The following is a 56,802-nucleotide window of genomic DNA, read 5'->3' as shown; positions in this document are numbered from 1 at the left end:
TGCCGCAGATCTTCTGGCAGGGCCTCCATCGCGGCATTTACCGTCGCGGCGATTTCCTTGGCTGCCAGCACCGTTTCGGGGGTTTCGTCGCTGGTTAGTTCATTGCCGACGAAGGAAGTTTCATCATCTTCGCTGCCGCCGCGCATCGCGTTCTCGGAAATGACCGGATTGCGTTTGAGTTCAACCAGCGCCTTCTTGGCCGTATTGACGGCAATTCGGTAGAGCCAGGTATAGAACTGGGCTTCGCCACGGAATTGGTGCAGCGCACGATAGGCGCGGATGAAGGTTTCCTGGGCGATGTCCTCGACCAGGTCGACATCGCGCACCATGCGGCCGATCAGCCGCTCGATACGCCGCTGGTACTTGGTGACCAGCAGCCCGTAGGCCTTCTGGTCACCCGCCACCGTGCGCTCGACCAGCATCAGGTCGGCGTCGTTGGGGGTCATTGGCTGCGGCGTGGTCATGGTGCGGGCTGCCCCGCTGGCGTGCCTGCATTGGCAGTGCGGGCGTGCAGCGCGCAACGCAAAGCGTGCCACCGGCCCGGCAAGGCGCTGTGCTCCAGCCATAGCCAGACGGCTTTGCCGCGCGCGGGCACAAAGCGGGCCAGCACCAGCGTCTGCAGGTCCAGGTGCACGGCCAATACGCCTTCAGGCAAGGCCGGCACCGATTGCGCGCTGTCCCAGCGCCAATGCTGGCCATCCCAGCCAAGCTGACCGGAGGGCGTGGCCCTCCAGCCGCGCAGTCCGGCCACGGCCGTGGCCAATAACAGACAGGCTGCCAGGGCTTGTGCAGGCCCGAAGACCGGCGCGGCCAGCATCCAGCCCAGAGCCGAGACGGCGCCAAGCAGCCATAGTACAGCCTGCAATGCGCCGGCGCGCCTGGACCGCATTACCGGGTAGCGGACCGCGGGCGCCGTATGCATGGAGGGGTAATGGTCCGCGTTCAGGCCAGCCGCTTGAACACCAGCGTGCCGTTGGTGCCACCGAAGCCGAAGTTGTTCTTGACCGCAACATCGATCTTCAGATCGCGTGCCTCATTGGCGCAGTAGTCGAGATCACACTCCGGGTCCTGGTTGACGATGTTGATCGTCGGCGGGCTCTTTTGGTGGTGAATCGCGAGCACGGTGAACACCGATTCGATGCCGCCCGCGCCGCCCAACAAGTGGCCGGTCATGGACTTGGTCGAATTGACGACGAGCTTCTTCGCGTGATCGCCAAAGGCGAGCTTGACCGCGTTGGTCTCGTTGAGGTCACCGATCTGTGTCGAGGTGCCATGCGCGTTGAGGTACTGGACCTCGTCGGCGTTGACGCCGGCATTGGCCAGTGCCATGGCCATTGAACGGCGGGGGCCGTCGACGTCGGGCGCCGTCATGTGATACGCGTCGCCGGTCAGGCCGAAGCCCGAAACTTCCGCGTAGATCTTGGCACCGCGCGCCTTGGCGTGTTCGTACTCTTCGAGCACCAGCACGCCAGCGCCCTCGCCCAGCACAAAGCCGTCGCGGTCTTTGTCCCACGGGCGCGAAGCCGCGGCGGGATCGTCATTGCGGGTGCTCAGCGCGCGTGGCGCCGTGAAGCCGCCAATGCCGAGCGGGGAAATGGTCGACTCGGCACCGCCCGCGATCATCACGTCGGCATCGCCGTACTCGATCATGCGTGCCGACGTGCCAATGGCATGAAGGCCGGTGGTGCAGGCGGTCACGACGGCGATGTTCGGGCCCTTGAAGCCGTACTTGATCGAGACATGGCCCGAGATCATGTTGATGATCGATGCCGGCACGAAGAACGGCGACACGCGGCGCGGGCCGCGAGCGACCAGTTCGCCATGCATCTGCTCGATCAGCGGCAAGCCGCCGATGCCAGAGCCGATGTTGCAGCCGATGCGCACCGCTTTTTCATAGGGCAGCGCCTCACCGGTCGGCAAGCCGCTGTCCTGCACCGCCTGGATGGCGGCGGCAAGCCCCAGATGAATGAAGCGGTCCATGTGACGCGCTTCCTTCTCCGAGATGTATTGGGTGATGTCGAAACCCTTCACCTCGCCGGCAAACTTGCAGGCAAAGGCACTTGCATCGAACGCGGTGATGTTCGCAATGCCCGACTTCCCGGCCAACAGGCTGGCCCAGGATTCGGTTGCGGTATTTCCGACAGGAGCGATGCAACCGAGTCCGGTCACGACAACGCGGCGTTTGGTCATGCCGGCAAACCTTTCTGGAAGCGCTGAACAGTGGCTGGTCGGCGCGTGCGGTTTGGAATAAAGCCGCCGCCCGCAGTCGCAGTGTCAGCTGGCCGATCAGGCCTTTTGATGGGTGTTGGCGTAGTCGATGGCGTTTTGCACCGTGGTGATCTTCTCGGCGTCTTCGTCCGGGATCTCGATGCCGAATTCATCTTCAAGGGCCATCACCAGTTCGACCGTATCAAGCGAGTCGGCACCCAGGTCGGCGACAAAAGCCTTTTCGTTGGTGACTTGCGACTCTTCAACGCCAAGTTGTTCGGCAATGATTTTTTTGACACGTGCTTCGATATCGCTCATGGTTCCCTCTGAGGGTTGTAAAGAATGAGTCCGGATTTTAGCTGGCCGGGCTTTGCAGCCTGTCCCAGCAGCCGTCCGGACGGAAACGGCAAGGTGAGTGGAGAAAAAACGCTGCGGCCTCAGGCCATGTACATGCCGCCGTTGACGTGCAGCTCTTGCCCCGTCACATAGGCGGCCTGCGGGCTCGCAAGGTAGGCCACGGCATGCGCCACGTCGGCCGGCTTGCCCAGGTGGCCCAGCGGGATCTGCCCGAGCAAAGCCTTTTGCTGCGCCTCAGGCAGGCCTGCAGTCATATCAGTATCGATGAAACCCGGTGCCACGCAGTTGACCGTGATGTTGCGCGAGCCAAGCTCCTTGGCCAGCGCACGGGTCATGCCGGCCAGGCCGGCCTTGGCGGCGGCGTAGTTGACCTGCCCCGGATTGCCAGCGGCGCCCACCACGCTGGTGATGCTGACGATGCGGCCATAGCGCTGCTTCATCATGGGCTTGACCACGGCGCGCGACAGGCGGAAGACGGCCCTGAGATTGGTGTCCATCACCGCGTCCCAGTCATCGTCCTTCATGCGCATGGCCAGCGTGTCGCGGGTGATGCCGGCGTTGTTGACCAGGATCTGCAGGCTGCCGTGTTCGGCGATGACCGCATCGACCAAGGCGTCGACCGCAGGTGCGTCGGTGACGTCGAGCCGCACACCGAGCCCGCCATGGGCAGCCAGCGCCGCACCGATGCGGGCTGCGCCTTCGTCGGTGGTGGCAGTGCCAATCACCTTGGCGCCGCGTGCAGCCAGCTCGGCCGCGATGGCGGCGCCGATGCCGCGCGTGGCGCCGGTCACCAGGGCCACCTGGCCGGCATAGAGAATTTCAGACATCAAAGCCTCTTGAATAAGTTTGGCGGCGGGGCTGCCGGCTCAGGCCAGCAGGGCCCGCACTTCGGCCAGCGTGGCCGGATCGTAGAGCGCTGCGGCGCTCAGGGCCGGGTCGATGCGCTTGGCCATGCCGGCCAGCACCTTGCCGGGACCACATTCGACCACATGCGTGATACCGCGCTGTTGCAGCGCCTGCACGCACTCGACCCAGCGCACCGGGCCGAAGGCCTGGCGGTAGAGCGCCTCGCGGATCGCGGCCGCATCGGTCTGCACCGCAACGTCGATGTTGTTGAGCACCGGAATGCGCGGCGCGGCAAATGCCGTGTCGGCCAGCTTGGCCTTGAGCTTCTCGGCGGCGGGCTGCATCAGGCTGGAATGGAAAGGGGCGGACACAGGCAGGGGCAACGCACGTTTCGCGCCAGCGGCCTTCAGGACTTCGCAGGCCTTCTCGACCGCGGCCTTGCTGCCGGCGATCACAGTCTGCGCCGGGTCGTTGAAGTTCACGGCCTCGACCACTTCATGGCCAGAACCGGCCAAAGCCGCCGTCACCTCTTGGCATCCCGCTATCACTTTGGAAGCATCCATGCCCAGGATGGCGGCCATGGCACCAACGCCCACCGGCACCGCCTCTTGCATGGCTGCGGCACGGAAGCGCACCAGCGGCGCGGCCTGGGCCAGCGTCAGCACGCCAGAGGCCACCAGGGCCGAGTACTCGCCCAGCGAATGGCCGGCCACGGCCGCAGGATCGGCACCGCCCTCGGCCTTCCAGGCACGCCAGGCGGCCACGCCGGCCACCAGCATCACGGGCTGGGTATTGGTGGTGAGCGCCAGCGCCTCTTTGGGGCCTTCACGGACCAGGCGGGCGATGTCCTCGCCCAGCGCATCAGAGGCTTCACGCAGTGTCTCGGCGACGGCCGGGTGATCGCCCCAGGCGTCGAGCATGCCGACCGACTGCGAGCCCTGGCCAGGAAATACGAAAGCGAACGAGGTCATGCGTGTTTCTATGGATTGCAGAATATTGAAGAAATACGGCTCTAGCCCATACTGGGCGCCGGCTTCTAGCTACAAATTAAGGAGCACCGCACCCCAGGTGAAGCCGCCACCGACGCCTTCGAGCATCAGCGTATCGCCTTCGCGCACCTTGCCGGAGCGCACCGCCACATCCAGCGCCAGCGGGATCGAGGCGGCCGAGGTATTGCCATGCTGGTCTACCGTGACCACCAGCTTGTCGAGCGGCAGCTTCAGCTTCTTGGCCGTGCTCTGCATGATGCGGATGTTGGCCTGGTGCGGGATCAGCCAGTCGATGTCGGCCTCGGTCTTGCCGGCCTTGGCCAGCGCGGCATGGGCCGCCTTCTCCAGCACGCCCACGGCCAGCTTGAACACGGCCTGGCCGTCCATCTTCAGCAGCGGATCGCCCAGGATCTGGCCGCCCGCCACATTGCCGGGCACGCAGAGGATGCCGACATGGCGGCCATCGGCGTGCAAGTCGCTGGCCAGGATGCCGGGCGTGTCGCTGGCTTCCAGCACCACGGCGCCGGCGCCATCGCCAAACAGCACGCAGGTGGTGCGGTCATTGAAATCAAGAATGCGCGAGAACACTTCGGCGCCGACCACCAGGGCACGGTTTGCCGCGCCGGTCTGGATCATGGCGTCGGCCACGGTCAGCGCGTAGACAAAACCGCTGCAGACCGCCTGCACATCAAAGGCCGGGCAGCCCAGGATGCCGCGTGCGGCTTCAGAAGACTGGGCCAGCTTGTTCTGCAGGATGCAGGCAGTGGACGGGAACACCATGTCCGGCGTGGACGTGGCGACGATGATCAGGTCGATATCGGCCGCGCCCACACCGGCCGCCTCCAGCGCGCGCTGGCAGGCCTCGAACGCGAGGTCGCTGCTGCCCACGTCGGGCGCGGCGAAGTGACGCGCGCGGATGCCGGTGCGCTCGACGATCCATTCGTCAGAGGTCTCGACGCCGCGCTGTGCCAGTTCGGCGGCCAGTTCGGCATTGGTCAGGCGACGGGGCGGCAAGTAGCTGCCGGTGCCCCGGATCCGGGAATAACGTCTCATATTTATTTGTGGAGCACGGCGGCCGCGGCCTCGGCGGGCACTGCAGCTTCCTGCGCTTGCAGGAGCGGCGCGGCATGCGCGATGCGGGCCTGCACACGCTCAAGCAGGTGGTTGCGGGCGGCATCATACGCGCGGACCAAAGCCTGCTCGAACGCCACTTCGTCTGCCGAACCATGGCTTTTGAACACCAGCCCGCGCAGCCCCAACAGGGCCGCGCCGTTGTAGCGCCGGTAGTCCATGCGTTTTTTAAGCGCAGCAAGCACCGGATAGGCACAAATACCAGCAAGCTTGGTGAAGATGTTGCGAGAGAACTCTTCCTTCAGGAAACCCACGATGACCGAGGCCAGGCCTTCGCTGGCCTTGAGTGCGACGTTGCCGACAAAGCCGTCGCAGACCACGATGTCGACCGTGCCCTTGAAGATGTCGTTGCCCTCGACGTTGCCGGCAAAGTTCAGGTCACCGGCTCGGCCAGCCGCGCGCAGCAACTCGCCAGCGCGCTTGATGATGTCGTTGCCCTTGATGACTTCTTCACCAATATTGAGCAAACCCACCGTGGGCTGGTCGTCGTTCTTGAGCACGGAGCCCAGGGCTGCGCCCATGACGGCGAACTGCAACAGGTGCTCCGCCGTGCAATCCACATTGGCCCCCAGGTCCAGCACCGTGGTGGCGCCGCCCTTGGCGTTGGGCAATTGGGTGGCGATGGCCGGGCGCTCGATGCCATCCAGGGTCTTGAGCAGGTAGCGTGCAATCGCCATCAAGGCGCCGGTATTGCCGGCCGACACTGCAGCAGCCGCAGCACCGTCCTTGACCTGCTGGATCGCCACGCGCATGGACGAATCCTTTTTGCGGCGCAGCGCCACCTCGACCGGGTCGTCCATGGCCACCACCTCGGTGGCGGGCACGATACGGGCACGGGCGTGGGTAAAACCGGCGAGCTGATCGGGCAGGCCGACCAGCAACAGCTCCGCATCGGCGTGCCGATCGAGGAAATGCCGGCACGCGACCAGCGTAACGCGGGGACCATGGTCCCCGCCCATGCAATCCACAGCCAGTGTGATCATGGACGGTACGCAGCGCCGCGAATGCGGCCTGAAACAGTGACAGGCATCAAGACAAAGGCCCGTGCTACAAAAATAGTAGCACCGGGCCTTAGTGGTGCAGGCAGCGTCAGGCTTCGGACTTGTTCTTCAGCACCTGGCGGCCGCGGTAGAAGCCGGTTGGGCTGATGTGGTGGCGCAGGTGGGTTTCGCCGGTGGTCGGCTCCACTGCGATGCCCGGCACGTTCAGTGCGTTGTGCGAACGGTGCATGCCGCGCTTGGAGGGGGACTTCTTGTTCTGTTGAACTGCCATGATGAGGCTCCTGGAATCGGTACAGAGGTGAGTGAAATGCGCTTATGCCCGGCTTAAAGGCCTGGTCCACGGTACAAAACATGGGCCGGGCCAGCCCATTCGGTCAGTCACACAAGACGCCCAGGGATTCGCGCGAAGCCCTCGATTATAACTACTTCTTTTCGCCGGGCCGCAGATGGGCCAGCGCGGCGAAAGGATGGGGCTTTTCTGCATTGGCCGCCTCGAAGTCCGGATCGGACACCGACAGGGGCACATCGATAGGGCAGACCTCGTGCTGGGGCACTACGGGCAGGGCCATCAGGCACTCGTCCTCGACCAGCTCCTGCAGGGGGAAATCACGGCTGGTCACCAGCAGGTCTTCTTCCACCAGATCGTCCTCGGCCTCGGCGGCGGCCTCGTCGGCCACGAAGCGGAAGGAGCGCTCAAAGGACAGCGGCATATCAACCGGCTCCAGGCAGCGCTGGCAGGTCATGGACAGCACGGTGCTGCCCTCCAGATGCAGCCAGTCCTGCGGTGCGCCGCCAACCGTGCGCTGTTCGCCCACGGCAGTCCAGTGCACCGGGCGATCAGCGTCCTCGCCGGTGGTTTCTTCCAATAGGCGCGGGAACTTGCGCAGCGGCGCCTCGCCCTGCACGGTAGCCGCAGCTTGGGCAAAGGCCTGCACGTCCAGGTGGTCGGCGGCAAAGTCATTCTTCATCGGGCCAGTGTAAGAGAATCGATGGATGACTCTTCCCACCGCCACCATCTTCTCCAGGCCCTCCGGCGGGCGGCCGCTGGTGCTTGGCTCGACCTCGCCCTATCGCCGTGAACTGCTGGAGCGGCTGCGGCTGCCCTTCGAAGTCGCCGCTCCACATGTGGATGAAACCCCAGAGCCCGGCGAAGCGCCACAGGCGCTGGCCGTGCGTCTGGCACGCGCCAAGGCGCTGGCTGTCGCCCGGCAATACCCAGACGCCGTGGTGATCGGCTCCGACCAGGTTGCCGACCTCGACGGCGAGCCGCTGGGCAAGCCCGGCGACCACGCCCGCGCCACCGTCCAGCTGCAGCGCATGCGCGGCCGCACCGTGGTGTTCCAGACCGCCGTGACCGTGGCCTGCGCCGCCAGCGGCTTCGAAGCCTCCGACCTGGCCGCTGTGAAAGTGCGCTTTCGCGCGCTGAGCGACGCCGAGATCGAGGCCTACCTGCGCGCCGAGCAACCCTACGACTGCGCCGGCAGCGCCAAGAGCGAAGGCCTGGGCATCGCCCTGCTCGAATCCATAGACAACGACGACCCAACCGCCCTGGTCGGCCTGCCGCTGATCCGCACCTGCCGGCTGCTGCGTGCGGCGGGAGTACATATCTAATGGCAACCGGCTCCCTCTACCTGGTGCCGGCGCCGCTGGACTTTGGCTGCGCTACAGAAGCCCCGCTGACCGATGTGCTGCCCGATGCCACGCTGCGCACCGCGGCCGGCCTGACCCACTGGATCTGCGAGAACGCCAAGAGCGCGCGCGCCTACCTGAAGCGGGTCGATGCCCTGCACCCGCTGGCCGCGCCACTGCAGGCACAGCAGATCCAGGAACTGCCGCGCGAGGTGCACAAGAAGGGCGACCACACGACCGCCTTCGATGCCCGGCCGCTGCTGGCCGCAGCGCTGGAAGGGCATGACATCGGCCTGCTGAGCGAGGCCGGCATGCCGGCCGTGGCCGACCCCGGCAGCTCGGTGGTGCGCGCGGCGCACACCTTGGGCCTGCCCGTGCTGCCGCTGGTGGGACCGGTATCGCTGCTGCTGGCGCTGGCCGCCAGCGGGCTCAATGGCCAGAACTTCGCCTTCGTCGGCTACCTGCCGCAGGATGCGGCGGAGCGCGCCACACGCATACGCACACTGGAGTCACTGGCGCTCAAGACCGGGCAAAGCCAGCTCTTTATAGAGACGCCCTACCGCAACGCGGCGCTGCTGCAGGCCCTGCTGGGCACGCTGCAGCACAACACACGCTTGTCGGTGAGCCACGGGCTGACCCTGGCCGCCGGCCGCACGCGCAGCGACAGCATCAAGGGCTGGCGCCAGCAACCGGCGCTGCACACGCCCGACAACGCAACGCCCGCGGTGTTTGCGATCGGTCGGTGAGCGGCGGCGCCTACCTGCGCGCAGCGCGGCATGCGACGCGCGTGCAGTTCTTCTGCTCGGGCTTTTTATTTGCCACCTGGGGCGTGCACATCCCCAGCGTGCGCGCCCAGTACGGCGCGAACGAGGCTGAGTTGGGCCTGGCCATGCTGGCAGCCGGTGTCGGTGCACTGATCGGCCTGACCCAGGCCGGCCGGCTCACCGGCCGCTACGGGCCGGCGCGGGTGACGCAGATCGGCGGCCCCATCATGGCCCTGGGCATCGCGCTGCTGCTGGCGCTGCCCAGCTATGCCGCATTGCTGGCCTTGCTGGTGGTGTTTGGCTTCTTCAACAGCGTGTTCGACGTGGCCATCAATGCCGAAGCCTCTGAGCTGGAGCGCCTGGGCGGACGGCCGCTGATGAGCGGCATGCACGGCATGTTCAGCGCCGGCGGCATGGCGGGCGCAACGGTCGGTGGACTGCTGCTGGCCTGGCCGCAGCGGCACCTGGCGCTGGTCGCCGTGCTGATGGCCGCCGCCGCTCTGCTCGCGGCGCGCCGCATGCTGCCCGCGCCGCCGCCCGGCCAAGCCGGTGAAGGCAGCGGCGGCTTCAAGCTGCCGCGCGGCATGCTGCTGGTGCTTGGGCTGCTGGCAGGCATCGGACTGATCGCCGAAGGCGCGATGTACGACTGGAGCGTGCTCTACCTGCAACAGGAACTGGGCAGCCCACAGCACCAGGCAGCGTTTGCGTATGCCAGCTTCTCTGCCGCCATGGCACTGACCCGCTTCGGTGGCGACTGGGTGCGCGCCCGCGTTGCACCCGCTGTGCTGCTGCGCGGCAGCGCGCTGTTGGCCGCCGCCGCCATGCTGCTGGTGCTGCTCACCTCCAACCCGTGGGTGGCGCTGGCCGGCTTTGCCTTGGTCGGCGTGGGCTTTGCCAATGTGGTGCCCATCCTGTTCTCGGCTGCCGCGCGCCTGCCCGGCACCAGTCCGGCACATGCGATTGCGGCGGTCTCGTCGCTGGGCTACCTGGGCTTCATGGCCGGGCCGCCGGTAATCGGCCTGCTGGCGCAGGGCAGCTCACTCACCGCCGCGCTCTATCTGGTGGTGGGCTTTGCGGTGGTGCTGGCCTGGAGCGCGCGGCGTGCCCTGGGCGGGCTCAGCGCAGACGGCGCTGCACCAGAATGACGGCGCCTGCCAGCACGGCCAGCAGCGCCAGCAGGCGGTAGAGGTCCTCGCAGGCCAGCAGCAGGCTCTGGCCATCGAGCAGGCTACTCAGGCTCGCCAGCGCACCAGCATGCGCCTGCTCCGGCGAATAGCCGCGCTGCGCCAGCACATGGCCGACACTGGCCAGCCAGTCCTGCACCGCCGGGCGGCCGGGTGACAGCTCGGCCGCCAGCGTGTCGTGCACCGCCGTGGTCCGGTTCTGCAGCAGCACTGCCGCCACCGCGGTGGACACAGACCCGGCCAGTTGCCGCATCAGGTTCTTGCCCTGGTAGCCGTGGCCAAAGCGCTCGTCACCCAATTCGCTGAAGGTGAGCCCCGCCACCGGCAGCACCAGCAGCGCGCCGAACATGCCCTTGGCCAGCAACGCGGGCCAGAGTTGCGTGGCGGCGATGCCGGCCGGCACGCTGGAGAACAGCCAGGCCGCGGCGATGGCGCAGCCCACGCCGGCCAGCATCACCGGCTTTTTGCTGGGCATGCGGCGCGCCACGCGGATATAGGCATAGGCGGTGGCCAGGCTCACCAGTGCGGAGAAGGAATTGAGCCAGCCAGTCATGCCCAGCGTGATGCCCAACCCGCGCTCTGCAAACACCGGGAACAGGTAGGCGCTGAAGTTGGACAGGAAGTAGTGCAAAAAGTACAGCCCCAGGCCCACCAGATAGACCGGGCTGTGCAGCAAGCGCAGGTGCAGCCAGGGCTGTGGGTGCTGCCACTGGTGCCAGAGAAAGGCGCCAAGCAGCACGGCGCCCACGCCCACCATGGCCGCCAGCCGTGCCGGGTGCTCCAGCGCATCAAAGCGTGCCTGCGACAACGCCAGCTGCAGGCAGACGATGGCCGCAATGAATACCAGCAGCGGCCAGGCCACATGGTGTGCCGGCTGCTCGGCCAGCCGGGCGCCAGGCACGCGCCCGGCGCCTTCGGGCATCAGCAGCCACACGCCCGCCAGCGCCAGCGCAGCCGGCGGCAGCGCGGCGTAAAACACCCATTGCCAGCCCTGCTCCTGGATCAGCCAGCCCGACATGGCCGGCGCCAGCGCAGAGGCGCCGAAGATCCACAGCATGAAGCGCTTGGTGGCGGCCGGCCGCTCCTTCAGCGGGAACAGCAGGTTCACCAGGATGCGGCTGCTGGTAAAGAAGGTGCCGCCGCCCAGGCCCTGCACAAAGCGCGCGGCCGTCATGCCGGCCAGGCTGCTGCTGTTGGCGCAGGCCAGCAGGCCGGCCATGAACAGCAGCAAGCCGCCCGCCAGGTAGCTGCGGTAGCCAAAGCGGCGTGCCAGCCGCTGCTGGGCCAGCATCATCAGCATGCTGCCGACGGCGTAGGCGGCCTGCACCCGCACGAATTCGCGCGGCGCCGCGTCCAGCCCGCCCATGATGTGGGCCGAGCCAAAGACGAACATCAGGTTCTCAAAAAACTCCACCGCCGTGACCAGCCCCAGCAGTTGCATCAGCAGGCTTTTCTTCTCGGTACGGGGGAACAGGCGCAGCAGGGCGGCGCCCGGCAGGCTGCTCACGGCGCGGCTCCTTCGCCGTCTGCCTCCAATTGCGTGTTGACGGCGCGCAGGCCGCGCAAGGTGGCGTCGAAGTCATCGCCCACCGTGGCCCAGCTCTGGCGGTAGGCCTCGTGCACGTCGGGCGCGGCGGCACTGAGCTTGCGGCTGCCGGCCGGCGTCAGCGCCAGTTGCAGCGCGCGCCGGTCCTCGACGGCGGCCTGGCGCTCGACCAGGCCTTGCGACTCCAGCGCGTCGAGCAGGCGCGTGACCTGGGTGCGGCTGGCGTCGAGCGAGGTGCTGAGCTCAGACGGCCGCAGCCGCTCGCCCTTGTGCAGCGAGATAAAGGCCAGTGCCAGGTACTCGCGCATCAGCAGGCCGTGCTGCGCCAGCGCACGGTCCATGCGCGCCTCCAGCAAGACGGCGGTGCGCATCAGCAGCCGCGTGGCACGGATCGGCCCGGCCGGCGCCGTGGGGCGCAGGCGGAAGTAGCGGTCCAGATCGTCTTCGAAGGCCATGCCCATCTCCAATTGATTTCAAATGAAATTATATCCAATGAAATCAAATGACGCATCAACCAGCCCCAGACAGAAAAAAGCCCGCGGGGTTGGCGCGGGCTTTTGGCGGGGACGGGCGGGGAACGCGTCAGCGCAGGGACGGCGTCAGGCGCAGCATGGACTGCACGGCGCCCTCGCCCATGGCGGCGCCAAACTTCTTGGCCAGCCGCTCGGCGACGTTGTCACGGCGGGTGTAGTCGACGATTTCCTCGGCCTTGACCACTTCGCGCGCCACGTAGTCGACATTGCCCAACTGGTCGGCCAGGCCCATCTCTACTGCCTGCTGGCCGGTCCAGAACAGGCCGCTGAAGGTCTCCGGCGTTTCCTTGAGCCGGTCGCCACGGCCGGCCTTGACCACGCCGATGAACTGCTGGTGGATCTGATCGAGCATGGCCTGGGCGAGTTCGCGCTGCTTGCCGCTCTGCGGGCTGAACGGGTCCATGAAGCCCTTGTTCTCACCGGCGGTGATCAGGCGGCGCTCCACGCCCAGCTTGTCCATCAGGCCGGTGAAGCCAAAGCCGTCCATCAGCACGCCAATGCTGCCGACGATGCTGGCCTTGTCGACATAGATCTTGTCGGTGGCGGCGGCAATGTAATAGGCCGCCGAGGCGCAGGTTTCTTCCACCACGGCGTAGATCGGCTTCTTGTACTTGGCCTTGAGCCGCAGGATCTCGTCATTGATGATGCCGGCCTGCACCGGGCTGCCACCTGGCGAATTGATGAGCAGCACCACGGCCTGCGCGCCGTCGTCTTCGAAGGCGGTGCGCATGGCGGCCACGACGAATTCCGCGCTGGCCTGGTTGCCCTGGGCGATCTCGCCCTTGATATCGATCACCGCGGTGTGCGCGGTCGTCTTGGCGGTGGCAGGAGCCGCGCGGTGAAACAGCAGCCAGGCAACGGTGACGAAGAACAGCAGCCAGGCCAGGCGCACGAATATCTTCCAGCGGCGTGCCGAGCGCTGCTCCTTGAGCGCGGCAAAGGCGAGCTTCTCCAGCGTCGCCCGCTCCCATTGCCCCCCCTCCTCCTTTGCTACATTTTTAGAAGCATAAAGCCCAGGCTGTGCGCCGGCTTGCGGGCTTTTTTCTTCATGATCCAAGGGATCGCGAAAGATCGGATCAGTCATCTAGAACTCGAGGGGTTGGAGGTTGTAGGCAGTATGCCAGTGGACCACGCCGCCAGCCTCCGACAGTTGTATTTTCACCAGTCCGCCGCGACAGGGGCCGCCGGCGCAGGCACCGCTGCCCGGCAGGTAGGCGGCGCCGTGGGCATGGCACAGCAGCCACTGCCCGCTGTCGTCGAAGAAGTGGTTTGGCTGCCAGTCCATCTCCATGCCGACGTGGGTGCAGCGGTTGAGGTAGGCATGCGGCACGCCCCGGAACCGGATAGCAAACGCACGGCAGGTCTGGCCGGCGTAGACCAGGTCGAAGGGAACAGCAGGGCCGCCGTCCTGCAGTTCACGGCTGTGGCACAGGGCGATGGTGCGGTCCTGCATCGCGGGCCCCTCCTCTCAAGTCATGCGTTGTCGCGCAGCCAGCCGTCCAGCTCGGCGATGGAATTCACTACCGCTAGTGGGCCCAGTTCGCCGAACGCCTCAGGTGTGTGCGCGCCGTAGCTCACGCCGACACTGGCGCAGCCGGCGTTGCGGGCCATCAGCAAGTCGTGCGTGGTGTCGCCAATCATCAGCACGCGCTCGGGCGGCAGGTCGAACTCCTGCATCAGCTCATGCAGCATCAGCGGATCGGGCTTGCCGGCGGTCTCGTCGGCGGTGCGCGAGGCATCAAACGTACCGCGCAGTTGCTCGGTCGCCAGCACCTCGTTCAGGCCGCGCCGGCTCTTGCCGGTGGCCACCGTCAGCAGGTGGCCGCGCGCCTTGAGCGCATCGAGCATGGGCAGCACGCCATCGAACAGGCTCAGGTCGTCATGGTGCAGCCGGTAGTGGTGGCGGTAGCGTTCGCCCAGTTGCGGATAGCGCTCAGGCGGCACGTCCGGCGCGGCATGGGCCAACGCCTGGTTCAGGCTCATGCCGATCACATAGGCGGCGGCACGGTCGGTCGGCACGGTGCCGCCCACGTCATGCACTGCGGCCTGGATGCAGCGCACGATGATGCCGGTCGAGTCGTAGAGGGTTCCGTCCCAGTCGAAGGCGATCAGGTCGAAGCGGGGGGGACGGGAGGCAAGGTCGGACATCAGCAGCGCGGGGAAATATTTAAGACAGGTACTTTAGGCCCAAGGGACCAGCTCTGGCGGTAACTCCGCGGTGAGCGTGATCCGCTCCTCGCTCGCCGGATGGGTGAACTGCAGCCGCCAGGCGTGCAGGAACATGCGCGACAGGCCCAGGCCGGCCAGCCGCTTGTTGAGGGGAAAGTCACCGTACTTGTCGTCGCCCGCAATGGCGTGGCCGCCGGATGCCAGGTGCACGCGGATCTGGTGGGTGCGGCCAGTCTTGATCGTCACTTCCAGCAATGAGAAAGCCGGTAGCCCCGCCTCCGACCGGGCCGGGATGCCGTGGCGCACCTTGACCAGGGTGACCGAGCGCATGCCGTCCGGGTCGTCGGCCGTGGTGACACGCACGCGGCGCTCGCCATCGGCCTGCAGGTATTTGTGCAACGGCTGGTCGATCACCTTGCGATTGGCCGGCCAGGCGCCTATGGCCAGCGCCAGATAGGTCTTGCCGGTTTCGCGCTCGCGGAACTGGTCCTGCAAGCGGACCAGCGCCGAGCGCTTCTTGGCCACCAGCAGGATGCCGGAGGTTTCGCGGTCGAGCCGGTGTACCAGTTCAAGGAACTTCGCCTGCGGCCGGGCCTGGCGCAGTTGTTCGATGACGCCAAAGCTCACGCCGCTGCCGCCGTGCACGGCGACGCCAGCGGGTTTGTCGATGGCAAGCAAGTGCTCATCTTCGAACAGCACCGGGAATTCGCGCGCCGGCGCCGGGCGCGCCGCTTTCGCCTCGGCCGCCTCCGACACGCGCACTGGCGGCAGGCGCACCACGTCGCCGGCCGCCACGCGGGTATCGGCGGAGGCGCGGCCCTTGTTCACGCGCACCTCGCCCGAGCGGATGATGCGGTAGACGTGGGTCTTGGGCACGCCCTTCAATTCGCGGATCAGGAAGTTGTCTAGCCGCTGGCCTTCGGACTCTGCATCCACCGTCACCTGCCGCACGGCGGGCGCTGCGGACGGGACTTTGGCCCCTATAATGTGTTTCACTGGCGCGACATTGTGTAAGTGGTTGATTTTGATGGAGTTTAGTCCACCCACCACGCCGCATGCCGCCAGCAGGTCGATGCCACCGGAGGCTTTTCCGGGCAAGTTGCGCACCCATTGTCCGCAACGGCCCGCTGCTCCTCCGGACGAGCCGGCACTTTGAAACACCGAACCGGAATACCCCAGCTGGTACGCCCCGCGCCTCATGCGGCAAGGGCCACCAGCGGATGGAAGCGAGATCTTGCCGTGCTGATGACCCTGGTACCTGCCCTCTGGCGGTGGCTCATGCCCCCGCCCGCCGGCGTGCCCCGGTGGTCTGCACCTCTCCCGCGGGCACATGTTGCCCGCCCGGCCGCCCACCCTTTTTTGCGGCCGCTCCTCGCTTCTCTCCACGCGCCCCCGCCCCGTCTGCAGCGCTAAGCGCCAGCAGTCGCGGCTTTCCCGGCAATTCCCTTCGTTTCGAAGCGTCAGTTCAGGCATCGTTGGCCCCCATCCGGGCCTGTACGAAGTTTTGAATACACGAAGGAACGCATCATGAAACGGATGCTGATCAACGCCACGCAGGCCGAAGAACGCCGCCTGGCCATCGTCGACGGGCAAAAACTGCTCGACTACGAAATCGAAATCGAAGGGCGCGAACAGCGCAAGGGCAACATCTACAAGGCCGTCGTCACGCGCGTCGAGCCCTCGCTGGAGGCCTGCTTCGTCGACTACGGCGAAGACCGCCACGGCTTCCTGCCCTTCAAGGAAATCTCCCGCCAATACTTTGCCGCCGGCGTCTCGGTGAGCCAAGCGCGCATCAACGACGTGATCAAGGAAGGCCAGGAGCTGCTGGTCCAGGTCGAGAAGGAAGAGCGCGGCAACAAGGGCGCGGCCCTGACCACCTTTGTGAGCCTGGCCGGCCGCTACGTGGTGCTGATGCCCAACAACCCGCGCGGCGGCGGCGTCAGCCGGCGCATCGAGGGCGAGGACCGCGCCGAGCTCAAAGAAGCGATGGACCAGCTCGAATACCCGAACGGTATGAGCATCATCGCGCGCACCGCTGGCATCGGCCGCACCGCGCCCGAACTGCAGTGGGACCTGAACTACCTGCTCAAGCTCTGGACCGCCATCGACGGCGCGGCCAAGGGCGGCAAGGGCGCTTTCCTGATCTATCAGGAATCCAGCCTGGTCATTCGCGCGATTCGTGACTACTTCAACCACGACATCGGCGACATCCTGATCGACACCGACGACATCTACGAGCAGGCGCACCAGTTCATGGCGCACGTCATGCCCGAGCATGCCGCCCGCGTGAAGCGCTACCGCGACGATGCGCCGCTGTTCAGCCGCTTCCAGATCGAACACCAGATCGAATCCGCCTACGCCCGCACCGTGACGCTGCCGTCCGGTGGTGCCGTGGTGATCGACCACACCGAGGCGCTGGTCAGCGTGGACGTCAACTCGGCGCGCGCCATCAAGGGCGGCGACATCGAGGAAACCGCTACCCGCACCAACCTGGAAGCCGCCGACGAAGTGGCGCGCCAGATGCGCCTGCGTGACCTGGGCGGCCTGATCGTGATCGACTTCATCGACATGGAAGAGTCGAAGAACCGCCGCGAAGTGGAAAACCGCCTGCGCGACGCGCTGCGGCAAGACCGCGCCCGCGTGCAGTTTGGCTCGATCAGCAAGTTCGGCCTGATGGAAATGAGCCGCCAGCGCCTGAAGCCGGCGCTGTCTGAAGGCGCGCACATCAACTGCCCGCGCTGCGGTGGCTCTGGCCACATCCGCGACACGGAAAGCTCGGCGCTGCAGATCCTGCGGATCATCCAGGAAGAGTCCATGAAGGACAACACCGCCGCCGTGCACGTGCAAGTGCCGGTGGAAGTGGCCTCTTTCCTGCTGAACGAAAAGCGCACCGAAATCGCCAAGATCGAGCTCAAGCAGCGCGTCAACGTGCTGATGGTGCCCAACAAGTCGCTGGAAACCCCGCACTACAAGCTCGAACGCCTGAAGCACGACGACCCGCGCCTGGACGGCATCGAGGCCAGCTACAAGCTCGCCGAAGTGGTGGAAGACCCGACCACGGTCACCCGCCGCTCGCAAGAGCCGACCAACAAGCAGACGCCGGTGATCAAGGGCGTGCTGCCCGACGCACCCGCACCGCAGGCCGCGCCGCGCCCTGCTGCGGCACCGGCCGCTGCCGCAGCGCCGGCCCGTGCAACGCTGCCGCCGCCCGCACAGCCGGCGCCTGTGGCCGAATCGGGCTTCCTGGCCTGGCTGCGCAACTTCTTCGGCTTTGGCCCGGTGCCCGCACCGGTGGCTGCGCCGGTTGCGGCGCCCGCACCGGCGGCTGGCGAACAACGCCCTGGCCGTGGCGGTGAACGCCGTGACCGTGGCGAGCGCGGTGACCGCGGTGAACGTGGCGAGGGTCGCCGCGAAGGTGGCCGTGATGGTGGCCGTGGCGGACGCCGCGGTGAACGTACCGAGCGCCCGGCCGGCGCAACGGCCGCAGCCGGCGAGCGCCCGGAACGCCAGGAACGTGGCGGCGACCGCCCCGAGCAAGCACGCAACGGTAACGGTGAACGCGGCGAGCGTGCAGACCGTGGTGAACGCGAAGGCCGCGGCGGCGAACGCCGTGAGCGCCGCGAGCGTGGCGATGCCCGTCCGGCCGGCCGTGAAGGCCGCGAGCCGCGCGAACCGCGCACCAGCGACCGCCCCCTGGGCACCGACACGGTGACCGAGGCGCAGGCCCTGGCCGGCGTGGCGTTGGAAGTGCCGACCTCCGGCGACGAACAGCGCAGCGAGCGCCCACCGCGCCGTGAACGTGGCGAGCGCGGTGAGCGTGGCGAAGGTGGCCGTCGCGGCCGTGGTGAGCGCGCTCCGCGTGCTGCCGAAGGTGCGACGGAAGCCGGCGAAGGCGTGGGCAGCGATGCCGTGGCCGACGCACGCGGCAACGCCCAGCAGCAACCGCAGGTGGCTGGCGAGGAAGCAAACGGCAACGACACTGGCGCGCCCCAAACCAACGGCGAAGCCGGTGGTGAAGAGCGCCGCGAACGTCGTGAGCGCCGCTCGCGTGACCGCTACGGCCGCGACCGCCGCGAAGGTGGCGAGCGCAACGGCAATGGCAACAGCGCCGAGCGCGCACCGCAAGAGTCCGTCGAGCGCGAAGCGCCGGCCCAGGGCGGCATCTTTGATGCCTTCCGCAGCCCGGCCCCGGTGAACGCCGAGGTCAGCGACGACGAAGCCGCACCACGCGCCTACGCTGAAGCCCGCCGCGACGACGCGCCACAGGCGCGTGCAGACCGTGCCGAGGAACGCGCCCCGCGCGCTCCCCGCGCACCGCGCAACCGCCAGCAGGACGAAGAAGCCCAGGCCCCGGCCATCGTGGCAGAAGCCGCCCCGGTCGAAAGCGCCGCGGCACCGGTCCAGCCCCAGCCGGTTGCAGTCGCGGTCGCCGCGCCTGTAGCAGCCCCGGTGGCAGCACCGGTGGTGGAAACCATCGCAGCAGCGCCAGCGCCGGCCCCCGCACCAGCACCGGTCGCAGCCCCCGTGGCAGCGCCTGTAGCCGCACCTGTGGCAGTGGCCGCCCCGGCCCCAGCAGCCTTTGTGCTGCCGGTGACGGAGCTGATTGGCGTGGCCGAAGGCAGTGGTCTGCAATGGGTGCATTCCGACAGCAGCAAGGTCGCAGCAGCCCAGGCCGCGCTGACGGCCGAGCCGGCACCGGTCCGCGTGCCGCGCGAGCGCCCGCCAGTGGCAGCGCCGGACAACGGCCCACTGGTGCTGGTGGAGACGCGCCGCGACCTGAACGACGTCAAGCTGCCGTTCGAGCAGCCGAACGCGTAAAGGCATAAGAGCGCCCCGCGCTCCTGCCGCGCAAGGCCCTGCAGGCGTCGCCAAGACGCCGGGCAGGGCCTTTTTTCTGGCCGGCACAATGACGTGCCCCTTGCCCTTTCTGTTGCAAAACTCCAATGCTGTTCCTGCTGTCCCCCGCCAAATCGCTTGACTACGACACGCCCGTGCCGGCCGGCCTGCCGGCCACCGAGGCGCCGTTTCCGGCCCAGACCAAGGCGCTGATCGCGCTGTTGCGCCAGCAATCGCCGCAGCAGGTCGCGCAACTGATGTCGATCTCGGATGCGCTGGCCGCGCTCAACGTAGCGCGCTATGCCGCCTGGTCGCCCAAGGCCACAGCCGCCAACTCCAGGCAGGCGGCGCTGGCCTTCAATGGCGATGTCTATGACGGCCTGGACGCCAAGACGCTCACCGCCGAGGACCTGGCCTGGGCGCAGAGCCATATCAACATCCTGAGCGGCCTGTATGGCGTGCTGCGGCCGCTGGACCGGCTGCAGCCCTACCGGCTGGAGATGGGCACGCGGCTGCCGAACGAGGCCGGCGCCGACCTGTACCACTTCTGGCGCCCGCGGATTGCCGAGCTGCTCAATACCCGGCTGCAGGCCGACCAGACGCCGGTGGTGATCAACCTGGCCTCGCAGGAGTACTTCAAGTCGGTCGACCGCAAGCTGCTCAAAGCCCGGGTGATCGACTGCGTCTTTGAAGACTGGAAGAATGGGCGCTACGCCATCATCAGCTTCCACGCCAAGCGCGCGCGCGGCCTGATGGCGCGCTTTGCCATCCAGCACCGTGCCGTGACGCCACACCAGTTGCAAGCCTTCGACCTGGGCGGCTACCGCTTCGATGCTGCGGCCTCCGAGCCAGACCGGCTGGTGTTCCGCCGCAAGCTGAATTAAGACCCGCAACCCTTTTTGGCCCGAGGATTTGCCATGCAGCGCCAGACAACCGCCACTGTCACCGCCCAGCGCACCACCACGCACACCACGCAGCCCGTCACGCCCGAACTGCGCGCCTGGATCATTGCGCAGGCCGAGGCCGGCTATGCCGCGCCGGTGATCGTGCAATCGATGATCGACTCTGGCTGGCAAGAGGCCGTGGCGGTGCAGGCGCTGGAAACCACGCTGCGCGGCCACCTCGAGCAGCAGGCCGTGGCGCAGGGCCAGCCGCCCGCATCGCGCGTGCCCCAGCCGGAGCTGCACGACTCGCCGCTCTACCTCGACGTGGGCGACCGCCAGGTGCATGTGCTGCAGTCCATGGCCGACCCACGCATCGTCGTCTTTGGCAACCTGCTGTCGGACGAGGAATGTGCGGCCCTGATCGCCGACGCCGAGCCGCGCATGAAGCGCTCGCTGACCGTCGCCACCAAGACCGGCGGCGAAGAGCTGAACGCCGACCGCACCAGCGACGGCATGTTCTTCAGCCGCGGCGAAACGCCCGTGGTGGCCCGGCTGGAGGCGCGCATCGCCCGGCTGCTGGACTGGCCCGTGGAAAACGGCGAAGGCCTGCAGGTGCTGCACTACCGCCCGGGAGCCGAGTACAAGCCGCACTACGACTACTTCGACCCGGGCGAGCCCGGCACGCCCAGCATCCTGCGGCGCGGCGGCCAGCGCGTGGCCACGCTGCTGGTTTACCTGAACGAGCCCGAGCGCGGCGGCGGCACCACCTTCCCCGACGTGCACCTGGAGGTCGCACCCAAGCGCGGCAACGCGGTGTTCTTCAGCTACGAGCGGCCGCACCCGTCGACCCGCACGCTGCACGGCGGCGCGCCGGTAACCGCAGGCGAAAAGTGGATCGCCACCAAATGGCTGCGCGAACGAGAATTCACTTGAGAATTTTGACAAAAATTGGCCTAAGCCCTTACCACACCTAGGCTTACAGCTACTTTATTAATAGCATGACCACTCCCGAACAATCCCAGCTCGGCAAGGCCTCGGCCTATGCGGATCAATACGACCCAAGCCTGCTGTTCCCCATCCCACGCGCCGGCAAGCGCGCAGAGATCGGCGTGGACGGCACGCCGCCCTTCTTTGGCGCTGATTTGTGGACGGCCTTCGAGCTGAGCTGGCTCAACCAGCGCGGCAAGCCGCAGGTGGCGCTGGCCCACATCACCGTGCCTTGCGAGACGCCCAATATCGTCGAGAGCAAGTCCTTCAAGCTCTACCTCAACAGCTTCAACAACACCCGCTTTGACGATGCCGACGCCGTGCGTGCACGCATCCGCGCCGACATCAGCGAAGCCGCCTGGCGCGGCTCAAACACGCCGGGCAGCGTGGGCGTGAAGCTGCTGCTGCCCGAGATGTTCGACCGCGAGCCGGTGCATGAGCTGGATGGCCTGCTGCTGGATCGGCTCGACGTGGAATGCACCCAGTACACGCCCGCGCCCGAGCTGCTCCGCGCCACCGAAGGCGAGGCGCCGGTGAGCGAGGTGCTGGTCAGCAACCTGCTCAAGAGCAACTGCCTGGTCACCGGCCAGCCAGACTGGGGCAGCGTGCAGATCCGCTACAGCGGCCCGCAGATCGACCAGGAAGGGCTGCTGAAGTACCTGGTGAGCTTTCGCAACCACAACGAGTTCCACGAACAGTGCGTGGAGCGCATCTTCATGGACCTGTGGACGCGCTGCCGGCCGCTGAAGCTGGCCGTCTACGCCCGCTACACCCGGCGCGGCGGGCTGGACATCAACCCGCTGCGCACCAGCCACCCGCAAGCGCTGCCGGCCAATACCCGCACTGCGCGACAGTAGCCGACCCAGGTTTGCGGCGATGGCTGACAGCAGCAGCAACACCGGGGCGCATCCTCTGCCGAGATTCAGGAAGGCTCCCGTGCAACTCAACATCCTCATCGTCGACGACAACCGCGAAGCCGCCGAGCTGTTTCAAGAGCTGCTGGCCCAGCAAGGCCATGACGTGCGCTGCGCCTACACCGCGCAGCAGGCGCTGGCCGATGCCGCCCAGGCGCCGGCCCAGGTCTATCTGCTGGACCTGACCCTGCCCGACATGCACGGCACCGCACTGGCGCGCCAACTGAGGCCGCTGTCGCGCGGCGCGCCGCCGCTGATGATTGCCGTCACCGGACTGACGCTGGACGGCGGCAGCCGCGAGGAGATGTCAGTGTTCGACCATTTCCTGCAGAAGCCGGTCGATTTCGGGCGGCTGGAGCGCATCCTGGGTGATGCGGCGGCGGCCGCATGACGGCCGAGCAGGCCTGGCGCGCGGCCGGCGTGCGGCACGAGCTGCTGATGCGCGTGCTGCCCGCGCTGCGCCACGACATGGCCGGGCCACTGTCAGTGGCGCGCATGGGCAACACCGTGCTCAAGCGCTACCTCACGGCCCAGCCACTGGATGCCGAGCTGTGCCAGAGGCGCATCGGCCAGAACGACGAGCAACTGGGCCAACTGGCCGCCGGCATACGCGCGCTCAGCCACTGGGACGTAGAAAGCCACGGCCGCGCAGACCCGGCCGTGCTGTGGCCCGCAGCGCTGGAGCTGGCGCGCCCCACGCTGGAGCTGCACGGCCTGCGGCTGCAGTCCGAAGGCGCGGCTGCGCCCACCGGTTGGCCCGAGCTGGCGCCCGCGCGCCTGCTGTACGCGCTGATCGGCGCCCTCGCCTACCTGCAGGACAGTGCCGCCGCGCCCGCCCAGGTCAGCGTGCAGGCCGAGGGCGATGGCCTTCTGCTGCAGAGCGTGCCGGCAGACCCGCCCGCCAGCGCAGAGCACCAGCCAGACCGCCGCCCGCTGCAGATAGACCACGACGCCCTGGCCTGCCTGGCAGCCGACCTGGAGTGGCCGATGCAGATCGGGCCGGCCTCGGTGCTGCTGCGGCGCCCGCCGGAGTAAGCGCCTTAAAAAAGCGAGCCGTTGCGCTCCCCACCAACTCCTGAATTGATAGCTAATAGCCCAGTCTGCACCTGGGCTACAGCCACTTTTTCTTCAAATTTCTGCGCGGCATCGGTACGCAGCAGCGTGCCCACCCGCACGCCCAGCAGGCGCAGGCGCTTGTCCAGCGGCACGCGCTTGAGGCACTGGCCGGCGATCTGGCGGATGGTGCGGGCATCTGCCGTGGGCACGGCGATGGTCTGGTCGCGCGTGGCGATCTTGAAGTCGTCGTAGCGCAGCTTGATGCCTATGGTCTTGCCGACATAGCCCTTCTTCTGCAGATCGGCCGCCACCGCCTCGCACAGCCGGGTGAAGATCGCGCCCAGCTCGGCGCGGTCGCGTACCGCGTGCAGGTCGCGGTCGAAGGTGGTCTCGCGGCTCATGGAGACCGGCTCGCTCTCGGTCACCACGGGGCGATCGTCGCGGCCCCAGGCCACCTCGTGCATCCAGGCGCCGCTGGCCTTGCCGAAGGTGGCGATCAGCCAGTCGCGCTCTTGCGCGGCCAGCTCGCCGATGGTGCGGATGCCGTGGCGCTCCAGCTTGGCGTCGGCCTTGGGGCCGATGCCGTTGACCTTGCGCGCCGGCAGCGGCCAGATGCGCGTCTGCAAATCCTCGGCGTGGACGATGGAGATGCCATTGGGCTTGTTGAATTCGCTCGCCATCTTGGCCAGCAGCTTGTTGGGCGCCACGCCTATCGAGCAGGTCAGGCCGGTGGCCGTGAAGATGCTTTTTTGAATGAGCCGCGCCAGCACGCGGCCACCCTCGCGCTGGCCGCCGGGCACGTCGGTGAAGTCGATGTAGACCTCGTCCACGCCGCGGTCCTCCATCTGCGGTGCGATCTCGGTGATGAGCTGCTTGAAGCTGCGCGAGAAGTAGCGCACCCGCTCGAAATCCACCGGCAGCAGGATCGCCTGCGGGCACAGCTTGGCGGCCTTCATCAAGCCCATGGCCGAGCCCACGCCAAACTGCCGCGCCGCATAGGTGGCGGTAGTGGCCACGCCGCGCCCAACGTACTGGCGCAGGCGCGGGAAGTCGTCCACCGGCACGTCTTCGGGTGCGCGGCCGGCGTCGACTTCCCAGGGGGTTTCGCTACGGCGGCGCGCGCCGCCGATCACCACCGGCAGCCCTTTGAGTTGCGGGTAGCGCAGCAGCTCGACAGACGCAAAGAAGGCGTCCATGTCGAGGTGGGCGATGCGGCGCAGCGGCTGGGTCACAGGCTCACGGATTGGCGATGGCGATGTCCTGGCCCACCGGCGGCGGCGCTGCCATCCTGCGCAGCAGGGCTACGAAGTGGGCGGCGGGCAGACTGTCCTGGTCTTGGCGCCACAGCAGCGTGAGCGGCGCATCGAGCCGCCCGCCATCGGCCAGCGGGCAGTAGACCACCGCATGCCGCTGCGCCCCCGCCATCGAGGCCGGCACGATGGACACGCCCACACCGGCGGCTACCAGGTTCAGGTTGGTCATCATGCGTTCCACCTCGGCCACCACGCGCGGCTGCAGGCCGCGCGCCTGGCACAGCGCCAGCAGGTTGCCGTAGAGGCCCGGCGCCCCGGGGCGCCGCACCAGGATCAGGCCGGCGCTGCACAGTTCGGCCAGCGTGATCGGCTTGCCCGGCGCATGGGCGCGCGCCACGGCCAGCGGGTGCTCGCGCGGCAGCGCTGCCACCACGGGCTCGCGCAGCAGGGTCTCGAACAACACGCCCTCGGGCCGGGCCACCGGCACACGCAGCAAGGCCGCATGCAGGCGGCCCGCGGCGACGGCCTCGGTCAGCTCGGCGGCGTTGTGCTCGTGCAGGCTCAGCTCCACGCTGGCGTAGTCGCGCCGGTAGGCACGCAGCGCATCGGGCATGAAGGCATGGGCGGCAGAAGAGCTGGTGAAGCCCACCATCAGCAGGCCGTCCAGCCCCTGGGCAAAACGCGCCATGCGCTGCTGCATCGCCTCGAAGCTCTGCAGCAGGGCCGTCGCCTCGGCCTGCAGGCGCCGGCCGCCATCGGTCAGCGCCACGCCGCGCGGATGGCGCCGGAACAAGGCCATGCCCAGCGACTGCTCCAGTGCCTTGATCTGCTGGCTCAGCGGTGGTTGTTGCATGCCCAGCCGCTCGGCGGCACGGGTCATGTGGCCGGTCTCGGCGACGGCCAGGAAGTAACGCAGGTGTCGTATCTCCATATTTTTTTCGTATCGAGTCTGCCGTTTCATTGTATTTGACGTACCTCGGCAACGGGGCCTATCGTGCCCCTCTACAACGGAGACACCCGATGCGCCTCTTCTTCCTTGCTGCCCTCGCCCTGTGCGGCGCCGCCCACGCCGCGCCCCAGCCCGCGGCCTGCCCTGCCGAGATCCCCGCCAACGCCAGTTGCTACAACGGCCAGGACGAGGCCGGCGCCTGGTACTGGATTGCCCTGCCCGCCCAGTGGGCCGAGCAAGGCCCCAAGGTGCTGGTGATGCACGCCCACGGCGGCCCCGAGCTGGGCGCGCCCACCTCTGCCCGCGCCGAGGCCGACCTGAAGCGCTGGGCCATCACCGTGCGCGCCGGCTATGCCTGGGCCGGCTCCAGCTACCGGCGCGGCGGCTACGGCGTGACCATGGCGGCCGAAGACACCGAGCGGCTGCGCCAGCTCTTTGTGGCGCGCTTTGGCACGCCGCGCCGCACCATCCTGCACGGCCAGAGCTATGGCGGCGGCGTGGCCTCCAAGGCGGCCGAGCTGTACGGCCCGGCGGGCGGCAAGCCCAGCCCCTATGACGGTGTGCTGCTCACCAGCGGTGTGCTGGGCGGTGGCAACAATGCCTATGAATTCCGGCTCGACCTGCGCGTGGTCTACCAATACGTCTGCGGCAACCACCCACGCCCGAACGAGCCCCAGTACCCGCTCTGGATGGGCCTGCCCGCAGGCGAAAAGATGAGCCGCGACGATCTGGCCGCGCGGGTGCGCGAATGCACCGGCGTTGGCCTGCCCGCCGCGCAGCGCAGCCCGGCGCAGGCCGCGCACCTGAAGACCATCCTGGACGTGGTGAAGATCCCCGAGCGCTCGCTGGTGCCGCACCTGGCCTGGGCCACCTTCTTGTTCCGCGACCTGGTGCAGCAGCGCCTGGACGGCCGCAACCCCTTTGGCAACACCGGCGTGGTCTACCAGGGCTCGACCGACGACACGGCACTGAACGCCGGCGTGCTGCGCTACACGGCCGACCCGCAGGCCGTTGCCGCGCTGGCCGCCGACAGCCTGCCCAGCGGCCGCGTGGCGCAGCCCACGCTGACCCTGCACGCCATCCACGACCCCACCGCCTTCGTCGAACTGGAAAGCGCCTACCGCACGATCCGCGAACAGGCCGGCACAGCCGACCGGCTGGTGCAAACCTTCGCCGACGAATCCGAGCACAGCTACCTCAGCGACCCGGAGTACCCCGCCCTGTTCACCGCCCTGCTCGACTGGATAGACCACGGCGACAAACCCACGCCAGAGAAGGTGGCCGCGCTGTGCCAGCGCTACACCGCCACGTTCACGGAAGGCGGCTGCCACATCGTGCCCGGCTACCAAAGCCCGCCGCTGGCAAGCCGGGTGCCGGTGCGGGGGCGTTGAGGGCGGGCTATTCCAGCGCCAGCTTCAGCACGGCGCTTTGCGCGTTCAGGTAGATGCTGTCGTCCGGCCCCACGGCCAGCCCCGAGACCCCGGTGAGCTTGCCGGGCAGCTCACCCAGTTCCACCGTGGAATCCTCACCCGGCTGGCCCGCGACGGTGCTTACCTTGCCGTCGGGCGTAATCTTGCGCACCAGGTGGCCGTTGTCGGCGACGAAGACATTGCCCTTGCTGTCCACGCCCAGGCTACCCGCTTTGATGTCGGCAAAGCGCGCCTCGCCCCCCTGCGCATCGACCATGCCTCGCTGTATCGAATGGCCGGCCAGCAGCGTAAACACGCCCGGCGCACTTTGGCGATAGACCCCAGTCCGGCTGGCGCCATACAGCACATCGTCCGCGCCAAAGGCAATGGAGCTGAACCCGACCGGCGCGCCTGAAAGGCTGTCAACGGCCCTCGGCGGCCTTGTCAGCTCAAGGCTGACGGGGTCCACGGTTCCGCTAGTCGTCTGCACGCGGCCATCAGAAGCAATGGCGACGTCGGAGAGTGCTACCTCCCCAAGGTCCTTGAATGTGACGGCGCCGTCCGGATCAACGCGAAACACACCACCGATCAGCCTTGGTCCCAGGATGGCAGCCCCGTCGGAATACTGCGCCACAAAGACCCGCCCATCCTGTGCCGCGCCCAGCCCCGTCCAAGCTCCGCTCGCGGTCATGGACTCGAAGCTGGAAAACCGGATCACCGTGGCTTTGGTAGCGACCAAGCCGGTGGGATCAATCTTGCGCACCAGATTGATACCGCTGCTGGGCGCAGTGTCGAATGGCACCAAGGGGGCGTGGCATCTGGCCAGTTCAGCTACATAGACATGGCCCGCTTTGTCCGTGCTGATCCCGCTGATGCTCTGGAAGCGCGCGGATGCACCCTGGCCGTCGACCACGCACTCGGGGAATTCTGTCCGCGCCACCGCTCCGGCCAACAAGGACAGCGACCCACTCGGCGCCACGACGACCGGAGGCTGCGGCAGAGCACTGTCGCCACCGCCACCGCCACCACATCCCGCCACCAGCACAGCGGCCGCCAGTGCCGCAAAAGACATTCTGAACAACACTCTTCTCCTCTATTGTCTTGAATTCCCCAATGAGCATTGCAGCTTAGCAACGAGAGGCGCCCCTTTTGTGCCGCTCGTCACCGCGACATCACCATTCCTCAATGAAACGGCAGATCCAGAGGCCAGGGCAAGCGCTGACGATGCGCTGCATGCAGCGCCGCTAGGCAGCGCGCGTCACCAGTTCCTGCCCATGCACGCAATACCGGCCGCGCCCCAGCGCCTTGGCGCGGTAGAGCGCGATGTCGGCGTCGTGCAGCAGTTGCTCCGGGGCGGTGGTGCCGGCCTGAACGCTGGTGATGCCTACGCTGGCGCCGATGAGCAGCGTGTGCGCGCCCAGGGCATAGGGCTCGCCCAGGCGCCGCACCACGCGCTCGGCCAGGCGCTCGGCGTCTGCCGGCTGGACCAGGCCGTCGAGCAGGATGGCGAACTCGTCGCCGCCGAGCCGGGCCACCGTATCGCCGCTGCGCACCAGGGCCTGCAGGCGCTGCGCCGCCTGGCGCAGCAGGGCGTCGCCGGCGGCGTGGCCCCAGCTGTCGTTGACCTGCTTGAAACGGTCAAGGTCCAGCAGCAACAGGGCGCCGGGCCGGCCGCGAGCGGCCCTGGCAAGCAGTTGGTCAAGCCGCTGGTGGAACAGCACGCGGTTGGGCAGGCCGGTGAGCATGTCGTGGTGCGCCATGTGCAGGGCCTGGGCCTGCGCCATGCGGCGCTCGTGGATGTCTTCCAGCACGCCGTTCCACTCCAGCACGCGCTCCTGCTCGTCGCGGATGCAGGTGCCGCGCGCGCGTACCCAGCGCACCAGGCCCTGCGCCGCCAGCACGCGAAACTCCAGGTCCACCAGCGCGCCCTGGCGCAGCGCCTGCCGGCAGGCCTGCAGCACCTGCGGCCGGTCCTCGCGGTGGATCTGGCGCAGCCACGCCGTGCCCAGCGCGTCGCGGTGCGAGCGGCCGGTGAGCTTGCGGTAGCCCATGACCTCGACCAAGACGCCCTTCGGGTCCAGCCGCCACAGCACCAGTGCGCCGGCACTGGCCAGCAGGCGGTGGCGGCGCTCGCTCAGGCGCAGGGCCTCGGTGATGGCGCGCTCGGCGCGCATGCGGTGCACCAGCGCGGCGGCGGCATGGTGCAGGTTGTCGCACAGCACCTGCAGCTCTCGGATGCCTGAAGACACCGGCGGCAGGCCCCGCAGCGGCTGCCCGCGATCGGCCTCGACCAGGCTGCGGGCCTGCGCGGCCAGGGCCTGGATCGGCGCCAGCAACGCACGGCTGAGGCGCACACCCAGCCACAGGGTCAGGCCGCAGGCCACGGCCAGGCCGGCCAGCAGTTGCCGCCACGGCCCGTGGATACTGGCGGCGGTGTTGCCAGACACCACGAGCCAGCCGGGCGCCGCGTCCAGGCGCTGGAAGGCCAGGACTTCATCGCCGCGCTCCGAAGTCTGCACCTGCCCCGCTCCCTGCCGCTGCGCCTGTTCGCGCAGTAGCGCCCAATGCGGCGCAAGCGCACCGGGCACATCCTCTGCGCCGCGCGTGTGGGCCACCACATGGCCGGCGCCGTCGACCACGGCGGTGAACAACATGGAGTTGGCCCCTGCCGGCAACGGCTGCAGCGAGCTGAGCAGGCGGTGCGGCTCGAACACGGCGACCAGCACCGGCACGCGGCCATCAGGCGCTGCCATGCCGGGCACGGCCACCGACAGCGACTGGCCCGCGCCCGGCGCCACCAGCCGGGACACGACCGCATGGCCGCGCAGCGCTGCGCTCGCCGCCAAATCAGCAACGCTGCCAGGCTGTGGAGAACCCGCGCCGGGCGCCACCCATTCGATGTGCAAGGGAGCGCCCACATAAGCCGACGCATCGCGCAGGCGGGCCGCCAGCGCGGCTGGCGCCTGTTGCTGCGGCGGCCACTGTTGCAGCAGCGCGCGCAGGCCGCCGATGCGCAGCGCCCATTCGGCATCCACCAGTTGCGCGGCGCTGCGATTGGCTTCCTGCAGCCGTTGCTGCGCGGCTTGCTGCGCGTCGGTGCCGGCGCGCCAGACCAGCAGCACGGCCATGGCCATCACCGGCAGCAGGGCCGCCAGCAAGATGCTCCACAAAGAGGTGCGCAGGCTCAGGCGGTGCATCAGAGGCGAAGCGGCCGGGCGACCCCTTCCTCCAGGTGATCGGCCTGCGCCAGCGGTGCCTCAGTGTGGGCGCAACCGCCCAGGCCCAGCGCGAAGGCCGCCGCCATCAGCATGAGCAAGAGCTGCAGCAGGCCCGGCAGTTCTCGCAAGCCCCGGTCCTGGCCCCGGGCTGCTGCTTTTTCTTCGGACGCGGACGAGGGCTGGGAGGCGGACATAAGAGGCTTCTTTCGATTGGAAATCCAGTCTAGAAAGAAGCCGTGCCCGGCCCGGGTAGCGGTTCAGCTTTGTTTGCAATCTGCCGGCAGCAGGATGCGGAACTCACTGCCCACGCCGGGCGTGCTGTCGAGCACCAACTGGCCGCCATGGCGCTCTGCCACGGTGCGGGTGAAGGCCAGGCCCAGGCCCACGCCTTCGGCACGCGGCTCTTTGCCGCGCGCAAAGCGCTCGAACAGCCGCTCGCGCTCTGCCGGCGCCATGCCCGGCCCCTGGTCGCGCACCGCCAGGCACCAGCGGTCTGCGCTGCGCTGCAGGCTGCAGTCCACACGCGTGCCGGGGCGGCTGAACTTCACCGCGTTGTGCACCAGGTTGACCGCCGCGCGCGTCAGCAGGCCACGGTCGCCCTGCACCAGCGCCGCGCCCTCGGGCAGCGCGTTGTGCAGCTCGATCTGGCCTGCGCGCGCCAGGCTCCAGCAGTCGTCCACCGCATCGAGCAGCACGTCGGCCAGATCGACCGGCTCGCGCTGCAGCGCCACCGACTCGGCGCGGGCCAGTTGCACAAAGCCTTCCGCCAGCGCGTGGGTACGCTCCACCTGGCGGCGGATGCGGCTCAGCAGCTCGGGGGCGGGCAGGTCGGCCGGGTCGGCGGCGTGCAGCTCCAGCAATGCCAGCACCGCCGCCTGCGGCGAGCGCAGGTCGTGCCAGAGGAACTGCAGCGCCTCGTCGCGCTTGCGCTCGGCCTGCCGCAGCTGCGTGATGTCCACCAGGCTGACGATCCAGGTGCGCACGGCGCCGCCAAAGTCAGCCGCCGGTCCGGCCTTGAGCAGAAACTCGGCGCCGCGCTGATCGCGGCATTCGGTGCCTTGCGCGGCACGCGCCAAGTGGATACGGCCCTGTGCATCGCGCAGCTCTGCGCCGGGCTGCGGCAGCAACTGCCGCAGCAGCGCCGACAGGTCCTGCCCGCGCAAGGCCGCCGCGTCCTGCCCGAAGTAGCCGGCCGCCGCCTGGTTGGCCAGCAGGATCTGCCCGTCTTCTGCGGCCACCAGCGCGATGTCGGGCAGGCTGTCGAGCACAGCGGCCACGAAGCGGTGCAGCGCGCGCAGGTCATGGGCGGCGCGCGCCAGCGCCCGCACGCGCCGGTCCACCAGGTCGCCCTGGGCCGCGCCGTACTGCACGCCCTGCTGCGCATCAGCGTCGGCGGTGGGCAGCAGCAAGTCGCCCTGGCGCAGCCGGGACACCTCGGCGTCCAGGAAGTTGGTGGCCGTCTCCAGCCGATGCCAGTTCCACACCAGGTACATGCCCGCCATCACCACCAGCGCCGCCACCGGCGGCAGCCACAGCCGCCCCAGGTACAGCGCCAGGGCGCTGGCCGCCAGCACCAGCGGCACCACCGCTGCGGTCTGCAGCAACGAGCGGCGCGGCGAGAAGCGCCACAGCACCGGCACGAACAACACCAGCGCCGCCAGGCTGAACAGCGCGCTCTGCCACGGCAGGGCCGCCAGGCGCCCGCTGCCGGCCAGCAGGTCGCCGGCAATGTTGGCCGACACCTCGACACCCGGCGTGTACAGCGCATGGCCGGTGAGCGGCGTGGGATAGACATCGCCCAGGCCGGACGAGGCCGCGCCAACCAGCACCACGCGGTTGCGAAACAGCCCATCGGGCACATCGCCGTGCAGCACATCGGCGGCCGACACGGTGCGGTAGCTGCCGCCCGGGCCGGCAAAGGCGATGTGCATCCAGTGGTCGCGCCGCCAGGTGGCTGCATCCCCGCCATCGCTGGCCGCAGCCGGGGGCGCCCGCCGGCCCGGCAGCAGCGTGGGCAGTGGCCGCCCCGCCACCTGCAGCAGGGCTACCGAGAAGTGCTCCCACCAGCGGCCGCCCTGCCCCTCGCGCAGGAACACGCTGCGCACCACGCCATCGGCGTCCGCCTCGACCGACACATGGCCCAGCGCGCGCGCGGCGGCTGCCAGCGGCGCCACCGGCAGCATGGGCTGCACCACGCCGCCGGGCAGGCGCACGGTGAACACCGGCAGCACCACGCGCCCGCTGCGCTGCAGGGCTGCGGCCAGGCGCCGGTCCACGGCGGGATCGGGGTCGGGCTCGGACAGCAGCAGGTCCAGCCCGATGGCCGCCGGCGACTGCGCGGAGATGCGCTCGACCAGGTCGGCATGCACGTCGCGCGGCCAGGGCCAGCGGCCGACCTCGGCCAGGCTGCGCTCATCGATGGCGACGATCACCACCTCGTCGCTGGGCGCCGGCGGCGCGATGGCAGAGAACAAGTCATACAGCGCGCGGTCGGCCCGCCCCAGGCCCACCTGCCAGCCCAGCACAGCCGCCATGGCCAGGCCCGCCAGCACGATGGCGGCGCGCACGCGGCGGCTACGTTGGAAGGCTGCCATACGTTCTCAGGCGCTGCGCGCTACCCGCGGCGCATGCAACACGCCAAAGGCCGCGGAGCAGGCCATGCCAAGACATCCGCGGAACCGGCTCCGCCGGGCCGCAGGATGTGCCCCCTTCGACGGGCTCAGGACAGGCTCCTGCAAGGGGGTTGGCGAAGACGCGAAGCGCGTAGCCTGGGGGTGCTCCATCTCACTCCAGCAAGATCCGACTGCCGTCCGAGGCGCGTGGCAGATTGCCGTCCTCGCTGCGCAGCGCGGGCTCTATGCGCAGCTGCTGCGGGCTGCTGAAGCGGCGCACAAAGCCGTCTGCATCCGTTGCCTGGAAGCGCACCCAGTAGCGCCCGGATGCCAGTGGCAGCCGCGCCTGCCGGTCCTCGATCTGCCGCGACAGCACGATGTCCGCAAAGGCCTCGTCGCGCGCCACCTGCAGCAGGAAGCGCTGGCCCGGCTCGCCGTCCCAGCGCAGCACCAGGCCTTCGCCCGGCACGGAAACCAGTTGCGCCAACGCGGCGGGCCGCCGCACCGAGAAGCTGCGCACATCGCCATAGGGCCCGGCATCGGGCTGGCCGTCGCGGCCGGCCGCGCGGGTGCGCACGCGCCAGTGGTAGATGCCCGAGGCCAGGTCTGGCAGAACGAACTCGCTCTTGGCCAGTGCCGGCTGGTCGGCCACCAGTTGCTGGAACTGCGCGTCTTGCGCCACCTGCAATGCATAGCCGCTGGCGCCCGGGCTTTCAGCCCACTGCAGCAGCACGGTGCCGCTGGTCAGCTCTTCGTCCTGCAGCGGCTGCAAGGTGGCCGGCGGCAGCGGGCGCGCCTTCAGGCGCACCGCGCGCTGCGTGGCCGGGCCTTCTATGCCGCGCGCATCGATGGCGCGCACGGCCACCTGGTAGTCGCCGTCGTCCAGGCCTTCGAAGCGCAGCCGTGGCGTGGCCACCAGCATGTTGGCCTCGACCTGCTCCAACGCCGCGTCGCGCGCGACATAGCCACGGTAGGCCACGGCGCCGGGCACGGCGGGAAACGGCAGATCCAGCAGCGGCCGCTGGTGCAGCGCCGGCAACCCGGCCAGATCGGGGCCGGCCAGCAGCGGCGTGGGCGCGGACGGCGCGCGCTCGCCCGCCGCCATGGCCGTGCCTTCGCCAGGGCGCACCGCCACCGCGCTGCCGGCCTGCGCGTCGTCGCGCGCCTGCACCTCGACCAGGCCCTCTTCCACATCGCCGGAGGCGCCGCCGGCAGCAGTCACCGACACGCCAAAGCGCGTGCCGCGCACGCCTGCGGCCATCAGCGGCGTGCGCACCTCGAAGCGGCTGCCCGCAGGCGTCTGCGGCATCACGCGCGACTCCACCCGGCCGCTGCGAAGCTCGAGCTGGGTCTGCGCGCGGCGGCGCACTACCTCGGGCCGCAGCCGGTCAAGCAGCAGGTCGGAATCGCCCGCAACCCGCAGTTGCGAGCCATCGGCCAGCGCCAGCGTGACAAAGCCGTTGTGCGCGGTGCGCACGCGCTGGCCCTGCGCCAGCGCATCGTCCAGCGCCAGCGGCCGCTCGCGGCCATCGGGATCGACCTGGGTCACCGTGCCGGACAGGTGCAGCACCCGGGCGCTGCCGCCGGTAGCGCGCAGCAACTCGCCCGGAATGCGCAGCACCGAGCCCACCGGCAGCCGGCGCGGCCGTGGGCTGCCGTTGGCCTGGGCCAGTGCCGGCCACTGCCGCGCATCGTCCAGGTAGCGCTGCGCCAGCGAAGACAGCGTGTCGCCCTGCTGCACGGTGTGCTGCACGTCGTCCGGCGCGGTCTGCGCGCCCGCATGCAAAGCCAGCGCCAGCGCAGCGGCCGCAACGCCGCGCAACAGATGAAGTGGCGGGCGCTTCATGGCTGCACCTCCATGGCCGCCACCTGCTCGAAGCGGTAGCCCAAGCCGTAGACCGGCACCAGGCGCACGCCATGCTGCGGGCCCAGCGCCAGCTTGCGGCGCAGCTGGGACATGTGGGTGGCGACGGTGCGGGAATCGATGCCTTCGGCACCCCAGACCTCGGCCAGCAGATGCTGGTGCGACAGCAGCCGCCCCATGTTGCGGAACAGGAACAGGGCCAATGCGTACTCCTTGGGCTTGAGCACCGCCGGCACGCCGGCCACGCGGACCTCGCGGCGGTGCAGGTCGAACGTGTAGGCGCCCACGGCCGGCGCGGCATCGCGCTCAGGCGGCGGGTAGGCGCGCCGCAGCAGCGCGCCAACGCGGGCGATGAGTTCATGCATGCGCACCGGCTTGGCCATGTAGTCGTCGGCACCGGCCTCCAGGCCCTGGACGATGTCCTCTTCCTGGTCGCGGCTGGTGACGAACAGCACCGGGATCGAGCGCGGCAGATGGCGGCGGATCCAGGCCAGCACGTCCGGCCCGCTCAGGCCCGGCACCTGCCAGTCCAGCACGAACATGTCGTAGCTCTCGCGCGGCAGGCCGCGCACGAAGTCCCGGCCGTCCGCGCACACAAAGCACACATGCCCCAGCCGCTCCAGCGGCTTCACCAGCGCGGCGGCGTGGTCGGGATCGTCTTCGAGTATCGCGATGCGCACGGGATTCTCTCTTTCGGGGGTGAGGTCGGTGCTGGCAGGCACGGCGTACGGATCTGGCGCCAGCGGTGGCGCTGCTGCCTGGAAGCGCGTGATTGTATTTTTTGTATGTCGCGTCTGGGTCTGGCTACCGAGAAGATCGCCATAAAGCTATCAATAAGATAGCTACAACCCCTTAATTTCATTGGGCTTTAGGCACTTTCCTCGCTGAACCCCAGTAGATCGTCCCAGCACAGACCGAACTTCGCGAGGTACTTGCGCAGGCGATCGGCATCATTCACCACGCTGCGCTCCAGGCGCGAGGCCTGGAACAGCTGGCGCCCCGCATCGGACAGGCTGCGCGAGCGGCGGCAGACGCGCAGCACGGCCTCCAACTGCAGGCGATCGAACAGGTCCAGCGCGGTGTCACGCTCGGGCCCCAGCAGCCTGGCCAGGTCCGGGGCGCCCTTGCCCGCCGCCTGCGCCGGGCGCCGCCATAGCCAGCGCAGGCGCGCGACTTCGGCATCCACCAGCGCCACGGCGATGCGACCGCCGTCGGCCAGCGTTGCCAGCCGCGTCACGCTGGCCGCCAGATCGCGGAAATTGCCGCTCCACAAGGCATCCGCGCTCTGCGCAAAGCGCAGGTAGACGGCACGCGCCTCGGCGTTGAAGCGCACCACGCGGTGGTTCTCGGCCGCGTGAAGGGCCAGCAGATGGTCGACGTTCGGCTCGATGTCTTCGGGCCGCTGCGCAAGCCCGGGCAGGTCATAGGTCCAGAGGTTGATGCGCGCGAACAGGTCTTCGCGGAAGCGCCCCTCCGCCACCTCGCTGCGCAGGTCGCGATTGGTGCCGGCGATCAGCTGGAAGTCGCTCTCCACCTCCTTGTCGGCACCCACCGGGAAGAAGCGCTTCTCCTCGATGGCCTTGAGCAGCATCGCCTGTTCGTCGGGCCCGAGTTCACCGATCTCGTCGAGGAACAGCGCGCCCTGGTTCGCGGTGCGCAGCAGCCCGGCGCGGTCGCTCGCAGCGCCGGTGAAAGAACCCTTCTTGTGCCCGAACAGCGTGGAGGCCGCGCCGTCGCCACGCAAGGTCGCGCAGTTCACTTCGACGAAGGGCCCCGTCATCTGGTGGCGCGCCTGCTTCAGCTCGAACATGCGCCGCGCCAGGAAGGACTTGCCCGCGCCCGTCGGCCCCACCAGCAGGATGGGCGCGCGCGAGCGCACGGCCACGCGCTCGATCTCGTCGATCAGCGCATTGAAGCGCGCGTTGCGCGTGGCGATGCCGCTCTTGAGGAAGGCGACCGCATCGCGCTGCTCCGCGCCGAAGCGCTGCGCGATCACGTCGTAGCGCGACAGATCAAGGTCGATCAGCGTGCACTTGCCGGCCTCGCCCTCGCGCTGGCGCTTCGGGGGCGAGGTCTGCGCGAGCACGCCCGGCACCACGCGCGACTCCGACAGCAAAAACATGCAGATCTGCGCCACGTGCGTGCCGGTGGTGATGTGCGTCCAGTACTGCTCGCGCTCGGTGTCGAAGGTGTAGGCGCGCGCCCAGTCATACAGGCGCGTGTAGACCTCGCCGAAGTCCCACGGGTCGGCCAGGTCGAATTGCACGAGGTTGACGGTGGTCTCAGGCGACACGGTGGCGATGTCGGCCTTCACCAGCTCCGCCAGCGCCTTGTGGCGCAGCGTGTAGAGCAGCTCCATGCGCGAGACGACCATGTCCTCGTGCTGGGCGAGCGAGACGGTGGGGCGCCACTTGTTCCAGCGGCCAGCGCCCTGGCCGGCGTCGAGCTGGGTGCCGAGGAAGCCTATGACGACGATGGGTTTTTTCATTTATTCGCTAGATAGCTAGCAAAAATTATAAGAAAACTGGATAAGTCTTCTGGGATTTTTGAGATCAATCAGGTCTAAGGTGAAAAAAATCTCAACCAAATCAAGGACTTGAAATATTCAAAGCCGAACAGGCCAGCACTGGCACACCCATTGCAATAAGGATCACACACAAGAAAACAACTGAACAAAAAGAACCTCGCAAGGAGCAATCAAATGGCCAACCTGCAACTCTTCCAGACCCTGCGCGGCGCACTGCAGCCGCAAGCCGCAGCCCGCAACGAAGCCGGCGGTGCCGCCTACGCGCTGTCGCCCAAGCACCAGCTGGCGCAGCTCGCAGCCACCGGTTGCCTGAACAACACCTTCTACGCACAAGCGAAGGACCAGCTCGACGCCGTGCTGGCTCTGGCCCGCGAGGTCGATCCGGTGTTCGTGGCCAAGACGGCCGTGTACGCCCGCCGCGCCGGCCAGATGAAGGACATGCCCGCGCTGCTGGCCGCAACTCTGGCTGTGCGCGACGTGGCGCTGCTCGCCAAGGTTTTCCCTCGCGTGGTGGACAACGGCAAGATGCTGCGCAACTTCGTGCAGATGCTGCGTTCAGGTGCCGTGGGCCGCAAGTCGCTCGGTACGCGTCCGAAGAAGCTGGTGCAGCAATGGCTGCTCGAAGCGACCGAAGCGCAACTGCTGAACGCCTCGGTGGGCAACACGCCTTCGCTGGCCGACGTGGTGAAGATGGTTCACCCGAAGCCCGCCGAAGCCTGGCGCGCCGCGTGGTTTGCATGGTTGATCGGTCGCCCGTATGCGCTGGAGGCGCTGCCTCCGTTGACGCAGGCGTTCGAACGCTTCAAGCAAGACCGTTCGCTCGAAGTGCCTGATGTGCCGTTCCAGATGCTGACCGCACTGGAACTGGATACGCAGGCATGGGCACAGATCGCGCAGCGCGGTTCGTGGCAGATGGTGCGTCAGAACCTGAACACCTTTGCGCGCCATGGCGTGTTCGCACTGCCGGGCCTCGCGGAGGCGGTGGCCGCCAAGCTGCGTGACCCGCAGGCCGTGGCCAAGGCGCGTGTGCTGCCGTATCAGCTGATGGCGGCCTTCACCGCAACCGGCGCCGAGGTGCCGCACGTGGTGAAGGAAGCGCTGCAGGACGCGATGGAACTCGCGCTGGCCAACGTGCCGCAGTTCGAGGGCCGTGTGGTGGTGTGCCCCGACGTGTCGGGCTCGATGAGCTCGCCCGTGACGGGCCACCGCGGCTCGGCGACCACTGCGGTGCGCTGTATCGACGTGGCTGCGCTGGTGGCTGCCGCTGTGCTGCGCCGCAATGCGGATGCGCGTGTGCTGCCCTTCGAGACGAAGGTGGTGTCGTTGCAGCTGAATCCGCGCGATTCGGTGATGACCAACGCAGCCAAGCTGGCGGCGGTGGGCGGTGGCGGTACTTCGTGCAGCGCGCCGCTGGCGTTGCTGAACCGCGAGAAGGCGCAAGCCGATCTGGTGGTGCTGGTGTCGGACAACGAATCGTGGGCCGACCCTGCACGTGGCCGCGGTACTGCGACCATGCAGGAGTGGGAGGCGTTCAAGAAGCGCAACCCGAAGGCCCGGATGGTCTGCATTGACATCCAGCCATACGCGACCACCCAGGCGCAGGAGCGTGACGATGTGCTGAACATCGGCGGCTTCAGCGACGAAGTGTTCAAGCTGCTGGCGGTGTATGCCGCGGGCGGCCTGGGCGCCGACCACTGGGTGGGTGTGATCGAGGAGACTTCGATCTGAGAGAAAGAAGAGAGGGTGCCGTGGGCCTTGGCCCGCGGTGCCCGATCCGAAGAAATTGAACGTCGTCGTTCGGCGAATGCAGGTGTGACTACATCACCAATCCGAAGTCACACCGACTGTTTGTCGCTGAACGGGGATGAAGGTTTTTGTGCGAATGCAGGCAGGACTACATCTTGGATTGACCAGGGTTCGAATCCCGGCGCCGGACCTCCGGCGTGGTCTACGTCTTGTCATCCTTGTCGCACTTTTCTTGCAGCGAATGCTGGCGGAACTACAGCCTCCAACGCTCGGGGTCGCGGGTTCGAATCCCGCCGGTCGCAAGACCGTAGCTCAGTGGCTAGAGCACGACTGTTTCGTCGATTTTTGTCGCTGCTTTTTTGTTTTGAGGTGAATGCAGGCGGGTTTACAGGTCAGAGCGTCATGGCTGCGCCATGAAGGTCCCGGATTCAATCCCCGGTCTGTTTCGGCAGATAGCTCAGTTCACAACCCGTCGCTCCTCGTCACCTTTTTTTCGTTGTCGTTGAACAGAAGAAAGAAGATATGTTGGAAGAAGATCGTCCCCAGAAACGGATCGGCTACGTGCTGAGCGGCACCGGTTGGGCCACATTGAGCTTTCGTGCCGATGCCGGCCCCATGGCCTTCGCGGTGTCTTACCTGCACGATTCACTGGGCGACCTCGCCCGCATGGGGCTCGACCTGGTGAAGGGCGCACAGCACGCCTCTGCGGTCTTCATGGACGAACCCGGCGAGGTTCACCTGGTGGTGACGGGCGAGAAGGACGAACTGGCTTTCGAATTGCGCCGCTATCGCGATTGGGCCAGCTGGGGAATCACCGCCATGGACGACTACGAAGTGCTCGACCGCGGGACCCTCCAGCGCGTGGACCTGGTGCGCAACATCCATGCGATTCTGGAGCGCATCTATGTGGAATTGGGGCTTGCGAAGTACCGCGAGCTTTGGGTGGAGCACGATTTCCCGCTCCGCGCGTACGAAGGACTCATCGCGGCATTCAAGAAGTGGCCGTGGGCTTCCTGGCAGTAGGGATTGGGCGAAAGATAGACAGAAAGAGAAAAATGACGAACTACAAAGTACACGCAGTAGCCAACGGCGTCCCCGTGAAGATGTGGACCAACGGCGTGCCCGTGGAAGACGAGGCGCAAAAGCAGCTCGAGAACGCAGCGCGCCTGCCCATCGTGTTCAAGCACATCGCGGCCATGCCCGACGTGCACTACGGCATCGGCGCGACCGTGGGCTCGGTGATCCCGACCTTCAAGGCCATCATTCCCGCCGCCGTCGGCGTGGACATCGGCTGCGGAATGATGGCCTGCAAGACCACGCTCAACGCCCGCGACCTGCCCGACAACCTGGGCCCGCTGCGTTCCGCGATCGAGAAGGCCGTGCCGCACGGAAGCAACCCCAAGCGCATGGGCCGCGACAAGGGCTCGTGGGAAACGCCGCCCGATGAAACCGACGCGGCCTGGGCCAAGTTGGTGGAAGAGTTCGACCTGATCTGCGAGGACTACCCGCGCATCAAGAACACCAACAACCACAAGCACCTGGGAACGCTGGGTACGGGCAACCACTTCATCGAGGTGTGCCTGGACGAAGCGGGCGCCGTGTGGTTCATGCTGCACTCGGGTTCGCGCGGCGTGGGCAACGCCATCGGCACGCACTTCATCGAACTCGCGAAGAAAGATGCAGAGCTGCACCAGAGCAACCTGCCCGACCAGGACCTGGCGTACTTCGAGGAAGGCGCCCAGTACTTCGGCGATTACGTGCGTGCGGTGGGCTGGGCCCAGAAGTTCGCGCGCGCCAACCGCGAAGTGATGATGCAGCGCGTGGTCGCGGCCGCGCGCAAGGTCATCACCAAGCCCTTCGAGGCGCACGTAGAAGCGGTGAACTGCCACCACAACTACGTGAGCCGCGAGACGCACTTTGGCGAAGACGTACTCGTGACCCGCAAGGGCGCGGTGAGCGCCAAGGCCGGCGAACTCGGGATCATCCCCGGCAGCATGGGCGCCAAGAGCTACATCGTGCGCGGCAAGGGCAACCCCGAGAGCTTCATGAGCTGCAGCCACGGCGCCGGCCGCAAGATGAGCCGCACCAAGGCGAAGAAGCTCTACACCGTAGCCGACCAGATCGCCGCGACCGAAGGCGTCGAATGCCGCAAGGACGCCGACGTGATCGACGAGATTCCGATGGCCTACAAGGACATCGATGCGGTGATGGCGGCGCAGCAGGACCTGGTGGAGGTGGTTTACACGCTCAAGCAGGTAGTGTGTGTGAAGGGCTAGCAGCCGTCCATCGAGGTCGGCGCGAGGCCCGCAAAGATGGATGGACGCGGGATCGTGCGCAACGAATGCTGGATGTCATCGAACAGGACAAGAGACTGTGGAGCAGCGAGCTATGAAAAGCAACGAGCAACGCCGTGCAACGACAACGAGATTTCGAATCATGCAAAACGAAGAACAGAAGGAATTCCTCCACTCCGCTCACCCCATCGCCCCCGCCATGCGCGCGGAGATCATGGACAACCTGCGCGCCATCGAAGCGCAGCACGACGTCACCGTGCTCTTCGCCTGCGAATCCGGCAGCCGCGGCTGGGGCTTTGCTTCGCCCGACAGCGACTACGACGTGCGTTTCATCTACGTCAACCGCCTGCCGTGGCACCTCACGGTGACGCCGCAGCGCGATGTGATCGAGCTGCCGATCAGCGGCGACCTCGACATCAACGGCTGGGACCTGCGCAAGGCGCTGGGCCTGATGCGTGAGTCGAACCCGACGCTGCTCGAATGGCTGCGCTCGCCCGTGGTGTACCGCGACGATGCGCTGGCCATGCCGCGCTTTCGCGCGCTGTCGGAGGCGGTGTTCTCCAACGCGCGCGGTTGGCATCACTACGCGTCGATGGCGAAGAAGAACTTTCGCGAGCATCTTCAGGCCGATCGGGTGCGCTACAAGAAGTACCTCTACGTGCTGCGCCCGCTGCTGGCCGCACGCTGGATACGCACGCAGCCGGGTGTGCCGCCCATGCGCTTCGCCGAACTGGCGCAGCGCACGCTCGATGCGGTGCGCGACGCCGCGCTGATCGCCGAAATCAATGCCCTGCTGGAGGTGAAGATGCGCGCCGGCGAAGCCGCGACCAGCCCGCGCTGGAGCGGCATCCACGCCTTCATCGAAGCCGAGCTGGCAGCCAATGCGGCCGAGCCGGTGACGCCGCTGCCGCAGGCCCAGGGCCCGGACCTCGATGCGTTTCTTTACGACACGGTGCTGCGCTTCGAGAAAGAAAAGACGGGGGCCGCGCATGCTTGAACTCGACGGCTCGCAAGGCGAAGGCGGCGGCCAGATCCTGCGCACGGCCCTGGCGCTGTCGGTGGCCACGGGCCAGCCGCTGGCCATCGACAACATCCGTGCCCGGCGTCCCAAGCCGGGCCTGATGCGCCAGCACCTGGCGTGCGTGCTCGCGGCTGTTGACATCAGCGGCGCGCAGGCCGAGGGCGCGGAGCTGGGCTCGCAGTCGCTGCGCTTCACGCCCGGCCCGGTGCGCGCAGGCAACTACCACTTTGCAATCGCCAGCGCGGGCAGTTGCATGCTGGTGCTGCAGACGGTGCTGCCGCCGCTGCTGCTGGCCGCCGCGCCCAGCCGCGTGCACCTGAGCGGTGGCACGCACAACCCGATGGCGCCGCCCTTCCACTTCCTGGAGCACGCCTTCGCGCCGCTGCTGCGCCGCCTGGGCGCCGACCTGCAACTGACGCTGCGCCGCTGCGGGTTCTACCCCGCCGGCGGCGGCGAGGTCGAAGCGGCCATCGTGCCGGCGGCCGGTGCGCTGCGGCCCTTCGACCTGATGGCGCGCGGCGCGCTGCAGTCGAGCCATGCGGAATGCCTGGCGCCCGGCCTGCCGCGCCACGTGGCGGCGCGTGAGCTAGACACGCTGGGCGGCGCGATGGGCTGGTCCGGCGAGCAGTTGCGCGTCGGTACGGCGCGGCAAAACGAAGGCCCCGGCAATGCGCTGCTGGCCACGCTGGCGTACGAACACGTCACCGAGGTCTTCACCGCCTTCGGCGAGAAGTCGCTGAGCGCCGAGCAGGTGGCGCGCGGACTGGCGAAAGAGCTGCGCGCGTTCCAGAAAAGCGAGGCAGCCGTCGGCCCACACCTGGCCGACCAACTGGCGCTGCTACTGGCGCTGGCCGTGTGGCAGGGCGGAAAGGCCTGCGCCTTTACCTGCAGCGAGGTGACGCAGCACCTGCGCACCAACTGCGCGGTGATAGAGCGCTTTCTGCCGGTACGCTTTGCCATTGCCGAAGGCCCTGGCCCGACAACGGTGCGCGTGTCGTGACGACTACAACTGCGCGCAAACCAGCACCAAGCCCACACCCACCAACGCCAGCCCGACCGTCTCGGCCCGCGTCAGGCTTTCGCGGAACACGCGGCGCGAGACTAGGTAGCTGAACACCACCTCGACCAGGCCCAGGGTGCGCACGTTGGATGCCGGGCGCATGGCGTAGGCGGTGAACCAGGCGAGCGAGGCTAGCGCGCCCATGGAGCCGGCCACGCTGGACAGGCGCCAGGATGTCGCCACGCGCACCAGGGTGGCGGGCTGGCGTGCGGCCAGCCAGCCGCCCAGCAGTACGGTCTGCAGCAGTTGCGCCCAGAACACGCCCCAGGCGCCGGCCGTCCAGGGCGCGATGCCGTCGCCCAGCGCCAGCGAGGCCCCGCGAAAACCCACGCTGGCCAGCGCAAAGCACGCGCCCGAGCCCAGGCCGTACCAGAGCGAGCGGCTGCGCATGCCGCCGCCCGCAGCGCCCCGCGCCCAGCCGCCGCGCGGCAGGGACAGCAGCAGTACGCCAACGGTCGCCGCCAGCATGGCCAGCATTGCGACCAGGCCGGGCAGCTCGTGCAGCAGCAGGCTGGAGAACAGCGCCACCTGCAGCACCTCGGTCTTGGAATAGGCCACGGCCAGGATGAAGTTGCGCTCGCGCATGGCCAGCAGCAGCAAGGCCGTGGCGCCCACCTGGGCCAGCGCGCCCAGCACCAGCCAGCCGGCATAGCGCGCACTGAACACCGGCTGCAGCCCGTCGCCCCACAGGCACAGCGCGGCCACCGCCAGGCCCGCCACCGGCAGGCCGTAAAGAAAGCGCACCAGCGTGGCGGCCAGGGTGCCAAGCTCGGCCGTCAGCGTGCGCTGGGCGGCATTGCGCACCGTCTGCGTCAGCGCGGCCCAGATGACGATGGGAATCCAGGCCCAGGAAGCGGCAAGAAAAGAAGACATGGCGGATGGATGGCCCAGGGATAACCCTGAAGCCTAACCGCTGCCTTCGGCCCGCGTGGGGAGGCCAAGCTTAACTATCAAATATATAGCTAATAGCCCAGGTGGTGCATGGGCTATAGGCACTTTTGACCAATATTTTTGCCCAATGCCTTAATGGTCATGGTGCAAGTAGCTTGCCTGCCGCGGCAAGCGCAAGGCAACGAGGAAGGCGACCACCATCATCGCCGTCACGTACCAGTAGAAGGCGCTCTCGTGGCCCAGCGTCTTCAGGCCCAGTGCCACGTACTCGGCCGAGCCGCCGAAGATGGCGTTGGCCACGGCATAGGCCAGGCCCACGCCCAGGGCGCGCACCTCGGGCGGGAACATCTCGGCCTTCACGATGCCGCTGATCGAGGTGTAGAAGCTGACGATGGCCAGCGCCAGGATGATCAGCACAAAAGCCACGACCGGGCTGCGCACCGACTGCAGCGCGGTCAGCAGCGGCACGGTGCACAGCGCGCCCAAGCCGCCAAACAGCAGCATGCTGGTGCGCCGGCCAATGCGGTCAGACAGCGCGCCAAAGGCCGGCTGCATGCACATGTAGACAAACAGCGCGCCGGTCATCACGTAGCTGGCGGTCTTGATCGGCAGGCCCACGGTGTTGACCAGGTACTTCTGCATGTAGGTGGTGAAGGTGTAGAAGATCAGCGAGCCGCCCGCCGTGTAGCCCAGCACGGTGAAGAAGGCGCGCTTGTGGTCGCGGAACAGGCTGGCCAGGCTGCCGGCGTCCTTGTTGTCGCGCGCGGCCTGAGTCTGGGTTTCTGCCAGCGTGCGGCGCAGGAACAGCGCCACCACCGCCGCCACCGCGCCGATCACGAAGGGCACGCGCCAGCCCCAGGCGCGGATCTCGGCCTCGGTCAGCAACTGCTCCATGGCGACGATCACCAGCACCGCCAGCAATTGCCCGCCAATCAGCGTGACGTACTGGAAGGACGAGAAAAAGCCGCGCTGGCCGCGCAGTGCGACCTCGCTCATATAAGTGGCGGTGGTGCCGTATTCGCCGCCCACCGACAAGCCCTGGATCAGCCGCGCCACCAGCAGCAGCGCCGGCGCCCAGGCACCGATGCTGGCGTAGGTGGGCAGGCAGGCGATCAGCAGCGAGCCGCCGCACATCATGGCAACCGAGATCAGCAGCGAGCTTTTGCGGCCATAGCGGTCTGCAATGCGGCCAAACAGCCAGCCGCCCACCGGCCGCATCAAAAAGCCTGCCGCAAACACGCCCGCGGTGTTGAGCAGTTGCACCGTGGGATCAGACTTGGGAAAGAACGAGCCCGCGAAGTAGATGGCCGCGAATGCATAGACGTAGAAGTCAAACCACTCGACCAGGTTGCCCGAGGACGCAGCCACGATGGCAAAGATGCGCTTGCGCTTTTCTTCAAAGCTGTAGTGCGGGCGATCACCCGGTGCGGCGGTGCTGGACATGCGGGGCCCTTCGACGACTGTTGTGGGAGTAGTCCCAGCATCATCTGCCCCGCCCTGTCGGCCTGGGTTACGTGGCGTAACCCGTCCTGTTGATGCTCAACACCGTTCGGGCTGAGAAGGCGTGAAAAAATCAACTCCCATGCGCCAACAGGCGGCTTGAAGGCCGCGGTGGCCAATTGAACGGGGCGGGGCGAGCTCCTGGCCTCTCGGAGGTCCCAGAGCGCCCAACTGCAGTCTTGGGGCCTTGTGGAGGCTCCAGGGCGAGCCTGCAAGCGCGCTCAGTTCACCCCCCGAGCGCAAACCCCAGCGAGCGCATGCGCATCAAGTTATGCGCCAGCGCGTGCCACAGCAGCACCGCGCGTGCCTTCAACTTGCCGCACACATTCAGGCGGTACAAGCCCCGTCGCCTGAGCTGCGCATTGGCGCATTCGATACTTGCGGCGCGGCGCCTGTAGAGCTTCTGGCCCTCGTCACTGGCCATGAACGCGCGCCACTGCGCAATCAACGGTGAGTCACTGGCCTTGGGGCTGAGCGGATCGAAGCCAGGTTTGCGGCTGCGCGAGGGCGGCACCACCGGCTGCGTGCCGCGACGGCTGAGTTCCTCGAGTGCGTCGTACTGGGGGTAGCCACCATCGGCCAGCCAGTGCGTGGGCGTGCGGCCGTAGCGCTGCTCGATCTGGCGATGCATGGGCGCCATCTCATGCATATCGCTGCCCGCGCAGACCACCGCGATACCGGCGATCAACTGCGTGGCCTCGTCCACCAGCACCTGCGCGTTGTAGGCCGGACGGAATCCTCCGTCGGCCATCTTCATCACCCGGGCGTCTGCATCCGTGGTGCTGACCCGCTTGGGCGCGCCTGCGCTGGACTTCGGCTGCGCCTCGCCGCTGGCGGGGCGTGGCTCGGCAGGTGGGGCGTCGGGTTCGGGCAGGGCGCTGGGAGCATCCCCGGCGGGGCTATCACCTACTGGGGCCTGGCCAGACTTGCCTCGCCTGGCACGCGCACTGGCCTTGTTCTTGATCTTGTCGAGTGCGCCCCGCTCGATCTCGCCGAAGGTCTGCAGTGCCCGGGCCAGGCGCTCCTCGCGCTCCCGTGCGGCGCGTTCGCGCGCGGCGGCCTTGCGCCGCGTGCTGGCGCCCGCATCGGCCTCGAGTTCGCTCTTGAGGGCGTTGACCTGGGCGAGCGCCAAGGCATGCAGCTCGCCCAGGCGCTCCTTGCGCCGGAAGCTCGAGGCCTTGGCGTGGGCGCGAACGCGCAGGCCGTCCTGGGCGACTACGTCGAGCGTGACCAGCTTGCGCTCCATGAGCGCGGCGATGCTGCGGGTGAGTTGCGCATCGAGCCATTCGGTGTTGGCTGTGCGAAAGCTCGCCAGCGTGTGGTAGTTGACCCCGACGCCACCGCAGAGCCAGCGGTAGATGTCGTCGCGCTCGCACAGCCGGTCGATCTCGCGGGCCGAGCCCACGCCCTCGACGGTGGCCCACAGCCACAGCGCCATGAGGATGGCCGGATCGATGGCGGGTGCGCCGGCCGAGCCTTGCACCGACTTGACCTGGGCGTAGAGCGGCGCGAGGTCCAGCGCCTGCACAAAAGCCCAGACGCTGCGCGCGGGATGGTCTGCGGCGACAAGGGCATCGAGGTCGCAGGGGCGTAGCTCGATCTGCTGGCGATCGGCGTGCAGCAGGCGTGGCGTGCCTGCTGTGTGCGCCGGCTTTGCTGGCCGTGGCGTTGCAACTACGGCGCCATCTGCGGGCGCTTCGTGGAACAGGGCCGCTTGTTCGGATGTCTTGGGGGCGTTGCTTGCGTTGGCCATTCGCTATCAACGCACGGGGGCGGATATTCGTTCACACCTTCTGAGCCTGTCGAAGCCCTTCGACAAGCTCAGGGCGAACGGGTCTATTTTTTATGCGACACCGTATTAAAAAGTGCCCGGCAGCAGAATGCCGCGGCCCACCGTATCGATCTGCGTGTGGCCGCAGAAGGCCATGGTGATGTCCAGCTCGCGGTGCAGGATCTGCAGCGCGCGGGTCACGCCGGCTTCGCCGTAGGCGCCCAGGCCATAGAGGAAGGCGCGGCCGATCAGCGTGCCGCGCGCGCCCAGCGCGCGGGCGCGCAGCACGTCCTGGCCGCCGCGGATGCCGCCGTCCATCCAGACCTCGATTTGTTGTCCCACGGCTTCGACGATGGCCGGCAGTGCGGCAATGGAAGACGGCGCGCCGTCCAGTTGCCGGCCGCCGTGGTTGCTGACGATGAGCGCATCAGCGCCGCTGTCCACCGCCAGGCGGGCGTCTTCCGCATCCATGATGCCTTTCAGGATCAGCTTGCCGCCCCAGCGCTTCTTGATCCATTCCACGTCGCCCCAGTTGAGCTGCGGATCAAACTGCTGCGCGGTCCAGGCCGACAGCGAAGACAGGTCGTCCACGCCCTTGGCATGGCCGGCGATGTTGCGGAAGGTGCGGCGCGGCGTCTGCAGCATGTTCCAGCACCAGCGCGGCTTGGTGGCCAGGTCCAGCAGGTTGGCCAGCGTGGGCTTGGGCGGCGCGCTCAGGCCGTTCTTGATGTCCTTGTGGCGCTGGCCGAGGATTTGCAAGTCCAGCGTGAGCTGCAGCGCCGTGACGTTGGCGGCCTTGGCGCGGTCGATCAGGCGCTCGATGAAATCGCGGTCCTTCATGACGTAGAGCTGGAACCAGAACGGGTGCCGGCCAGTGGCCTCGGCGATGTCCTCGATCGAGCAGATGCTCATGGTCGACAGCGTGAACGGGATGCCAAAGGCCTTGGCCGCACGTGCGCCGTGGATCTCGCCATCGGCATGCTGCATGCCGGTGAGGCCGGTGGGCGCGATGGCCACGGGCATGGCCACTTCCTGGCCAATCATGGTGCTGCGGGTGCTGCGCCCTTCCATGTTCACGGCCACGCGCTGGCGGAACTTGATCTTCTGGAAATCCGCCTCGTTGGCGCGGTAGGTGTCCTCGGTCCACGAGCCGGAGTCGGCGTAGTCGTAGAACATCTTGGGGACGCGGCGCTGCGCCACGCGGCGCAGGTCTTCAATGCAGGTGATGCGGGAAAGGTCGGTCACGCTGTTTCCTTCTAGAGGGGCCGTATGTTACGGCGCGGCTGCGGCCTGTTGCGGCCAAGAAACTTGGGCGCTGCTGGAAAAAATTTCAGCCATACCAACCCAGGAACACCGCGGAACCGGCTCTGCCGGGCCGCTGGTGTTGCCCCCGGAAGGGGGTTGGCGAAGACACGAAAGTGCGTAGCCTGGGGGTGAGCCAAGTTCACGCCAGCGGGACAGGTCCATCCGGCAGGTGCGCCGAACGAAACTGCTGGTCCGCCTGCGCGCCGATCTCGCCGGTGTAGAAGTGCACACGGTTGCGGCCGCCGCGCTTGGCGGCGTACATGGCGGCGTCGGCGTGGCGGGCCAGTTCCTCCAGGCTGTCGCCGTCGTCCGGGAACAGCGCAATGCCCAGGCTGGTGGTGACCTGCAGCGAGCGCTCGCCGATCAGGAACGGAATGGCCGCCAGGCGCACCAGTTCGCCCGCCAGTTTTTGTGCGGCCTCGGGCGTGCCGGCCTGCGGCGCCAGCACCACGAACTCGTCGCCGCCCTGGCGGCTCAGGGTGTCGGACTGGCGCAGCGCGGCCTTCAGGCGCTGGGCGAACTGCACCAGCAGCGCGTCGCCCACGTCGTGGCCCAGCGAGTCGTTGATGTGCTTGAAGCCATCCAGGTCCAGGTACATCAGCGCCAGGTGGCCGCCGTGCCGGCGCGCATGGGCGATGGCCTGCTGCGCGCGGTCTTGCAGCAGCACGCGGTTGGGCAGCTCGGTCAGGGCGTCGTAGTGCGCCAGGTGCGCCATGCGGCGCGCCATGGCGCGGGTGGCGGTAACGTCGCGCAGCACCATCACGGCACCGACCGGCTCGCCGTTGCCGTCTTCGATCGGCGCGGCGCAGTCTTCCACATCAAAGCACTGCCGCCAGCGGTTGACGAGCACGCCGCTGGTGGCGGCAACGACGATGCGCCGCTGCCGCAGTGCGTCGCGGATCGGGCTGCGCGCCGGGCCGTCGGCCGCGCCTTCATGCAAGGGCACGACCTCGTCGATGTCGTGCTGCAGCGCCTCGTGCGTGTGCCAGCCGGTCATGCGCTCGGCCACCGGGTTCAGGTAAGTGATGCGGCCGTCGCGGTCGGTGGAGATGACGGCGTCGCCGATGGAGGCCAGCGTGACGCGCATGCGTTCTTTTTCCTCGGCCTGCTGGTCTTCGGCGGCCTTGCGCTCGGTAAGGTCGGTGGCCTGCACAAAGACGCCGCGCACGCCGCCGCCTTCGTGGTCCGGGTCGGGGTCGGGCACAAAGCTCACCAGCAGGTGGCGGCGCACGCCGGCGCTGTCGATGACCGGGGTCTCGAAGGCCTGCCGCTCGCCCTGCAGGGCACGCTCCAGGTAGGGAAGATTGGCGCCAGACAACTGCTGGCTGCCGTCGCCATTGGCATCGCTCGGCGCGCCGCCGGCAAAGCCCGACAGGTAGCTGTCGTTGGCAAAGCGGATCTGCAGGTGGCGGTCCCAGTAGGCGACCATGGACGGCAGGCCGTTGAGGATGGCGCGCAGGTCGCGCTCGGCGTCGCGCAGGCGCAGCGCGGTGCGCTGGCGCGCGTCCAGCTCACGCACGAACAGCGCGCCCAGGCCCAGGCAGGCCAGCATCAGCACCAGGGTGATGCCGCCCAGCACCAGCACGCGGCGGCGCCATTCGGCATAGACCACGTCGCTGGATTGCGCCACCGCCACGATCAGCGGGTAGACATCGAAACTCTTGAACTGGTAGAGCCGCGTCTCGCTGTCAAAGACCGAGGGCAGGCGGAAGAACGAATCGCCCGTTTCCAGGAAACGCTTCACCGCCGGCAGCGGCGCCATGTTGCTGCCGACGATGGCCGGGTCATAGGGGAAGCGCGAGAGCGCGGTGCCGTCCTTACGCAGCAGGGTGATGCGCCCCTGCGGGCCGATATTGGCCAGGTCGAACAGCGCCGCGAAGTAGCGCGCGCGGATGGTGACGGCGGCCACGCCCTGGAAGACGCCGTCCTTGTCCTGCAGGCGCATCGACAGCACCACCACGCGCCCATCCTCAGTGAGGGGCACGATGGGCTCGCTGATGTAGAGCCCCACGTCGCTGCGGCGCTGGTGCACCTGGAAGTAGCTGCGCTGGGACAGGTCGTGCGGCTTGGGGTTGAGCGAGCCAGAGCTGAGCACCAGCGTGCCGCGCGCATCCAGCACATAGACCAGCGACACGCCCGGCACGGCGGTTGCGCTGTCGAACAGCACGCGGTTGCGCAGCGCCGGCGGCAAGGCCATGGCGGCCGGATCGGCGGCGCCGCGCACCACGCCGACCAGCGAGCGCTCGTAGAACTCCAGCGTGCGGTGGATGTTCTCTTCGATGGTGTTGGTCAGCGTCTCGCCGCTGCGCCGGGCGCGCTCCGTGGTCTCATGCCGGCTGTAGAGCGCCTCTGCCACGAACAGCCCGGCAATGACCAGCGTCAGCGTGACGGCCAGCCAGGGCAGCAGGCGACGAGTGCGGGAGCGGGAGGTGGGCATGCGGGACGGACTGCGGCGGGAAGGGACATTCTAGAAGGCGTCCCTTGGAGCGTGTTCAGCGCACACCCGCGCCGCGCACCTCGATGCGCACCTCGTCCAGTACCGCGCCGCGCGCATCGACCAGCTGAATGCGGTGGCGCCCGGGCCAGGGCAGCCAGTCGGCCCGGGCGCCGCGCGCCAGCGGACGGCCGTCGATCTGCCAGCGCAGGTTCTGGCCCACGGCTTGCAGCCGCACGCGCTGGTGGCGCGGCGGGATGTCTGGGTCCAGCGCGACGATGGTGCCGGCCACGGGCGCGATGATGCGCGGCGCGGCGCCAGCGTTTTCTGCATAAAAAGTGCCTTCAGCCCTTTCCCCACCTGGGCTACCAGCTACCTTATCAATAGCAAATAGCGCTTGCTGCGTGCCCGCCAGGAACCACTCGCTGCGCGCCGCCTCCAGCCCATCGCCAAAGCGCACGGCCGCCTGCAGCACGCCGGGCGGCGGCGCGGGCGGCTGGCTGGGCAGTTGCCGGTGCAGGTAGCCCATGACCGCCGCCCAGACCGGCGCCGCGCCAGAGACGCCCGACACATCGCGCATGGGCGCGCCGCTGGCATTGCCCACCCACACGCCCACGGTGTAGCGCTGCGACCAGCCCAGCGCCCAGTTGTCGCGCATGTCCTTGCTGGTGCCGGTTTTTACCGCCGTCCAGAAGCGCGTGGCCAGCAGGCTGTCGGTGCCAAAGGTGCGGGCACGCGCATTGGCGTCGGCCAGGATGTCGCCGACGATGAAGGCGGCGCGAGCATCCAGCGCGCGCTGCGGCGCAGTGGCCGGCCCCGGCAACAAGCGCGTGCCGCCGGCCATGCCGCCGTTGGCCAGCGCGCGGTAGGCATTGGTGAGCGCCAGCAGCGGCACCTCGGCGCTGCCCAGCGCCAGGCTGTAGCCGTAGTAGCCGCCGGATTCGCGCAGCGGCAGCCCCAGCGCGCGCAACTGCTCAAAGAAGGCATCGGGCGACACCATCACCAAGGTGCGCACCGCCGGCACATTGAGCGATGCCGCCAGCGCGGTGCGCGCCGACACCCAGCCCTTGAAGCGCCGGTCGTAGTTCTGCGGCACATACAGGCCGCTGGCGGTGGCGATCTGCTCGGGCGAATCGTCTACCAGCGAGGCTGCCGTCAGCCGCCGCTCGGCCAGCGCCTGGCCATACAGAAAGGGCTTGAGCGTGGAGCCCGGCTGGCGCAGCGCCAGCACGCCATCGACCTCGGCCGCGCGGCTCAGTTCGCCCGATGAGCCGACCCAGGCCAGCACCTCGCCACTGGCGTTGTCCAGCACCAGCACGGCGCCGTCTTCCACATGCCGGCCGGCCAGCTCGCGCAGTTGCTGGCGCAGTGCCTGCACGGCAAAGCGCTGCAGCGGGGCTGACAGCGTGGTGCGGACCTCGGCGGCGCCAGCGGGTGCTTCGCGCAGCGCCTGGCGCGCCGCATGCGGGGCAATGCCCTCGCTGGCATCAAACGCGCGGCGTTGCAGCGCGGCCTGGGCAAACATGTCCAGGCCTTCGCAGTCGGGCTTGGCGGCCTGCAAGTCGCCCAGCACGGCGCAGGCCCGCCGCGCCACCAGGGCCGGCTTGGCATTGGGCGCGCGCACCAGCGCTGCGGCTACTGCCGCCTCGCGCGCATCCAGGCCATGCGCGGCCTTGCCAAACAGCGTGCGCGACAGCGCGTCTATGCCCACCAACTCACCACGGAAAGGCACCAGGTTCAGGTAGGCCTCCAGGATCTGGTCCTTGCGCCAGCCACGCTCCAGCCGCTGCGCCATCAGCACCTGGCCCAGCTTCTGCCCCATGCCGCGCCCGCCGCCACGGCCCACCTCATCGTCCAGCAGGCCGGCGAGCTGCATGGTCAGCGTAGAGGCGCCACGCGTGCGCGTGTTCCACAAGTTGCCCCAGGCCGCAGCCGAGACCGCGCGCCAGTCCACGCCGCTGTGCTCGTAAAAGCGCTTGTCCTCGCTCAGCACCAGCGCCGTACGCAGCGCAGGCGACACATCCGCCAGCGCCACCCAGTCGCCCCGGCGCACGCTGGCATCGGTGCGCACGCGCTGCAGCAGCACGCCGTCGCGGTCGAGCACGCGGGTGTCTGACGAGCGAAAGCCGTGCTGCACCTGGTCAAAGCTGGGCTGGGCCAGCGCGGGCTGGGCGACAGCTACCAGCAACCACAGTGCAGTCGGCAAGAGTTTGCGCAGGGGATGTGTCATGCCCTCACCGCGCGCTGCAAGGCCGCGCGTGCCAAGAGTCGCGTGGAATCCAGCGTAGGCAACGGCGCGTTGGCGTCGCTCATGATCAGCGGGATCTCGGTGCAGCCCAGCACCACGGCGTCGCAGCCCTCGGCCTGCATGCGTGCCATCACGCGCTGGAAGTAGGCGACGGCCTCGGGCTTGAAGATGCCGCAGACCAGCTCGTCCATGATGATGCGGTTGATCTCGTCGCGCTCTTGCGCGCTGGGCCGCAGCCAGTCCAGGCCGCGCGCGGCGAGCTTGTCGGGGTAGACATCGCTCTCGACCAGCCAGCGCGTGCCGGTCAGGCCGATGCGCTTGAAGCCGCGCCCCGCCGCCTCTGCGGCCACCACGTCGGCAATGTGCAGCCAGGGCAAGGGTGAGCGCGGCAGCACATGGGGCAGCGCCTGGTGGATGGTGTTGTCGGGGCAGATGAGAAAGTTGGCCCCCGCGCCCGCGAGCTTGCGGGCCGAGGCCAGCATCAGCTCGCCCACGCCCTGCCAGTCGCCACGGTCCAGGCACTGCACATAGGCGGCCAGCGAAGGCGTGTGCAGGGACACCTCGGGATGGGCATGGGCGCCCAGCAGGGGCGCGCCTTCGGCGCAGATAGTGCGATAGCAAAGCGCTGCGCCTTCGGCGGAGCAGCCCACGATACCGATGTGCTGGGGCATGGCATGGGTCCTCCGTATCAGGCTTGCCGCAGGTACTGCAGCACCGGCGCCAGCGCCGCAATGGCGGGTGCCGATGCCAGCACCGCGCTGGCGGAAGACCAGGGATAGTCCAGCCCGCCGAGCCATGCCATCACCGCCTGAAGCTCATCTGGCGGCAGCAGTTGCATGGCCTCGATGGCGATGCTCAGGTGCCCGGCGCGCCCGCCTGCGGCCGGGTCAAACACCCAGTCATAGCGGCCGCAGCCCACGCGCACCTGGCCGCTGGCCTTGTCCGACATGCCTACCAGCCAGTCGCAAGAGAACTGCTCAGTGGCGGCAGCAGGCACGGCCCCCAGGTAGAAGGTGTAGACGTTCTCGTACGCCTGGCCAAACTTGCGCGACAGCACGTCGGCAATGGCCGCGGCGCCCTGCGTGGCGGCGGGGAAGGCGATGTTGTCGGTGCGCACCTGCATCTGCAGCGTGGCGGCCTCGCTGAAGACCTGCGCCATCAGGTGCGGGCGGTTCTCGTCCTTGGACTGGATGTAGGTGCGCAGTACGGTTTCTGGGGGCAGGTGGGAAGGCATGGGCAGTGTTGTTCAGTGGAGTCCGCTCGCCCTGAGCTTGGCCTGTCCTGAGCCTGTCGAAGGATCGAAGGGCTTCGGCAGGCTCAGCCCGAACGGTGCCGTGTCATGCATGGGTTGCAAAAACTTCAACCGGCAGGCGGCATGGGATTTTGCAGCGGCTTGTCGCGGTAGACGCGGTAGCCCCTGGCCTCGTAGTTGGGCAGGGCGTTGGGATGGTCGTCGGTGGCGGTGTGCAGCCAGACGCGCCGGGCGCCGTCGTCCAGCGCCTGCCGGGTTGCGGCCGACAGCAGGCCGCCGCCCAGGCCCTGGCCGCACCAGGCGGGCAGCAGGCCCATGCCCTCGATCTTGGTGCCCTGGCGCTTCTTTATCAGCTCGAAGAAGCCTATGTCCCGCGCCTGCCACGATGCGATCCAGAAAGACACGCTGCTGTAGGCCAGGTGCGCGCTCCAGCGGGCGGGCCGCCAGCGGCTGCGCTCGGTCCAGTAGCCGCGCCCCACCTCGACCCACAGCGCGCGGCAGCGCTCCACGTCGGCCGGGCCGGCCCGCGCCAGGCCAATGCCCTCACGCGGGAAAGCCTTGGGCCGAAAACCCTCGGCCGTCAGTTGGAGCAGGAAGCTGCGGTGGGGCATGGGTCACGACGCACGGTGTGCGTTCAGGCCGCCACCGCAAAGGCGCTGCGGTATTTGACAAAGCCGCGCTTGGCCGAGCCCGCAAAGCCCGCGCGCTCGAAGAAGCGGTGCGCATCCTGCCGCTGGCTGGAACTCAGCAGCATGATCTTGGAGCAGTCGCTGGCCAGGCAGAAGGCCTCAACGCAGCGCAGCAGCGCCGCGCCCACGCCCTGCCCGCGTGCGGCGGCAGCGACCACGACGTTTTCCACCACGGCAAAGGGCTGGGACTGGAACATGACATCGGCGCACAGCGACACCAGCGCCGTGCCGCACACCTGCGCCTGCCATTCGCACACCCATAGCGCAGTGCGCGGGTCAAGCGACACCTCGGCGATGCGCTGCGGCAAAACAGATACCGCCGGGTTGTCGACCAGCTCGCGGTACAGGCCGGCAATGGCCTGCGCATCGCCCGGTACGGCGCGCCGCACCACGGCGGCGCTAGCGGCCGGCCAGATTGCAGCCATAGAGCAACATGTCTTCATACTGCCCGCGCTTCAGCAGGTGCCGGCGCAGCAGGCCTTCGCGCTGCAGCCCGGCCTTCTCCATGACGCGTGCAGAGGCCGGGTTGCGCGCCAGGCAGCGCGCGACGATGCGGGTGATGGCCAGTTCTTGCTGCGCGTAGCGCATCAGGCACTGCGTGGCCTCCGTGCCGTAGCCCTGGGCCCAGTGGTCTACCGCAATCCAGTAGCCCAGCTCGGCCCGCGCGTGCTCGGCCGATATGTCGTGCAGGCCGACCGTGCCCAGCAGTTGCGCGTCGGCCGCCAGCACTACGGCAAAGCTCACGCGCGTGCGGCTCTGGTAGTCAGCCGCGTGGGACGCGATCCAGCTCTGCGCCGCGCCATCCGGGTAGGGGTGCGGAATATTCGCCGTGGTGTCTGCCACGCGGAAATCCCCCGCCAGCCGCTGCACCTCAGGTGCATCAGCCAGCACGTAGGGCCGCAGCAGCAGGCGGGGCGAGCGCAGCGTGGGCTGGGTTGCTTCGGCTGGCATCTACACCCGATCAGGCCTGCCGGGGCCGTCATGCCGCGCCAGCAGTTCATCAAGCTTGCGCTCGGCGCGCAGATTGGCCGCGCCGATGAAGAAGCTTATGCAGAGGAAGTTCACAAACGGTATGACGCCCAGCACCGTCCACAGAATGACGTTGCGGCCCTTGTCCTTGGCCAGCAGATAGGCCGTCACGCCCATGAAGATGGACATGAAGAAGAGCGGAAGAAGCGATGCCAGCAAGGAGGTTTGATAGGTTGGCTGCAAGGTCGTGCTCCTTGTGAGTGAAGGTAAGCGCCATGCTAAAGGGCTAGCTGCAAAAGGCCAACGCCGGCTGGCGGGGCTCGCTCAGCCGAGCTGTATCCCCTGCTCCTCGCACCAGCGCCGCAAGGCCTCTTCCGTGGCGCGCGCCTCGAACGCATACCAGGCCTCCAGCACGCCTTGCGCATGCAGAAAGTCTTTGAAGCGGCGGTACGCCCCGCTCTTGTGGAAGTAGCCGGCCACCCGGTCGTACTCGGCGGGCAAGTGCTGCTCGACGAAGGAAAGCGCCAGTGCCCGCCCCAGGTCCAGATCGTTCTTGTGCGGCAGGGACAGGTAGCGGTGAGAACGTGTTTACGATCTCTATGGGGTCGCGCAAGTGTCTTTGCGGGATGGGATGCAAGGCGCGGTGCGCAGCCAATAGCACCGCTATTGGCAAGCGCCGCAACGCCGCAGACCGCCCGCAAAGGCACTTGCCCGAAGGGTTGGAGTGAAATCGGGCGATTGAGCGCCCCGGCCCCT

General features: G+C 68.1%; 53 protein-coding genes (1 of these 53 cut by a window edge). 15 read left to right on the top strand and 38 right to left on the bottom strand.

What is annotated here, in order from left to right:
• From rpoE to AAFF27_07685, 10 genes are all read right to left on the bottom strand, one after another.
• Nucleotides 1-464, bottom strand: the 5' portion of a protein-coding gene (gene rpoE, locus AAFF27_07730) for an RNA polymerase sigma factor RpoE (GenBank protein XAH25071.1). 163 nt of this gene lie to the left of the window's left edge; the window shows 464 of its 627 coding nt (coding positions 1-464); it begins with the start codon at nt 462-464; its stop codon lies off the left edge, out of view.
• Nucleotides 461-922 (bottom strand): hypothetical protein, encoded by a 462-nt coding sequence (locus AAFF27_07725; protein ID XAH25070.1) that lies wholly within the window; start codon nt 920-922, stop codon nt 461-463. The genes rpoE and AAFF27_07725 overlap by 4 nt, the downstream gene beginning before the upstream one ends.
• A 20-nt stretch (nt 923-942) precedes the next feature.
• Nucleotides 943-2,190: a beta-ketoacyl-ACP synthase II gene (gene fabF / locus AAFF27_07720; GenBank protein ID XAH25069.1), complete on the bottom strand. Its 1,248-nt coding sequence runs from the start codon at nt 2,188-2,190 to the stop codon at nt 943-945.
• Between the two features lie 96 nt (nt 2,191-2,286).
• Nucleotides 2,287-2,526: an acyl carrier protein gene (gene acpP, locus AAFF27_07715; protein XAH25068.1), complete on the bottom strand. Its 240-nt coding sequence runs from the start codon at nt 2,524-2,526 to the stop codon at nt 2,287-2,289.
• Nucleotides 2,527-2,645: 119 nt separating this feature from the next.
• Nucleotides 2,646-3,392, bottom strand: a complete 747-nt coding sequence (gene fabG / locus AAFF27_07710; protein ID XAH25067.1) for a 3-oxoacyl-ACP reductase FabG — start codon at nt 3,390-3,392, stop codon at nt 2,646-2,648.
• 39 nt (nt 3,393-3,431) lie between these two features.
• A complete protein-coding gene (fabD, locus tag AAFF27_07705; protein XAH25066.1) occupies nt 3,432-4,382 on the bottom strand; it encodes an ACP S-malonyltransferase in 951 nt (316 codons plus the stop codon).
• 69 nt (nt 4,383-4,451) lie between these two features.
• Complete coding sequence (locus AAFF27_07700) at nt 4,452-5,453, bottom strand: beta-ketoacyl-ACP synthase III (protein ID XAH25065.1); 1,002 nt, start codon at nt 5,451-5,453, stop codon at nt 4,452-4,454.
• 2 nt (nt 5,454-5,455) lie between these two features.
• Complete coding sequence (plsX, locus tag AAFF27_07695) at nt 5,456-6,514, bottom strand: phosphate acyltransferase PlsX (GenBank protein ID XAH25064.1); 1,059 nt, start codon at nt 6,512-6,514, stop codon at nt 5,456-5,458.
• Nucleotides 6,515-6,620: 106 nt separating this feature from the next.
• Nucleotides 6,621-6,803: a 50S ribosomal protein L32 gene (rpmF, locus tag AAFF27_07690; GenBank protein XAH25063.1), complete on the bottom strand. Its 183-nt coding sequence runs from the start codon at nt 6,801-6,803 to the stop codon at nt 6,621-6,623.
• Between the two features lie 151 nt (nt 6,804-6,954).
• Entirely contained in the window at nt 6,955-7,500 is a 546-nt protein-coding gene (locus tag AAFF27_07685; GenBank protein XAH25062.1) for a DUF177 domain-containing protein, read from the bottom strand.
• Nucleotides 7,501-7,525: 25 nt separating this feature from the next.
• On the opposite strand from AAFF27_07685, the gene AAFF27_07680 reads away from it, so the two are divergent.
• The 3 genes from AAFF27_07680 to AAFF27_07670 are packed head-to-tail and all read left to right on the top strand — an operon-like array spanning nt 7,526 to nt 10,070.
• A complete protein-coding gene (locus tag AAFF27_07680) occupies nt 7,526-8,143 on the top strand; it encodes a Maf family nucleotide pyrophosphatase (GenBank protein ID XAH25061.1) in 618 nt (205 codons plus the stop codon).
• Nucleotides 8,143-8,907, top strand: a complete 765-nt coding sequence (locus AAFF27_07675) for an SAM-dependent methyltransferase (GenBank protein XAH25060.1) — start codon at nt 8,143-8,145, stop codon at nt 8,905-8,907. Before AAFF27_07680 ends, AAFF27_07675 begins: the two co-directional genes overlap by 1 nt.
• Nucleotides 8,904-10,070, top strand: coding sequence for an MFS transporter (locus AAFF27_07670; GenBank protein XAH25059.1), 1,167 nt, complete (start codon nt 8,904-8,906; stop codon nt 10,068-10,070). Before AAFF27_07675 ends, AAFF27_07670 begins: the two co-directional genes overlap by 4 nt.
• Here the strand turns inward: AAFF27_07670 and AAFF27_07665 are convergent.
• The 6 genes from AAFF27_07665 to AAFF27_07640 form a co-directional block, all read right to left on the bottom strand.
• On the bottom strand, nt 10,042-11,616 hold the full coding sequence (locus tag AAFF27_07665) for an MFS transporter (protein ID XAH25058.1): 1,575 nt from the start codon (nt 11,614-11,616) through the stop codon (nt 10,042-10,044). The genes AAFF27_07670 and AAFF27_07665 overlap by 29 nt on opposite strands.
• Complete coding sequence (locus AAFF27_07660) at nt 11,613-12,110, bottom strand: MarR family transcriptional regulator (GenBank protein XAH25057.1); 498 nt, start codon at nt 12,108-12,110, stop codon at nt 11,613-11,615. Before AAFF27_07660 ends, AAFF27_07665 begins: the two co-directional genes overlap by 4 nt.
• A gap of 127 nt (nt 12,111-12,237) precedes the next feature.
• Nucleotides 12,238-13,272, bottom strand: coding sequence for a S49 family peptidase (locus AAFF27_07655; protein ID XAH25056.1), 1,035 nt, complete (start codon nt 13,270-13,272; stop codon nt 12,238-12,240).
• The gene (locus tag AAFF27_07650) at nt 13,273-13,641 is read right to left on the bottom strand and encodes a Rieske 2Fe-2S domain-containing protein (GenBank protein ID XAH25055.1); all 369 of its coding nucleotides are present in this window, start codon (nt 13,639-13,641) and stop codon (nt 13,273-13,275) included.
• Between the two features lie 20 nt (nt 13,642-13,661).
• Nucleotides 13,662-14,336 (bottom strand): HAD-IA family hydrolase, encoded by a 675-nt coding sequence (locus AAFF27_07645; protein ID XAH25054.1) that lies wholly within the window; start codon nt 14,334-14,336, stop codon nt 13,662-13,664.
• Between the two features lie 33 nt (nt 14,337-14,369).
• The gene (locus AAFF27_07640) at nt 14,370-15,353 is read right to left on the bottom strand and encodes an RluA family pseudouridine synthase (protein XAH25053.1); all 984 of its coding nucleotides are present in this window, start codon (nt 15,351-15,353) and stop codon (nt 14,370-14,372) included.
• Between the two features lie 531 nt (nt 15,354-15,884).
• Between AAFF27_07640 and AAFF27_07635 the strand changes: the two genes are divergently transcribed.
• The 6 genes from AAFF27_07635 to AAFF27_07610 all read left to right on the top strand — a co-directional run bounded on the left by AAFF27_07635 (nt 15,885) and on the right by AAFF27_07610 (nt 23,013).
• On the top strand, nt 15,885-19,175 hold the full coding sequence (locus tag AAFF27_07635) for an Rne/Rng family ribonuclease (GenBank protein ID XAH25052.1): 3,291 nt from the start codon (nt 15,885-15,887) through the stop codon (nt 19,173-19,175).
• Nucleotides 19,176-19,300: 125 nt separating this feature from the next.
• Nucleotides 19,301-20,077, top strand: a complete 777-nt coding sequence (yaaA, locus tag AAFF27_07630) for a peroxide stress protein YaaA (GenBank protein XAH25051.1) — start codon at nt 19,301-19,303, stop codon at nt 20,075-20,077.
• 33 nt (nt 20,078-20,110) lie between these two features.
• Entirely contained in the window at nt 20,111-21,010 is a 900-nt protein-coding gene (locus AAFF27_07625; GenBank protein ID XAH25050.1) for a 2OG-Fe(II) oxygenase, read from the top strand.
• Between the two features lie 65 nt (nt 21,011-21,075).
• Nucleotides 21,076-21,921 (top strand): NADPH-dependent 7-cyano-7-deazaguanine reductase QueF, encoded by an 846-nt coding sequence (gene queF / locus AAFF27_07620; GenBank protein ID XAH25049.1) that lies wholly within the window; start codon nt 21,076-21,078, stop codon nt 21,919-21,921.
• 79 nt (nt 21,922-22,000) lie between these two features.
• Nucleotides 22,001-22,369 (top strand): response regulator, encoded by a 369-nt coding sequence (locus AAFF27_07615; protein XAH25048.1) that lies wholly within the window; start codon nt 22,001-22,003, stop codon nt 22,367-22,369.
• Entirely contained in the window at nt 22,366-23,013 is a 648-nt protein-coding gene (locus tag AAFF27_07610; GenBank protein ID XAH25047.1) for a hypothetical protein, read from the top strand. The genes AAFF27_07615 and AAFF27_07610 overlap by 4 nt, the downstream gene beginning before the upstream one ends.
• Before the next feature lie 5 nt (nt 23,014-23,018).
• On the opposite strand, the gene AAFF27_07605 is transcribed toward AAFF27_07610, so the two are convergent.
• Both AAFF27_07605 and AAFF27_07600 read right to left on the bottom strand, forming a co-directional pair.
• Nucleotides 23,019-24,230 (bottom strand): DNA polymerase IV, encoded by a 1,212-nt coding sequence (locus AAFF27_07605; protein XAH26183.1) that lies wholly within the window; start codon nt 24,228-24,230, stop codon nt 23,019-23,021.
• 40 nt (nt 24,231-24,270) lie between these two features.
• A complete protein-coding gene (locus AAFF27_07600; protein XAH25046.1) occupies nt 24,271-25,218 on the bottom strand; it encodes a LysR family transcriptional regulator in 948 nt (315 codons plus the stop codon).
• An 89-nt stretch (nt 25,219-25,307) separates the two neighbouring features.
• Between AAFF27_07600 and AAFF27_07595 the strand changes: the two genes are divergently transcribed.
• Nucleotides 25,308-26,627, top strand: coding sequence for a hypothetical protein (locus tag AAFF27_07595; protein XAH25045.1), 1,320 nt, complete (start codon nt 25,308-25,310; stop codon nt 26,625-26,627).
• A gap of 7 nt (nt 26,628-26,634) precedes the next feature.
• Here the strand turns inward: AAFF27_07595 and AAFF27_07590 are convergent, their stop codons facing one another.
• From AAFF27_07590 to rtcR, 7 genes are all read right to left on the bottom strand, one after another.
• The gene (locus AAFF27_07590; protein XAH25044.1) at nt 26,635-27,726 is read right to left on the bottom strand and encodes a hypothetical protein; all 1,092 of its coding nucleotides are present in this window, start codon (nt 27,724-27,726) and stop codon (nt 26,635-26,637) included.
• Nucleotides 27,727-27,889: 163 nt separating this feature from the next.
• Nucleotides 27,890-29,842, bottom strand: coding sequence for a diguanylate cyclase (locus tag AAFF27_07585; protein ID XAH25043.1), 1,953 nt, complete (start codon nt 29,840-29,842; stop codon nt 27,890-27,892).
• Entirely contained in the window at nt 29,842-30,057 is a 216-nt protein-coding gene (locus AAFF27_07580) for a hypothetical protein (GenBank protein XAH25042.1), read from the bottom strand. Before AAFF27_07580 ends, AAFF27_07585 begins: the two co-directional genes overlap by 1 nt.
• Before the next feature lie 63 nt (nt 30,058-30,120).
• On the bottom strand, nt 30,121-32,457 hold the full coding sequence (locus AAFF27_07575) for a CHASE2 domain-containing protein (protein ID XAH25041.1): 2,337 nt from the start codon (nt 32,455-32,457) through the stop codon (nt 30,121-30,123).
• Between the two features lie 190 nt (nt 32,458-32,647).
• Nucleotides 32,648-34,321 carry a FecR domain-containing protein gene (locus tag AAFF27_07570; protein XAH25040.1) on the bottom strand — a complete coding sequence of 558 codons (1,674 nt, stop codon included), beginning with the start codon at nt 34,319-34,321 and terminating at the stop codon, nt 32,648-32,650.
• Nucleotides 34,318-35,019 (bottom strand): response regulator transcription factor, encoded by a 702-nt coding sequence (locus AAFF27_07565; protein ID XAH25039.1) that lies wholly within the window; start codon nt 35,017-35,019, stop codon nt 34,318-34,320. Before AAFF27_07565 ends, AAFF27_07570 begins: the two co-directional genes overlap by 4 nt.
• Nucleotides 35,020-35,207: 188 nt before the next feature.
• Complete coding sequence (gene rtcR / locus AAFF27_07560; protein XAH25038.1) at nt 35,208-36,827, bottom strand: RNA repair transcriptional activator RtcR; 1,620 nt, start codon at nt 36,825-36,827, stop codon at nt 35,208-35,210.
• Between the two features lie 213 nt (nt 36,828-37,040).
• On the opposite strand from rtcR, the gene AAFF27_07555 reads away from it, so the two are divergent.
• The 5 genes from AAFF27_07555 to rtcA all read left to right on the top strand — a co-directional run bounded on the left by AAFF27_07555 (nt 37,041) and on the right by rtcA (nt 42,927).
• Nucleotides 37,041-38,594, top strand: a complete 1,554-nt coding sequence (locus AAFF27_07555; GenBank protein XAH25037.1) for an RNA-binding protein — start codon at nt 37,041-37,043, stop codon at nt 38,592-38,594.
• Nucleotides 38,595-39,134: 540 nt separating this feature from the next.
• The gene (locus AAFF27_07550; GenBank protein ID XAH25036.1) at nt 39,135-39,635 is read left to right on the top strand and encodes a hypothetical protein; all 501 of its coding nucleotides are present in this window, start codon (nt 39,135-39,137) and stop codon (nt 39,633-39,635) included.
• 32 nt (nt 39,636-39,667) lie between these two features.
• Nucleotides 39,668-40,888 carry an RtcB family protein gene (locus AAFF27_07545; GenBank protein XAH25035.1) on the top strand — a complete coding sequence of 407 codons (1,221 nt, stop codon included), beginning with the start codon at nt 39,668-39,670 and terminating at the stop codon, nt 40,886-40,888.
• 160 nt (nt 40,889-41,048) lie between these two features.
• Nucleotides 41,049-41,903, top strand: coding sequence for a nucleotidyltransferase domain-containing protein (locus tag AAFF27_07540; GenBank protein ID XAH25034.1), 855 nt, complete (start codon nt 41,049-41,051; stop codon nt 41,901-41,903).
• Nucleotides 41,896-42,927 carry an RNA 3'-terminal phosphate cyclase gene (gene rtcA, locus AAFF27_07535; protein ID XAH25033.1) on the top strand — a complete coding sequence of 344 codons (1,032 nt, stop codon included), beginning with the start codon at nt 41,896-41,898 and terminating at the stop codon, nt 42,925-42,927. Before AAFF27_07540 ends, rtcA begins: the two co-directional genes overlap by 8 nt.
• A gap of 3 nt (nt 42,928-42,930) precedes the next feature.
• Here rtcA and AAFF27_07530 read toward each other — a convergent pair whose 3' ends face one another.
• The 13 genes from AAFF27_07530 to AAFF27_07470 all read right to left on the bottom strand — a co-directional run bounded on the left by AAFF27_07530 (nt 42,931) and on the right by AAFF27_07470 (nt 56,547).
• Nucleotides 42,931-43,860 (bottom strand): DMT family transporter, encoded by a 930-nt coding sequence (locus tag AAFF27_07530; protein XAH25032.1) that lies wholly within the window; start codon nt 43,858-43,860, stop codon nt 42,931-42,933.
• Nucleotides 43,861-44,010: 150 nt separating this feature from the next.
• Nucleotides 44,011-45,321, bottom strand: a complete 1,311-nt coding sequence (locus tag AAFF27_07525; GenBank protein XAH25031.1) for an MFS family transporter — start codon at nt 45,319-45,321, stop codon at nt 44,011-44,013.
• Nucleotides 45,322-45,604: 283 nt separating this feature from the next.
• Nucleotides 45,605-47,002 (bottom strand): IS1182 family transposase, encoded by a 1,398-nt coding sequence (locus tag AAFF27_07520; protein XAH26182.1) that lies wholly within the window; start codon nt 47,000-47,002, stop codon nt 45,605-45,607.
• 234 nt (nt 47,003-47,236) lie between these two features.
• On the bottom strand, nt 47,237-48,394 hold the full coding sequence (locus tag AAFF27_07515; GenBank protein ID XAH25030.1) for an alpha-hydroxy acid oxidase: 1,158 nt from the start codon (nt 48,392-48,394) through the stop codon (nt 47,237-47,239).
• A 199-nt stretch (nt 48,395-48,593) separates the two neighbouring features.
• On the bottom strand, nt 48,594-50,891 hold the full coding sequence (locus tag AAFF27_07510; protein XAH25029.1) for a diguanylate cyclase: 2,298 nt from the start codon (nt 50,889-50,891) through the stop codon (nt 48,594-48,596).
• A gap of 55 nt (nt 50,892-50,946) precedes the next feature.
• Entirely contained in the window at nt 50,947-53,118 is a 2,172-nt protein-coding gene (pbpC, locus tag AAFF27_07505) for a penicillin-binding protein 1C (protein ID XAH25028.1), read from the bottom strand.
• The gene (locus tag AAFF27_07500) at nt 53,115-53,807 is read right to left on the bottom strand and encodes an amino acid racemase (GenBank protein ID XAH25027.1); all 693 of its coding nucleotides are present in this window, start codon (nt 53,805-53,807) and stop codon (nt 53,115-53,117) included. Before AAFF27_07500 ends, pbpC begins: the two co-directional genes overlap by 4 nt.
• A 17-nt stretch (nt 53,808-53,824) precedes the next feature.
• Nucleotides 53,825-54,370 carry a hypothetical protein gene (locus AAFF27_07495; protein XAH25026.1) on the bottom strand — a complete coding sequence of 182 codons (546 nt, stop codon included), beginning with the start codon at nt 54,368-54,370 and terminating at the stop codon, nt 53,825-53,827.
• A gap of 125 nt (nt 54,371-54,495) precedes the next feature.
• Nucleotides 54,496-54,999: a GNAT family N-acetyltransferase gene (locus AAFF27_07490; GenBank protein ID XAH25025.1), complete on the bottom strand. Its 504-nt coding sequence runs from the start codon at nt 54,997-54,999 to the stop codon at nt 54,496-54,498.
• Nucleotides 55,000-55,022: 23 nt separating this feature from the next.
• The gene (locus tag AAFF27_07485; protein ID XAH25024.1) at nt 55,023-55,502 is read right to left on the bottom strand and encodes a GNAT family N-acetyltransferase; all 480 of its coding nucleotides are present in this window, start codon (nt 55,500-55,502) and stop codon (nt 55,023-55,025) included.
• Nucleotides 55,477-56,028: a GNAT family N-acetyltransferase gene (locus AAFF27_07480; protein XAH25023.1), complete on the bottom strand. Its 552-nt coding sequence runs from the start codon at nt 56,026-56,028 to the stop codon at nt 55,477-55,479. The genes AAFF27_07485 and AAFF27_07480 overlap by 26 nt, the downstream gene beginning before the upstream one ends.
• Nucleotides 56,029-56,289 (bottom strand): hypothetical protein, encoded by a 261-nt coding sequence (locus tag AAFF27_07475; protein XAH25022.1) that lies wholly within the window; start codon nt 56,287-56,289, stop codon nt 56,029-56,031.
• An 81-nt stretch (nt 56,290-56,370) separates the two neighbouring features.
• Nucleotides 56,371-56,547 (bottom strand): hypothetical protein, encoded by a 177-nt coding sequence (locus AAFF27_07470; GenBank protein ID XAH25021.1) that lies wholly within the window; start codon nt 56,545-56,547, stop codon nt 56,371-56,373.
• Nucleotides 56,548-56,802: the final 255 nt, after the last annotated feature.

Origin of the sequence: Xylophilus sp. GW821-FHT01B05 (genome assembly GCA_038961845.1) — a bacterium.
Classification (GTDB): Bacteria; Pseudomonadota; Gammaproteobacteria; order Burkholderiales; family Burkholderiaceae_C; genus Xylophilus.
This window is presented reverse-complemented; position numbering and strand designations above follow the sequence as displayed.

Coding starts and splice junctions, on each gene's coding strand:
- AAFF27_07725 (XAH25070.1), bottom strand. CDS start 922: ATGCATACGGCGCCCGCGGTCCGCTACCCGGTAATGCGGTCCAGGCGC.
- fabF (XAH25069.1), bottom strand. CDS start 2,190: ATGACCAAACGCCGCGTTGTCGTGACCGGACTCGGTTGCATCGCTCCT.
- acpP (XAH25068.1), bottom strand. CDS start 2,526: ATGAGCGATATCGAAGCACGTGTCAAAAAAATCATTGCCGAACAACTT.
- fabG (XAH25067.1), bottom strand. CDS start 3,392: ATGTCTGAAATTCTCTATGCCGGCCAGGTGGCCCTGGTGACCGGCGCC.
- fabD (XAH25066.1), bottom strand. CDS start 4,382: ATGACCTCGTTCGCTTTCGTATTTCCTGGCCAGGGCTCGCAGTCGGTC.
- AAFF27_07700 (XAH25065.1), bottom strand. CDS start 5,453: ATGAGACGTTATTCCCGGATCCGGGGCACCGGCAGCTACTTGCCGCCC.
- plsX (XAH25064.1), bottom strand. CDS start 6,514: ATGATCACACTGGCTGTGGATTGCATGGGCGGGGACCATGGTCCCCGC.
- rpmF (XAH25063.1), bottom strand. CDS start 6,803: ATGGCAGTTCAACAGAACAAGAAGTCCCCCTCCAAGCGCGGCATGCAC.
- AAFF27_07685 (XAH25062.1), bottom strand. CDS start 7,500: ATGAAGAATGACTTTGCCGCCGACCACCTGGACGTGCAGGCCTTTGCC.
- AAFF27_07680 (XAH25061.1), top strand. CDS start 7,526: ATGACTCTTCCCACCGCCACCATCTTCTCCAGGCCCTCCGGCGGGCGG.
- AAFF27_07675 (XAH25060.1), top strand. CDS start 8,143: ATGGCAACCGGCTCCCTCTACCTGGTGCCGGCGCCGCTGGACTTTGGC.
- AAFF27_07660 (XAH25057.1), bottom strand. CDS start 12,110: ATGGCCTTCGAAGACGATCTGGACCGCTACTTCCGCCTGCGCCCCACG.
- AAFF27_07655 (XAH25056.1), bottom strand. CDS start 13,272: ATGACTGATCCGATCTTTCGCGATCCCTTGGATCATGAAGAAAAAAGC.
- AAFF27_07650 (XAH25055.1), bottom strand. CDS start 13,641: ATGCAGGACCGCACCATCGCCCTGTGCCACAGCCGTGAACTGCAGGAC.
- AAFF27_07645 (XAH25054.1), bottom strand. CDS start 14,336: ATGTCCGACCTTGCCTCCCGTCCCCCCCGCTTCGACCTGATCGCCTTC.
- AAFF27_07635 (XAH25052.1), top strand. CDS start 15,885: ATGAAACGGATGCTGATCAACGCCACGCAGGCCGAAGAACGCCGCCTG.
- yaaA (XAH25051.1), top strand. CDS start 19,301: ATGCTGTTCCTGCTGTCCCCCGCCAAATCGCTTGACTACGACACGCCC.
- AAFF27_07625 (XAH25050.1), top strand. CDS start 20,111: ATGCAGCGCCAGACAACCGCCACTGTCACCGCCCAGCGCACCACCACG.
- queF (XAH25049.1), top strand. CDS start 21,076: ATGACCACTCCCGAACAATCCCAGCTCGGCAAGGCCTCGGCCTATGCG.
- AAFF27_07610 (XAH25047.1), top strand. CDS start 22,366: ATGACGGCCGAGCAGGCCTGGCGCGCGGCCGGCGTGCGGCACGAGCTG.
- AAFF27_07605 (XAH26183.1), bottom strand. CDS start 24,230: ATGGACGCCTTCTTTGCGTCTGTCGAGCTGCTGCGCTACCCGCAACTC.
- AAFF27_07600 (XAH25046.1), bottom strand. CDS start 25,218: ATGGAGATACGACACCTGCGTTACTTCCTGGCCGTCGCCGAGACCGGC.
- AAFF27_07595 (XAH25045.1), top strand. CDS start 25,308: ATGCGCCTCTTCTTCCTTGCTGCCCTCGCCCTGTGCGGCGCCGCCCAC.
- AAFF27_07585 (XAH25043.1), bottom strand. CDS start 29,842: ATGCACCGCCTGAGCCTGCGCACCTCTTTGTGGAGCATCTTGCTGGCG.
- AAFF27_07580 (XAH25042.1), bottom strand. CDS start 30,057: ATGTCCGCCTCCCAGCCCTCGTCCGCGTCCGAAGAAAAAGCAGCAGCC.
- AAFF27_07575 (XAH25041.1), bottom strand. CDS start 32,457: ATGGCAGCCTTCCAACGTAGCCGCCGCGTGCGCGCCGCCATCGTGCTG.
- AAFF27_07570 (XAH25040.1), bottom strand. CDS start 34,321: ATGAAGCGCCCGCCACTTCATCTGTTGCGCGGCGTTGCGGCCGCTGCG.
- rtcR (XAH25038.1), bottom strand. CDS start 36,827: ATGAAAAAACCCATCGTCGTCATAGGCTTCCTCGGCACCCAGCTCGAC.
- AAFF27_07555 (XAH25037.1), top strand. CDS start 37,041: ATGGCCAACCTGCAACTCTTCCAGACCCTGCGCGGCGCACTGCAGCCG.
- AAFF27_07550 (XAH25036.1), top strand. CDS start 39,135: ATGTTGGAAGAAGATCGTCCCCAGAAACGGATCGGCTACGTGCTGAGC.
- AAFF27_07545 (XAH25035.1), top strand. CDS start 39,668: ATGACGAACTACAAAGTACACGCAGTAGCCAACGGCGTCCCCGTGAAG.
- AAFF27_07540 (XAH25034.1), top strand. CDS start 41,049: ATGCAAAACGAAGAACAGAAGGAATTCCTCCACTCCGCTCACCCCATC.
- rtcA (XAH25033.1), top strand. CDS start 41,896: ATGCTTGAACTCGACGGCTCGCAAGGCGAAGGCGGCGGCCAGATCCTG.
- AAFF27_07530 (XAH25032.1), bottom strand. CDS start 43,860: ATGTCTTCTTTTCTTGCCGCTTCCTGGGCCTGGATTCCCATCGTCATC.
- AAFF27_07525 (XAH25031.1), bottom strand. CDS start 45,321: ATGTCCAGCACCGCCGCACCGGGTGATCGCCCGCACTACAGCTTTGAA.
- AAFF27_07510 (XAH25029.1), bottom strand. CDS start 50,891: ATGCCCACCTCCCGCTCCCGCACTCGTCGCCTGCTGCCCTGGCTGGCC.
- pbpC (XAH25028.1), bottom strand. CDS start 53,118: ATGACACATCCCCTGCGCAAACTCTTGCCGACTGCACTGTGGTTGCTG.
- AAFF27_07500 (XAH25027.1), bottom strand. CDS start 53,807: ATGCCCCAGCACATCGGTATCGTGGGCTGCTCCGCCGAAGGCGCAGCG.
- AAFF27_07495 (XAH25026.1), bottom strand. CDS start 54,370: ATGCCTTCCCACCTGCCCCCAGAAACCGTACTGCGCACCTACATCCAG.
- AAFF27_07490 (XAH25025.1), bottom strand. CDS start 54,999: ATGCCCCACCGCAGCTTCCTGCTCCAACTGACGGCCGAGGGTTTTCGG.
- AAFF27_07485 (XAH25024.1), bottom strand. CDS start 55,502: ATGGCTGCAATCTGGCCGGCCGCTAGCGCCGCCGTGGTGCGGCGCGCC.
- AAFF27_07480 (XAH25023.1), bottom strand. CDS start 56,028: ATGCCAGCCGAAGCAACCCAGCCCACGCTGCGCTCGCCCCGCCTGCTG.